The organism is Streptomyces shenzhenensis, assembly GCF_003688995.1.
In the GTDB taxonomy this organism is placed as follows: Bacteria; Actinomycetota; Actinomycetes; order Streptomycetales; family Streptomycetaceae; genus Streptomyces; species Streptomyces shenzhenensis_A.
Window position 1 is genome coordinate 55,906 of sequence record NZ_PENI01000007.1, and the last position, 57,671, is coordinate 113,576.

Annotated in this window: 44 protein-coding genes and 3 pseudogenes (1 of these 47 running past the window's edge); 31 read left to right on the plus strand and 16 right to left on the minus strand. The window is 72.6% G+C overall.

Features of this window, described 5'->3' with window-relative positions; all coding sequences use genetic code 11:
- Positions 1-179: 179 nt before the first annotated feature.
- A complete protein-coding gene (locus CTZ28_RS13795; RefSeq protein WP_121889652.1) occupies positions 180-605 on the plus strand; it encodes a CBS domain-containing protein in 426 nt (141 codons plus the stop codon).
- Between the two features lie 10 nt (positions 606-615).
- The gene (locus CTZ28_RS13800; RefSeq protein ID WP_183154390.1) at positions 616-951 is read left to right on the plus strand and encodes a DUF6343 family protein; all 336 of its coding nucleotides are present in this window, start codon (positions 616-618) and stop codon (positions 949-951) included.
- A 24-nt stretch (positions 952-975) separates the two neighbouring features.
- Here the strand turns inward: CTZ28_RS13800 and CTZ28_RS13805 are convergent, their stop codons facing one another.
- The 4 genes from CTZ28_RS13805 to CTZ28_RS13825 all read right to left on the minus strand — a co-directional run bounded on the left by CTZ28_RS13805 (position 976) and on the right by CTZ28_RS13825 (position 5,719).
- Entirely contained in the window at positions 976-1,272 is a 297-nt protein-coding gene (locus tag CTZ28_RS13805; RefSeq protein WP_259471594.1) for a hypothetical protein, read from the minus strand.
- A 325-nt stretch (positions 1,273-1,597) separates the two neighbouring features.
- A complete protein-coding gene (locus tag CTZ28_RS13810) occupies positions 1,598-3,028 on the minus strand; it encodes a Gfo/Idh/MocA family protein (protein WP_121889654.1) in 1,431 nt (476 codons plus the stop codon).
- A 222-nt stretch (positions 3,029-3,250) separates the two neighbouring features.
- Positions 3,251-4,669, minus strand: coding sequence for a lamin tail domain-containing protein (locus CTZ28_RS13815; RefSeq protein WP_183154391.1), 1,419 nt, complete (start codon positions 4,667-4,669; stop codon positions 3,251-3,253).
- A 408-nt stretch (positions 4,670-5,077) separates the two neighbouring features.
- Complete coding sequence (locus CTZ28_RS13825) at positions 5,078-5,719, minus strand: TetR/AcrR family transcriptional regulator (RefSeq protein WP_121889656.1); 642 nt, start codon at positions 5,717-5,719, stop codon at positions 5,078-5,080.
- Positions 5,720-5,814: 95 nt separating this feature from the next.
- On the opposite strand from CTZ28_RS13825, the gene CTZ28_RS13830 reads away from it, so the two are divergent.
- From CTZ28_RS13830 to CTZ28_RS48210, 3 genes and pseudogenes are all read left to right on the plus strand, one after another.
- Positions 5,815-7,050: an MFS transporter gene (locus tag CTZ28_RS13830; RefSeq protein ID WP_121889657.1), complete on the plus strand. Its 1,236-nt coding sequence runs from the start codon at positions 5,815-5,817 to the stop codon at positions 7,048-7,050.
- Between the two features lie 106 nt (positions 7,051-7,156).
- Positions 7,157-9,442 (plus strand): exo-beta-d-1,3/1,6-glucosidase, encoded by a 2,286-nt coding sequence (locus CTZ28_RS13835; protein WP_121889658.1) that lies wholly within the window; start codon positions 7,157-7,159, stop codon positions 9,440-9,442.
- Between the two features lie 140 nt (positions 9,443-9,582).
- Positions 9,583-9,765: pseudogene (locus tag CTZ28_RS48210) on the plus strand (hypothetical protein); the annotation flags it as partial.
- A 211-nt stretch (positions 9,766-9,976) separates the two neighbouring features.
- Here CTZ28_RS48210 and CTZ28_RS13845 read toward each other — a convergent pair.
- Positions 9,977-10,498 carry a MarR family winged helix-turn-helix transcriptional regulator gene (locus CTZ28_RS13845; RefSeq protein ID WP_259471626.1) on the minus strand — a complete coding sequence of 174 codons (522 nt, stop codon included), beginning with the start codon at positions 10,496-10,498 and terminating at the stop codon, positions 9,977-9,979.
- Positions 10,499-10,710: 212 nt separating this feature from the next.
- Here CTZ28_RS13845 and CTZ28_RS13850 point away from each other — a divergent pair, with 212 nt between their 5' ends.
- Together CTZ28_RS13850 and CTZ28_RS13855 are read left to right on the plus strand one after the other, a co-directional pair.
- Entirely contained in the window at positions 10,711-11,784 is a 1,074-nt protein-coding gene (locus CTZ28_RS13850) for an alkene reductase (RefSeq protein ID WP_121889659.1), read from the plus strand.
- A gap of 198 nt (positions 11,785-11,982) precedes the next feature.
- Positions 11,983-13,083, plus strand: coding sequence for an alpha/beta hydrolase family protein (locus CTZ28_RS13855; protein WP_147481146.1), 1,101 nt, complete (start codon positions 11,983-11,985; stop codon positions 13,081-13,083).
- 46 nt (positions 13,084-13,129) lie between these two features.
- On the opposite strand, the gene CTZ28_RS13860 is transcribed toward CTZ28_RS13855, so the two are convergent.
- The gene (locus tag CTZ28_RS13860) at positions 13,130-14,950 is read right to left on the minus strand and encodes an acetolactate synthase large subunit (protein ID WP_398655964.1); all 1,821 of its coding nucleotides are present in this window, start codon (positions 14,948-14,950) and stop codon (positions 13,130-13,132) included.
- Between the two features lie 315 nt (positions 14,951-15,265).
- On the opposite strand from CTZ28_RS13860, the pseudogene CTZ28_RS48215 reads away from it, so the two are divergent.
- Positions 15,266-15,448, plus strand: a pseudogene (locus CTZ28_RS48215) (sugar phosphate isomerase/epimerase); the annotation flags it as partial.
- Between the two features lie 182 nt (positions 15,449-15,630).
- On the opposite strand, the gene CTZ28_RS13870 reads toward CTZ28_RS48215, so the two are convergent.
- On the minus strand, positions 15,631-16,500 hold the full coding sequence (locus tag CTZ28_RS13870; RefSeq protein ID WP_121889662.1) for an alpha/beta fold hydrolase: 870 nt from the start codon (positions 16,498-16,500) through the stop codon (positions 15,631-15,633).
- 276 nt (positions 16,501-16,776) lie between these two features.
- On the opposite strand from CTZ28_RS13870, the gene CTZ28_RS13875 reads away from it, so the two are divergent.
- Entirely contained in the window at positions 16,777-17,289 is a 513-nt protein-coding gene (locus tag CTZ28_RS13875; protein ID WP_121889663.1) for a CGNR zinc finger domain-containing protein, read from the plus strand.
- Between the two features lie 110 nt (positions 17,290-17,399).
- On the opposite strand, the gene CTZ28_RS13880 is transcribed toward CTZ28_RS13875, so the two are convergent.
- Positions 17,400-18,173, minus strand: coding sequence for a class I SAM-dependent methyltransferase (locus CTZ28_RS13880; RefSeq protein ID WP_121889664.1), 774 nt, complete (start codon positions 18,171-18,173; stop codon positions 17,400-17,402).
- Between the two features lie 308 nt (positions 18,174-18,481).
- On the opposite strand from CTZ28_RS13880, the gene CTZ28_RS13885 reads away from it, so the two are divergent.
- The 3 genes from CTZ28_RS13885 to CTZ28_RS13895 all read left to right on the plus strand — a co-directional run bounded on the left by CTZ28_RS13885 (position 18,482) and on the right by CTZ28_RS13895 (position 22,378).
- A complete protein-coding gene (locus CTZ28_RS13885) occupies positions 18,482-19,582 on the plus strand; it encodes an LLM class flavin-dependent oxidoreductase (RefSeq protein ID WP_121889665.1) in 1,101 nt (366 codons plus the stop codon).
- The gene (locus CTZ28_RS13890; protein ID WP_121889666.1) at positions 19,579-20,979 is read left to right on the plus strand and encodes an NtaA/DmoA family FMN-dependent monooxygenase; all 1,401 of its coding nucleotides are present in this window, start codon (positions 19,579-19,581) and stop codon (positions 20,977-20,979) included. The genes CTZ28_RS13885 and CTZ28_RS13890 overlap by 4 nt, the downstream gene beginning before the upstream one ends.
- Before the next feature lie 112 nt (positions 20,980-21,091).
- Positions 21,092-22,378, plus strand: coding sequence for an ATP-binding protein (locus CTZ28_RS13895; RefSeq protein ID WP_259471596.1), 1,287 nt, complete (start codon positions 21,092-21,094; stop codon positions 22,376-22,378).
- Between the two features lie 68 nt (positions 22,379-22,446).
- Here the strand turns inward: CTZ28_RS13895 and CTZ28_RS13900 are convergent, their stop codons facing one another.
- A complete protein-coding gene (locus tag CTZ28_RS13900; protein ID WP_121889667.1) occupies positions 22,447-23,274 on the minus strand; it encodes an alpha/beta fold hydrolase in 828 nt (275 codons plus the stop codon).
- Between the two features lie 221 nt (positions 23,275-23,495).
- Here CTZ28_RS13900 and CTZ28_RS48220 point away from each other — a divergent pair, with 221 nt between their 5' ends.
- Positions 23,496-23,621 carry a hypothetical protein gene (locus tag CTZ28_RS48220; RefSeq protein ID WP_259471597.1) on the plus strand — a complete coding sequence of 42 codons (126 nt, stop codon included), beginning with the start codon at positions 23,496-23,498 and terminating at the stop codon, positions 23,619-23,621.
- Positions 23,618-24,790, plus strand: a complete 1,173-nt coding sequence (locus tag CTZ28_RS13905; protein ID WP_121889668.1) for a cysteine desulfurase family protein — start codon at positions 23,618-23,620, stop codon at positions 24,788-24,790. Before CTZ28_RS48220 ends, CTZ28_RS13905 begins: the two co-directional genes overlap by 4 nt.
- A 45-nt stretch (positions 24,791-24,835) precedes the next feature.
- On the opposite strand, the gene CTZ28_RS13910 is transcribed toward CTZ28_RS13905, so the two are convergent.
- Positions 24,836-25,465 (minus strand): TetR/AcrR family transcriptional regulator, encoded by a 630-nt coding sequence (locus CTZ28_RS13910; protein ID WP_121889669.1) that lies wholly within the window; start codon positions 25,463-25,465, stop codon positions 24,836-24,838.
- A gap of 108 nt (positions 25,466-25,573) precedes the next feature.
- Here CTZ28_RS13910 and CTZ28_RS13915 point away from each other — a divergent pair, with 108 nt between their 5' ends.
- The 7 genes and pseudogenes from CTZ28_RS13915 (at position 25,574) to CTZ28_RS13945 (ending at position 33,639) form a co-directional block, all read left to right on the plus strand.
- On the plus strand, positions 25,574-26,854 hold the full coding sequence (locus tag CTZ28_RS13915) for an MFS transporter (protein ID WP_398655966.1): 1,281 nt from the start codon (positions 25,574-25,576) through the stop codon (positions 26,852-26,854).
- A gap of 121 nt (positions 26,855-26,975) precedes the next feature.
- A complete protein-coding gene (locus CTZ28_RS13920) occupies positions 26,976-27,413 on the plus strand; it encodes a DUF3574 domain-containing protein (protein WP_121889671.1) in 438 nt (145 codons plus the stop codon).
- Positions 27,414-27,541: 128 nt separating this feature from the next.
- Positions 27,542-27,895 (plus strand): annotated as a pseudogene (locus CTZ28_RS13925) (phosphotransferase-like protein); the annotation flags it as partial.
- A gap of 1,065 nt (positions 27,896-28,960) precedes the next feature.
- Entirely contained in the window at positions 28,961-30,166 is a 1,206-nt protein-coding gene (locus CTZ28_RS13930) for a cytochrome P450 (RefSeq protein WP_121889673.1), read from the plus strand.
- Positions 30,167-30,288: 122 nt separating this feature from the next.
- Positions 30,289-31,872: a benzoylformate decarboxylase gene (gene mdlC / locus CTZ28_RS13935; protein WP_259471598.1), complete on the plus strand. Its 1,584-nt coding sequence runs from the start codon at positions 30,289-30,291 to the stop codon at positions 31,870-31,872.
- 73 nt (positions 31,873-31,945) lie between these two features.
- Positions 31,946-32,743, plus strand: coding sequence for a MerR family transcriptional regulator (locus tag CTZ28_RS13940; protein ID WP_121889675.1), 798 nt, complete (start codon positions 31,946-31,948; stop codon positions 32,741-32,743).
- The gene (locus CTZ28_RS13945; RefSeq protein WP_121889676.1) at positions 32,740-33,639 is read left to right on the plus strand and encodes a hypothetical protein; all 900 of its coding nucleotides are present in this window, start codon (positions 32,740-32,742) and stop codon (positions 33,637-33,639) included. The genes CTZ28_RS13940 and CTZ28_RS13945 overlap by 4 nt, the downstream gene beginning before the upstream one ends.
- Before the next feature lie 20 nt (positions 33,640-33,659).
- On the opposite strand, the gene CTZ28_RS13950 is transcribed toward CTZ28_RS13945, so the two are convergent.
- Entirely contained in the window at positions 33,660-34,508 is an 849-nt protein-coding gene (locus tag CTZ28_RS13950; protein WP_259471599.1) for a DUF3152 domain-containing protein, read from the minus strand.
- A 194-nt stretch (positions 34,509-34,702) separates the two neighbouring features.
- Here CTZ28_RS13950 and CTZ28_RS13955 point away from each other — a divergent pair, with 194 nt between their 5' ends.
- The 3 genes from CTZ28_RS13955 to CTZ28_RS13965 are packed head-to-tail and all read left to right on the plus strand — an operon-like array spanning position 34,703 to position 37,394.
- Complete coding sequence (locus CTZ28_RS13955) at positions 34,703-35,395, plus strand: response regulator transcription factor (RefSeq protein ID WP_121889678.1); 693 nt, start codon at positions 34,703-34,705, stop codon at positions 35,393-35,395.
- A complete protein-coding gene (locus tag CTZ28_RS13960; RefSeq protein ID WP_259471600.1) occupies positions 35,392-36,867 on the plus strand; it encodes a sensor histidine kinase in 1,476 nt (491 codons plus the stop codon). The genes CTZ28_RS13955 and CTZ28_RS13960 overlap by 4 nt, the downstream gene beginning before the upstream one ends.
- On the plus strand, positions 36,864-37,394 hold the full coding sequence (locus tag CTZ28_RS13965) for a hypothetical protein (protein ID WP_121889679.1): 531 nt from the start codon (positions 36,864-36,866) through the stop codon (positions 37,392-37,394). Before CTZ28_RS13960 ends, CTZ28_RS13965 begins: the two co-directional genes overlap by 4 nt.
- 28 nt (positions 37,395-37,422) lie before the next feature.
- On the opposite strand, the gene CTZ28_RS13970 is transcribed toward CTZ28_RS13965, so the two are convergent.
- The 3 genes from CTZ28_RS13970 to CTZ28_RS13980 form a co-directional block, all read right to left on the minus strand.
- The gene (locus CTZ28_RS13970) at positions 37,423-38,655 is read right to left on the minus strand and encodes a carboxylate-amine ligase (RefSeq protein WP_183154393.1); all 1,233 of its coding nucleotides are present in this window, start codon (positions 38,653-38,655) and stop codon (positions 37,423-37,425) included.
- A gap of 122 nt (positions 38,656-38,777) precedes the next feature.
- Positions 38,778-39,962, minus strand: coding sequence for a HupE/UreJ family protein (locus CTZ28_RS13975; protein WP_121889680.1), 1,185 nt, complete (start codon positions 39,960-39,962; stop codon positions 38,778-38,780).
- 148 nt (positions 39,963-40,110) lie between these two features.
- Positions 40,111-44,094, minus strand: a complete 3,984-nt coding sequence (locus CTZ28_RS13980; RefSeq protein ID WP_121889681.1) for a metallophosphoesterase — start codon at positions 44,092-44,094, stop codon at positions 40,111-40,113.
- 542 nt (positions 44,095-44,636) lie between these two features.
- On the opposite strand from CTZ28_RS13980, the gene CTZ28_RS13985 reads away from it, so the two are divergent.
- Positions 44,637-48,107: a phosphodiester glycosidase family protein gene (locus CTZ28_RS13985; protein WP_121889682.1), complete on the plus strand. Its 3,471-nt coding sequence runs from the start codon at positions 44,637-44,639 to the stop codon at positions 48,105-48,107.
- Between the two features lie 105 nt (positions 48,108-48,212).
- Here the strand turns inward: CTZ28_RS13985 and CTZ28_RS13990 are convergent, their stop codons facing one another.
- Both CTZ28_RS13990 and CTZ28_RS13995 read right to left on the minus strand, forming a co-directional pair.
- Positions 48,213-50,663, minus strand: a complete 2,451-nt coding sequence (locus tag CTZ28_RS13990; RefSeq protein WP_121889683.1) for a zinc-dependent metalloprotease — start codon at positions 50,661-50,663, stop codon at positions 48,213-48,215.
- A 348-nt stretch (positions 50,664-51,011) separates the two neighbouring features.
- Positions 51,012-51,839 carry a GntR family transcriptional regulator gene (locus CTZ28_RS13995; RefSeq protein WP_121889684.1) on the minus strand — a complete coding sequence of 276 codons (828 nt, stop codon included), beginning with the start codon at positions 51,837-51,839 and terminating at the stop codon, positions 51,012-51,014.
- 346 nt (positions 51,840-52,185) lie between these two features.
- Here CTZ28_RS13995 and CTZ28_RS49275 point away from each other — a divergent pair, with 346 nt between their 5' ends.
- From CTZ28_RS49275 to CTZ28_RS14025, 6 genes are all read left to right on the plus strand, one after another.
- Positions 52,186-53,331, plus strand: coding sequence for a peroxidase-related enzyme (locus tag CTZ28_RS49275; RefSeq protein WP_147481148.1), 1,146 nt, complete (start codon positions 52,186-52,188; stop codon positions 53,329-53,331).
- Positions 53,332-53,432: 101 nt separating this feature from the next.
- Positions 53,433-54,521, plus strand: coding sequence for an ABC transporter substrate-binding protein (locus tag CTZ28_RS14005; RefSeq protein WP_121889686.1), 1,089 nt, complete (start codon positions 53,433-53,435; stop codon positions 54,519-54,521).
- Positions 54,514-55,761, plus strand: coding sequence for an ABC transporter ATP-binding protein (locus CTZ28_RS14010; RefSeq protein ID WP_121889687.1), 1,248 nt, complete (start codon positions 54,514-54,516; stop codon positions 55,759-55,761). Before CTZ28_RS14005 ends, CTZ28_RS14010 begins: the two co-directional genes overlap by 8 nt.
- Positions 55,758-56,729 carry an ABC transporter permease gene (locus CTZ28_RS14015; RefSeq protein WP_259471601.1) on the plus strand — a complete coding sequence of 324 codons (972 nt, stop codon included), beginning with the start codon at positions 55,758-55,760 and terminating at the stop codon, positions 56,727-56,729. The genes CTZ28_RS14010 and CTZ28_RS14015 overlap by 4 nt, the downstream gene beginning before the upstream one ends.
- The gene (locus tag CTZ28_RS14020; RefSeq protein ID WP_259471602.1) at positions 56,726-57,523 is read left to right on the plus strand and encodes an ABC transporter permease; all 798 of its coding nucleotides are present in this window, start codon (positions 56,726-56,728) and stop codon (positions 57,521-57,523) included. Before CTZ28_RS14015 ends, CTZ28_RS14020 begins: the two co-directional genes overlap by 4 nt.
- A gap of 110 nt (positions 57,524-57,633) precedes the next feature.
- Positions 57,634-57,671 carry the beginning of a dipeptidase gene (locus CTZ28_RS14025; protein WP_183154394.1) on the plus strand. The gene runs 1,003 nt beyond the window's last position, so 38 of the gene's 1,041 nt are visible here — the first part of the coding sequence; the start codon lies at positions 57,634-57,636; the stop codon falls past the right edge of the window.

Here is a 57,671-nt window from a genome sequence, read left to right on the forward strand (position 1 = left end):
GAGGGAGCCGAACACCCCGTTCCCGGGTTTCCGGTCACCGGACTGGTGAAACCCGTCGGCGTCGGCCCGCCGCCCCGGAGCGCGCCGCCCCGGGATTACCGCAAGGCCGGTTTGGCGTCGTCCGTGCTGGCTACGCGGCCGTTGACAGCACACCGCCGGACCGGGAGGTGGGACGCGACATGACACGGCAGATTCGCGAGGTGATGACCCCCGACACGGTCACCGTGGAACCGATGACCTCGCTGGAACGAGCCGCCGCGGCGATGCGCGAGCGGAACGTCGGGGACATCCTGGTGGCCTACGACTGCGACCTGTTCGGGGTCCTCACCGACCGCGACATCGTGGTCCGGGCCCTCGCGGCCGGCCTCGACCCGCACACCACGACCGTCGGCGCCGTGTGCACCCGGCCCCCGCTGGCCACCGTGACCCCCGAGGACACCACCGACCACGCGGCCGAGCTGATGCGTATGTACGCCGTACGCCGCCTGCCCGTCGTGGAGCGCGGCGGCTGCCCGGTCGGCATCGTCAGCCTGGGCGACCTGGCCACCAGCGACGACCCACGGTCCGCGCTGGCGGACATCAGCAGAGCCGAGCCGAACCGCTGAGGAGGCGACCATGAGCACCGAACCTCCCGCACGCCCCGAGTCACCGGCCCCGCGGGCGCGCTCCGGCACGCTCGGCCACGGCTCACCGCGGACCGGCGGCGAGCCCGTCACCGCGCGGAGCGCCGTGCGTCTGCGGCTGCTGCTGAGCTGGATCTTTCTGCCGGTGTTCATGGCGGCGGCGGCCTGCTTCGCCCTCTGGGCGGCCGGCTCAGGGCCCGGCGACAGCCCTGGCCGCGCCGTCCTGGTCACGATCGCCGCCATCTGCGCGATCATCGCTTTCCTGGCCGCCGTTGACCTCTCGGTCCTGGTCGGCCGGCTCCGCCGCGAGCGGGGCGCCGGTGACTGAGGACGGGGCCGGGGCGTCAGCCGGTCAGCGGGCCGGGGGTGGCGGTGCCACGTGGCCGGGCCCGCGGGTCCGGTGCAGACGTGCCGTCCGCCGACGGTGATGGGTGGCCCCGCCCGCCACGATGGCCAGGCCCAGGCAGAACAGCAGGGCCAGGGCGAGGCCGGAGCAGAAGATGCCGAGGGGGCCGAGCGTGGCGATGTGGTGGCCGAGTACCGACACCGCGTGGTCCGGACCGCCCGACAGATTGCCGACGATCGCGAGGGCGGTGAAGGCGGCCGTCGCCAGAATGAGGAGCAGTCCGAGGAACAGCATCTGATTCATCTCCTCAGGAAGACTTTCGCACCCGCCGAGTACCTGCAATCCGGCCGATTTACACCACGCCCCAGGGGCCGCGGCCGGGACCACCGATGGCACCCGGCGCGCGGTGTCCACCGCCGGCCGGCCTCGGGCGAACGGGCCGCACGACCGCATACGGCCGATCCGCGGTACGCGCCGGAGGTCGGTCTCCGTGACGGCTTCGACGAGCTGCGGTCCGTCTCCCCCGGTGTCACGGCTGCCCGGGGCACGCGCGGTCTCGGTGCGGAGCGAGCCGTTCGCCGGGCACCGTCCCCGCCGGCTGCGCTCACCCGCGCCCGGGTGGTGAGGGTCAGGCCACGGAGGGCATCGCAGAGGCCGGGGAGTCCAGGCCCGGGCGCCGGTTCACCCAGGCGCCCCGGGTGAAGTCGGGGATCTGCACCGGACGGCCGCCCGCCGCAAGGGACTTGACGCTCAGCGGCACCGGCGAGCACCACACGGCCGCGTCGTAGACGTCGATGTCGGGGACGAGACCGGCCCGCATCGACTGGACGGTGCGCCACTGCAGCACGTAGTCCATGCCGTCGTGGCCGCCGTTGTTGGCGGCGTCGTCGCCGATCGTCTTCCAGAGCCAGTGGTCGAACTCCTTGCGGTACGTGTCGAAGTCACGCCAGGAGTGCCCGCTGTGGTCGGGCTCGACGTAGATACGGCCGCCGGTCGCCGAGGTGCCCGCGTAGTCCTCGAAGATGCCACGGGTGCCGGCGAGGCTGTTGATCCGGCTGTACGGACGGGGTGAACTGACGTCGTGCTCGGCCCTGATGACCCGCCCCTTCGCGGTGTCGATCAGACAGGTGATCAGGTCACCGTTGATGTAGGTCTCCCGCCATGAAGGGTGGGACCTCGGGACGAACCGCTCGCGGTAGTCGGCGAGGCCCTTCGGCTCGGTCGCGGTGGCGCGCAGCACCGTCATGCGGTCACCGCGGTTGATGTCCATGGCGGCGGCGATCGGCGCGAGTCCGTGCATCGGATAGAAGGAGGCGGTGCTGCGGGTGTGCCACAGGCGGCGCCAGGAGTCGGTGTAGTACGTGTCGGAGAAGAGCAGTTCCCTGAGGTCGTGCAGATAGCCGCCGTGCCCGTTGGTGACATCGCCGAACAGGCCGTCGTGGGCCATCTTCAGCATCGCCAGCTCGTTGCGGCCGTAGGAGCAGTTCTCCGAGAGGATCAGATGGCGGCGGGTGCCCTCGGAGGTGTCGACGAGGTCCCACAGCTCGTCCAGCTCGGTGGCCACGGGGAGTTCGACGAGGGCGTGCTTGCCGGCCAGCAGCGCGGCCCTGCCGTGGCGGTGGTGGAACTCCCAGGGAGTGGCGATGTAGACGAGGTCGATGTCGTCGCGCCGCAGCATCCGGGTGTACGACTCCTGCGAGCCGCCGTACTCGGCGGGGCGCGGCTTGCCCTGTGAGACGAGCCGGTCGGCGGTCCGCCGCGCGCGGTCCGCGCGGATGTCGCAGACGGCGGTCACCGTGCAGCCGGGCACGGCCGCCCAGCCCTCGGTCATCGCCGAGCCACGGTTGCCGAGCCCGATCACGCCGACGCGGACGGTCCTGTAGACGCCGAAGGGCACGTTGATCATGGACTTCTGGCCCGGCCCGCGCCGCGGCGCAGGGGGTGTCGCCGCCGGGTCGTGGGCGGCCGCCTGTGCCGAACCGATACCGGCCGCCGTCGCTCCGGTGGCCAGGGCTCCTCCGATGAGCAACCGGCGTGAGACTGCGGGGATTTCGGGCATGGGGAACGCTCCTCAGGTCCGCGAATCAGCATCTCTGGCGGGGTCGACTCTGACGGGACAGGCGTGGCCATGTCAAGAGATGTTCATTAGAGGGTCGTTACGAACAAGAACAAGCATGTAACCCCGTTCATCGGGAGTGCCGAAGCCCCGCATCGGCTCCCGGCGGAAACGGCTGCGGCCCCGGCGGGAAGCCGGGGCCGCAGCCGTGGACGGGGTGCCGGTTCAGCAGGTGATGGTGCCCCTGCGCAGGGCGTGGCCGCTGTCGTTGTCGTCGTCGGCCCAGTAGACGGGCTTGGAGCCGCCCACGCACTCGTCGGCTCCGGCCACGGCGAAGCCTTCGTTGTTGAAGTTGGACATGCCGCTGGGGCGGTCGTGGACCGCGGTGGTGGCGAAGGCACCGGAGCCGTTGACCCGCATCGTCCGGTGCTGGCCGTCGCAGGTGTTGTCGCAGACCGCCCACAGCCGGGACGCCTGGGGCTCCCACTCCAGTTCCATCACGGCGGCCATGCCGCTGCTGAAGGACGCGACGCGGGTGAACGTGCCGGAGTCCTGGAGGACGTAGCCGTGGATCATGGCGGTGCCCTCGACGCCCACGAAGAACACGCCGCCGGTGTGGGCGCCGTAGCGGTTCGGGTCGTAGGCGGCGCCCGTCGATTCGTCCTTGAAGCCGGCGCCGGTCAGATAGGTGTCGGGGACCCAGGTGATCCCCTCGAAGCCGAGGTTGGAGTCCACGGACGGCAGGTCGGAGGTCAGGTTCCACTCCTTGGTGGCCGTCAGCGTGCCGCCGGTGCCGCTGACGTCGTACCGCAGGACGGACAGGCGGCTCGTCCCGGACGCGTCGCCGTTGCGCTCGCTCCCGACGAACACGCCGCCCGCGGAACCGGAACCGGTGAGGGTGACGCCCTCGCTGTCGGGGCTGCCGGAACCGCCGGGAAAGCGGAGGGTCTTGCCGGAGGTCCAGCCGTTGGCGGTGTCCGGCTTCCAGCCGCCGGAGCCGTTCGGCAGCAGCCGCCAGAGCTTGCCGGAGTTCTGCGCGCCCCACATGACGCCTCCCTCCTGGACAAGGCCGCTGAGGTCCTTGCCGAAGACGTTGGAGGCGTCGGCGGTCGTGACGGAGCCGCTGCCGGGCCAGGCCACCGGTGCGGTGCTGCCCCCGGCGCAGTGGTTCGCGGCGCCCAGGGTCAGGGGAGCCGCCCGGAAGTCGCCGGTGCCGTCGGGGCAGCGCGACCACGAGGGGTCGGAGTGCTTGCTCCAGCTGAAGCTGTCGACCAGGGTGGAACCGTCGGCAAGGTAGAGCCGCGCCTTGTCCGCGGAGCCGAGGCCGAACGAGCCGTGCACGTCGAAGGCCCGGAACGCTCCCGGGGCCAGTGTGGTCCCCGAACCGATCTTGTACTTCGAGCTGTTGTTGTCGTCCTTGAGGATCCAGTCCGACACGTCGACGGTGGCCGTGCCCTTGTTGTAGAGCTCGATCGAGTCGTTGACGTTTCCGGTCGTCACCACCTCGTTGATCCGGATGTCGTCCGCCGGGGCCGCTTGGGCCGGCGACGCCGTCAGCGTGCCCGCGGCCAGCGCGGGGCCGGCCACGGCGGCGAGCAGGAGAGCGAGGCGACGGCGCCACCCGGGCGCGCGTACTTCGGTCACGTTGTCCGTCCTCACAGGAGCGTTGTGAAAGGGCGCCACGAGGCTGCCCGCCAAGCCCGAACGGCCGCCTTCCGCCGGGTGGTTGCCACATGAACGAACCCCGAACCGGGGCACATCGCCGCCCACCGCCCCCTGATTGAAACCATGTGGGGCGGGCACATGAGTGCCGGTGCGGCTGCGGTGGGTGACATCATGTCCGTGCTGCGCTGGGCCGCGGCCGATCCCGGGGTGCCCACGGTGCTCACCGGCGAGCGGGGCGCGGCCCTCGTCGGGGTGAGCGGCCGACGGGGCGTCTTCCGGGTCACGCGCCTGTACCGGGCGTACCATGGCGGGATTTTCAACCAGGTGGTAGAAACGTGCGGACGGTGCCGGATCGGCAGGTGGGAGAGGGCATGGGGCAGCGGCGCGTCAACTTTGCCGCGACAGGGCCTGGTCCAGTGAAGTGGTCAGCACCTGCTGGAGAAAGAACCTCAGCGGGCTCACCAGATCCACTGCGTCGGGATTGGTCAGCCACTGGACCTGGAGCCCGTCCATGAGGGCGATGAAGCTGACGGCCGCAGTACGCGGGTCGACCCCCTCGCGCAGATGCCCGCCTTCGGCCATGGCGGAGAAGGCGGAGTGCATGTAGTCACGCGCGTCGCGGTAGTGCCGGGTGAAGTAGTCGTGCGCCGGATGCTCGGGCGTGATCGCCTCGGCCGCCAGACGGACGTACAGCTCGACGATGCCGGGGTGACGCGCGTTGTGGGCCGCGAGAGCGAGGAGGTGGCGTACGCCCCCGATGCCGACGGGTTCCCGGGGGAAGCCGCGGGCGTCGTCCTCCTCGTCGCGCCGCTCCAGCACGGCGGCGAGGAGCGCCTCCCGGTCGGGGAAGTAGTAGATCAGCGTCGCATGACTGATGCCCACCCGCTTCGCGATCGCCCGCAGCGATGCGCCGTGGTAACCGGCATCGGCGTACACGGACGCCGCCGCGGTGACGATCTCTTCACGACGCTGTCGGCCTTTGGCGTAGGCGGGGGTGGTGCCCGCCGTGCGGGTCTCGGCAGGGGTCATCCACCCATCATGCCCCAGCCCCGGCGGTGACCGGCTGTCGCGTCCCGCTGCCCTTCCCGTCCCGGATCCGCAGTTCAGCACCGAGGAGAGACGTGATGGCCGAGCCGGCCAGGAAGCAGCCGCACCCGGCCCTCGAACCGGTACGCGCCGCCGCGACGGCCACGTACGCCGCGTTCATCGGGTGCGGTTTCGGCCCGGCCACCTATCTCTCGCGCCTCGCCGAGGTACGCGAGCACCTCCACCTGAGCACGGGCAGGCTCGGCATGATTCTCCTGGCCACCGCCGCGGGTGCGCTGTGCTTCAGACCGCTGGCGGGCCGGGTGATCAGGCGGCTGGGGCAACGGAGAACGGTGGCCGTCTGCTCCGTGATGGCCGGCGCCGGGCAGGTGCTGCTGGGAGCCGGTGATGTGGCGGGAGTCGCGGTGGTGGTGCTGGGGCTGGCGGTGGTGGGCTTCGCCGGCGCGGGCTGGGACGTCGCCATGAACGTCCAGGGCACCCGGGTGGAGCGGGAGTTCGGGCGCTCCGTGATGCCGCGGTTCCACGCCGCGTACAGCATGGGCACCGTCGGCGGGGCGTCGATCGGCGTCCTCATGGTGCTCGCCGGGGTGCCGGTGGCCGCTCATCTGCTGGTCACCGGGGTCCTCACCGCCGTCGTGATGCCCCTCGCGGTACGCCGCTTCCTGCCGGACGCGGTGCATGAGCCCGACTCCCCGGCGGACCGGCGGGGCGGGCATCGGCCGCAGAGCTTCTGGCGAGAGCCCCGCACCGTGCTCATCGGCCTGTTCGTGCTCGCCTTCGGCTTCGGGGAGGGCGCGGGGAGCGACTGGATCGGTGTCAGCGTCGTGGACGGCTATCACGGACAGGCCGTCGTGGGCACGGCCGCCTTCGCGACCTTCCTGCTCTCCACGACGGTGACCCGCTGGTTCGGCGGCGGGCTGCTCGACCGGTTCGGCCGGGTCGCCGTGCTGCGCGCGTCCTCGGCCGTCGCCGCGACCGGTCTGGTGCTGTTCGTCTCGGGGCTCGGACTGCCCACGGCCTTCGCGGGCGTCGCCCTGTGGGGTACGGGCATCGCGTTCGGCTATCCCGTCGGGATGAGTGCCGCGGCGGACGATCCCCGGTACGCCGCGCAGCGCGTCGCGGTCGCCTCCACCATCGGCAAGGTCTCCTCGTTCGCCGGACCGCCGCTGCTCGGCCTGCTCGGTGACCGCCTCGGGCTGCTGCACACGCTGCTCGTGGTGGCCGCCCTTCAGCTGGTGGCCTGCGCGATCGCCGCCGTGACCCGGCCGCCGGCCGTCGCCCCGGCGGCGGCGCCGGCGCTGAAGAGCGCCTGAACCCGGCCTGCCCGCACCGCCCCCGTATCCGCCGTCAGATCCGCGTCTGTATCCGAATACCCGTATCCGCCTCCACCCGTCTCCGCCTCACGGACAGGACCACCACATGACCGACCTCCCTTACCGCGATCCCGCACTGCCCGTTCCCGCACGGGTCGACGACCTGGTGGCGCGCATGACGCTGCCGGAGAAGGTCGGACAGATGCTCCAGCTCAACGCGAAGGACGGTGTCACCCGTCTCATCGAGGACCTGCACGTCGGGTCGGTCCTCCACGCGTCGCCGGAACGCCTCGTCCAGGCCATGGATCTCGCCGAGGGCACCCGCCTCGGCATCCCTCTGCTGATCGGCGAGGACTGCATCCACGGGCACTCCTTCTGGCCCGGCGCCACCATCTACCCCACCCAGCTGGGCATGGCCGCGTCCTGGGACCCGGGGCTGGTGGAGCGCGTCGCGCGCGCGAGCGCCGTCGAGATCTCCACCACCGGCGTGCACTGGACCTTCTCCCCCGTGGTGTGCATCGCCCGGGATCTGCGCTGGGGACGGGTGGGCGAGACCTTCGGTGAAGACCCGTACCTGCTGGGCGAGTTCGCCTCCGCCATGGTGCGCGGATACCAGGGCGACGGCCTGGCCGACCCCACCGCCGTCCTCGCCTGCGCCAAACACTTCGCCGGCTACTCCGAGACCCAGGGCGGACGCGACGCGAGCGAGGCCGACCTCAGCCGCCGCAAGCTGCGCTCCTGGTTCCTGCCGCCCTTCGAACGCGTCGCACGTGAGGGCTGCCGCACCTTCATGATCGGATACCAGTCGATCGACGGCGTCCCCATCACCGTGAACCAGTGGCTGCTGCGTGAGGTCCTGCGCGACGAGTGGAACTACACGGGCACCCTCGTCACCGACTGGGACAACGTCGGCCGCATGGTGTGGGAACAGCAGGTGTGCGCCGACCACACCGAGGCCGCGGCGCGGGCCGTGCGCGCGGGGAACGACATCATCATGACCACTCCGCAGTTCTTCGAGGGCGCTCAGGAGGCCGTGGCCCGCGGGCAGTTGACGGAGGACGAGATCGACGCGGCCGTACGGCGCATCCTGACGCTGAAGTTCGAACTCGGGCTCTTCGAGAATCCGCGCCGGCCCGACCCGGCGCGCCAGGCCGTGTCCATCGCGTCCTCCGAACACGCCGCGTTGAACCTGGAGATGGCGCGCCGCAGCCTCGTCCTCCTCGCCAACGACGGCACGCTTCCCCTTCTCGACGAGGCGACGGCCGATGTCTCGGGGCGGGCCGTGGCCCCTGCCGGGGCCGCCCCGCGGCGCATCGCCGTGATCGGTCCCAACGCGGACGCGCCCGATGCGCAACTCGGTGACTGGGCCGGTGCGTCCGGGCAGGCCGACTGGCTGCCGGACGGCCATCCGCGGCAGCTGACGGAGACCGTTCTGAACGGTCTGCGGGCGGTTGTCCCGGCCGGCTGGTCGGTCAGCCACGCGCGTGGCTGCCGCATCGCGGAGTTCGTACCCGATCCGCGGGGGCCGCTGCTGCCCGACGGGCAGCCCGCCGCGGACATCGTCGTACCCGCCCGGCCCGACCCGGCCCTGCTGCGGGACGCCGTCGCCACCGCCGAGCAGGCCGATCTCGTCGTCGCGGTCGTCGGCGACACCATCGGCCTGATCGGTGAGACCCGTTCCACCGCCACCCTGGAGCTGGTCGGCGGCCAGACGGAGCTGCTCGACTCCCTCGCGGCCACCGGGAAACCCATGGTCGTCGTGGTGATCAGCTCCAAGCCGCAGGTCCTGCCGCCGTCGGCCGTCGACGCGGCAGCGCTCGTCCAGGCGTTCAACCCGGGCATGCGCGGCGGGCGCGCCATCGCGGAACTCCTCCTCGGTCTGATCGAGCCCAGCGGCCGCCTCCCGCTCACGGTTCCGCGGCACGTCGGCCAGCAGCCCGTGTACTACAACCAGATCCGCGGCCAGCACGGTGACCGCTATGCCGACCTGACGCAGGACCCGCTGTTCGCGTTCGGTGAGGGGCTCACGTACACCGACATCGCCTACTCGGACCTGCGGATCCACACGCCGCAGGTCGGCCCCGGCGACGACGTGCGGGCGACGGTCACCCTCGCCAACACCGGCCGGCGGCCCGCCCAGGAGACCGTCCAGATCTATATCCGCGACCTGGTCACCTCGGTGACCTGGGCCGACAAGGAGCTCAAGGCCCATCGGCAGGTCGAACTGCGGCCCGGCGAGAGCGTCGACGTGGACATCGTCCTGCCCGCCGCCGTGTGCACCCTCGTCACCGCGGACGGGCGCCGCGTCGTGGAGCCCGGCTCGTTCGACCTCCTGGTCGGCTCCTCGTCCCGCGACCGCGACCTGCTGAGGGAACGGTTCACGATCGGCTAGGACAAGCAGCGCGACGGCAATGACAGATGCTGCCGCTGCCCGTCGCCGTACGCCCGGCCCTGCCCGGGTACGCCTTCATATCCTGGAACGGGCTGTTCACCGCGCCGGCGCAACTCGGCCCGCTCCTGGTCGGCATCGTGGTCGGGAGCATCGCCGTCGGTCTGCACCCGACCGCGCTGTACGCCAGAGGCGGGGCGGTGTTCGTCACCGACACCGCCACCAACGACAGGTCGGTCATCAACACCGCCGACGACGAGGTCGTACAGACCATCGCCACCCAGCCGTGGCCGGAGGCGCCGGCCGGCTACGAGCCCGACGCGGTGCGTCGTCGGAGTCCGACGGCTGACCCGGCCTCACCACACCCCGGGCCCCTGGCCGGCAACGCCACCGGCCAGGGGCCCTCTGTGTCCCGGCGATCCGGCGGAGCGCCCTCGTCCCCCGCGCCGGAGCGAAGCGGGCAGGGGAGCGGGCGAAGTGAAGCCGTAGCCGGCGCCGAGGCCCTGGACCGGCCCGAACGGACCCCGGACTCGTCGGCTACGCGAGGGGCGGCTGGCGCTCGACCGCCCGGCTCAGGCTGTCCTCGATGCGGGCCAGGACGCGGATCGTGTTTTCCTGCTCGTCCGCGCTCAGTCCGGCGGCGACACTGTCTTCGAGCTCGGCCCAGACCTCTTCCACTTCCTTGCGCAGCGCGAGGCTGGCCGTGGTGGGTTCGATGATGGTGGCGCGCCTGTCGGTCTCGCTGGGCCGCCGACGGACGAAGCCCGCGTTCTCCAGCCGCTTGACCGTACGGGTCATGGTGGCCGCGTCCGAGCCCAGCAGACGGACGAGGTCGGTCTGTCGCTGCGGGCCGAGATCCCACAGCTGCATCATGACGAGCTCCTGCCCGGGGTGCAGCCCCACCCGGCGCAGGAGTTGACCGGCCAGCATCCGGTGCAGGCGGGCCACACGGAAGATCGCATGGGTCATGGCCCCTGCCTTGACCGAGGGCGGCAGCGGCGGACGCGCCACGTCCGCGGGGGTGCCCTCGGGCGAGGCGACGCCCGGATCCTTCGACACGTCGTTCACGGCCCCTCGTGTCAGTCATTGTTCGAACAAGGACACTGTACCGCCACCCGCTCCTCCATTCCGGACGAAGCTTCTTCAGCGACGGAGCACGTGAAGGTGACATGGATCACACGCCATCAGGAATCCATCAAGGTATTTACTTGTTCGGACAGGCAATGGCATCGCATGGTGCCGCGCAACCGAATCCGGACAGGAACCCGACCATGACTACGGCCTTCGCCCCTTACGATCTCGGCGGCATCCGCCTGGCCAACCGCATCGTGATGGCCCCCATGACCCGCAGCCGCGCCTATGGACCCGGGAAGAGCCCGACGGATCTGATGGCCACCTACTACGCGCAGCGTGCGAGCGCCGGCCTGATCGTCACGGAGGGCACACAGCCGTCGGCGGTGGGCCAGGGCTACCCCGACACCCCCGGCATCCACTCCGACGAGCAGGTCACGGCCTGGCGCAAGGTCACCGATGCCGTGCACGCCGAGGGCGGCGTGATCTTCCTTCAGCTGATGCACACCGGCCGGGTCGGGCATCCGAGCCTCACGGGCCGCACACCGGTCGGCCCCTCCGCGGTCACGGCCACGGGCCAGGTCTACACGCACGAGGGACCGCAGGACTTCGTCACCCCGGACGAGCTGACGGAGACGGAGATCGCGCAGACCATCGCCGACTTCGCCACCGCAGCGCGCAACGCCGTCCGGGCAAGCTTCGACGGCGTCGAACTGCACGGCGCCAACGGCTACTTGATCCATCAGTTCCTCGCACCGAACTCCAACCGGCGCACCGATGCCTGGGGCGGCAGCCCGCAGCGGCGGATCCGATTCGCCGTCGAGTCCGCGAAGGCCGTGGCCGAAGCCATCGGCGGGGACAAGGTCGGCTTCCGTGTCTCGCCCGGCAACCCCTACAACGACATCGACGAGAGCGATCGAGCGGACATGGAGGCCACCTACACCGCCCTCGTGGACGCGCTCGCCCCGCTCGGCCTGGCCTACCTGCACCAGATGGAGGCAGCCGGGATCCGCGACCTCGTCACGCGGCTGCGCAAGGCATGGCCGGGCACCTTCGTGCTCAACCCCTTCACCGGCCCCGAGCCCACCGGCCCCGGCGCACTGGCCCTCATCGAGGACGGGACCGCCGATCTGATCGCCTACGGCGCCCTCTTCCTCGCCAACCCCGACCTGCCCGCGCGTCTCACCGCCGGGGGCCCCTTCAACACCCCTGACCGCGCCACCTCTTTCGGCGGCGACCACCAGGGTTACACCGACTACCCCGCCCTCGGCTGACCCGGTCACCGCGGGTGCCCGCCCCCGGCAAGCACCCGCGGCGCAACCGTGTTCGCCTCCGCGGAGCTGGGCGTCCGACCGCATCGGACCCAACCAAGTGCCGTGCTGTGTCGTCTGGTACGGGTGGTGGGACATGTTCCGCCGCGGGGCGCCGCGCCATGGCGGCCGTCCGCGAGGTCCGAGGGCAGGAGAGCCAGGATGAAGCGACGTATACGTGTGCACGCGAGGGCGCGGGGGTCCGTGGGCGGGGCGCTGCTCGCCGCGCTGCTGCTGGGCGCGGGCCTCACGGGCACGAGCGGGGTGGCTGCCGCGGCCGACGCGGGTCCCGCGGGGCGGACCGCGACCGTGACCGAGTCCTACGACCTGGGCGACACGGCGTTCGCCGACCCCGTCAGCGGCACGGTCAGCGAGATCCGTGCGGTGGTGCACCGTCCCGGCCGGGTGAGCGGCCGGCTGCCGCTGGTGGTGCTCTCCCACGGCTCCTGGTACGCGTGCACCGACCCGGCCGCCACGGCCTGGCCCTGCGAGCGAGGGCGGCCGTACCCCAGTTACCGGGGCTACGACTACCTCGGTCAGGCCCTCGCCGAGCGCGGTTTCGTGGTCGTGTCGCTCAGCGCGGACGGCATCAACATGACGTCCTTCGACTACGGGGACCGCGCCCGGCTCATCAACGAGCATCTGCGGCTGTGGCAACAGCTCTCCTCGGGCGGTGGAGTTCTCGCCCGGAGCCTGCCCGCGCTGCGCGGGCACGTGGACATGCGGCGCGTCGGGACCGTCGGGCACTCGCGGGGCGGCAAGGGCGTGATGTGGCAGGCGTCGGACAAGCACCAGGACGAGGTTCCGGGCGGTGTCCGCCTGGGCGCCGTACTCGCCCTGGCGCCGGTGAAGTTCGACGGGCCGGAGGGGGACAACAGCGACACCCTCGTCACCCGCACGCCCGTCGCCGTCGTGACCTCCGGCTGCGACGGCGCCGTGGGCGAGGCGGGCCAGGAGTACCTGGACGACGTCGAGGGGCGCACCACCGAACCCGCGTACTCGGTCTCGCTGCGCGACGGGAACCACAACTTCTACAACACGCAGTGGACCCCGCCCACCGCGCTCGGCGAGGACGACAGCACCTGCCCCGGCCGCGGCCTCGGCCCCGCGACCCAGCAGAACGCGCTGACCGCGTACGCCACCGCCTTCTTCGACCAGCACCTCAAGGGCGACGCCACGGGCGAGGCCCTCCTGACGGGCGAGCGTGCCCTGCCGGGTGTGGCCGCCACGACTCGCGTGGTCCGGCCGGCAGCCGGCCGCTGACACCGGCACCACGAGCGGAGGGCCACAGCACACCGCAGCGCCCTGTTCAGTCGGCCGTGTCCCAGAGCGGGGCGGTGCTGCGGGCGACGCGGATGTCGTCGTTGGAGGCTCCGGCGGCGATCATCGGCCAGACCATCTCCTGTTGATTCACGACGAAGTCCACGACGACGGGGGCGTCGTCGATCTCCATGGCCCTGTGGATGGTGGTGTCGAGATCCGCGGCGCGGTCGCAGCGCAGGCCGACGCCGCCGTAGGCCTCCCCCATGGCGGCGAAGTCGGGGAGGTGGCGGGTGGCGCAGTCGGTGCCGAAGTGGCGGTCGTCGAAGAACAGGGACTGCAACTGGCGGACCATGCCGAGTCCGGCGTTGTTGATCACCGCGACCTTGATGGGAATGCCCTCGACGGCGCAGGTGGCCAGGGTGCGGCAGGTCATCTGGAAGCAGCCGTCGCCGTCGACGGCCCACACGGTGGTGTCGGGCCGCGCCAGCTTGGCGCCCATCGCGGCGGGCAGCGCGTATCCCATGGTGCCCGCGCCACCGGAGTTCAGGAAGGAACGAGGACGTTCCAGCGGGAGGTAGTGGCTGGCCCACATCTGGTGCTGGCCGACCCCGGAGACGTACACGGCGTCGGGGCCGGCCAGTTGCCCGATCCGCTCGATGACCTGCTGCGGGGCGAGCGAGCCGTCACCGGGTGTCTCGTAGGTCATCGGATGGGCGTCGCGCCATGCCTCGATGGTGTCCCACCAGCGGGTGGCGGGCGCCCAGGGCGTCCGCTCGGCGAGCCGGCGGACCGTGTCGATGAGGCCGGTGAGCACCTCGCGTGCGTCGCCCACGATGGGGATGTCGACCCGGCGGTTCTTGCCGATCTCCGCCGGGTCGATGTCGGCGTGCACGATCTTCGCGTGCCGGGCGAACGTCGTGGGGTCGCCGGTGACACGGTCGTCGAAGCGGGCGCCCACCGCGAGGACCAGGTCGGCATGTTGCAGGGCGGCGACCGCGGGAACCGTGCCGTGCATGCCCGGCATCCCCAGATGCCGGCGATGGCTCGCCGGGAACGCGCCGCGCGCCATGAGCGTGGTGACCACGGGTACGCCCGTGAGCTCGACGAAGTGCGTCAGTTCCGCGGCGGCTTCGGCCTTGACGACACCGCCGCCCGCGTACAGCACCGGCCGTCGAGCCGTGCGCAGCGCCTCGGCCGCCTGGCGGAGGCGCTGCGGGTGGGGGCGCGGCGTGGGTTTCAGACCCGGCAGGTCGATGCGCTCGGGCCGCGTATACGGCGCCCGCTCCTGAAGGACGTCCTTCGGGATGTCGACCAGGACCGGACCGGGGCGTCCGGTGGTGGCGACGTGAAAGGCTTCCGCGATCGTGCGCGGAATGTCCCGTGCGGTGCGCACCAGCCAGTTGTGCTTGGTGATGCTCCGTGTGATGCCGCAGATGTCGGCTTCCTGGAAGGAGTCGGTGCCCAGCAGATGGCGGGCCGCCTGACCGGTGACCGCGACCACGGGCACCGAGTCCATCGCGGCGTCGGCCAGGGCCGTCACCAGGTTTGTCGCGCCGGGCCCTGATGTCGCCAGGCACACCCCCGGCCGTCCCGTCGCGCTCGCGTAGCCGGCGGCCGCGTGTCCGGCGTCCTGCTCGTGCCGCACCAGGATGTGGCGCAGTCGTGTCGAGTCCATCAACGGGTCGTAGGCGGGCAGGATGTTCCCGCCCGGCATCCCGAACAGGATCTCGACTCCCGCCTCTTCCAGGGCCCGGACCAGAATCCGGGCACCGGTCATCGCCTCGGTCACGTCATCTTCCCCATACGTGTGCGGTGTTCGCGCGCGTGCCGCGGGCCCGGTGGGCCCGCCGGTGTCGCGTCGCTCGATGTGGACGGCTCTCACCGCGCCGAGAGAGGCGGATCGCGTGCGGATCGGGCGACGCGACGGAGAGCCGGAGAAAGGAACCGCACGAGGGTCGACTCGCAGCAGTGACGTCGGAAACCACCGGTGCCCCGTGATACAGGGGCCTGCCGGCGTTTCCGCAGGTTCCGTTTCCGCACTATAGCCGCCCGCGGCGCCTGTCCGGGAACGGGTTAAGCGTCCGCGCCGCTTATGCCGCCCGATCCGGACCGCCGGTCCACCTGCCCGGCCGGGACGCCCATGGCGCAGCGGTCGTTGCCCGCGAGGAGCAGACGGCCGGTCTCGATGCCGGACGAGACCGGGCGGCAGGCCGCCGTCCGCTGCGGGAAGCGGATGACCGAGGTCACCGCGGTCACCGCCGCCCTCGAACGTCCGCTGATGGACTCGGAGTTCGACGGCCGCCCCAGACGTGCCGCCGCGAGCGGGGCCGCGTTCTGGCGCTCGCCGGAGAAGCTGCCGCCGCTCGCGCCCCTGGGGATCATCGCCCCGGCAGCCGCGTGGCCACGCCTCGCGCAGGCAACCGTTTCGTGTCGCCCGCCACGACCGGCAGTTGCTGCGGGGCCTCGCGGGCCGGCCGCGTCCGGAGTTCGGGATGTCCCGGGCACCGGGCGGGTGGGGCTGAGGGGGGCGGTGAACGGAGCCGTCCGTCAGGCCAGGGCGCGGCCGAGGAAGTCGCGGATGTACTCGGTGATGGTCTCCAGGTGGCTCTCCAGGGCGAAGTGTCCGGACTCGACCAGGTGGATCTCGGCAGCGGGCAGGTCCCGGCGGAAGGCCTCCGCACCCGCGGGACCGAAGATCTCGTCGTTCGCGCCCCACACGGCGAGCAGCGGGACCCGGGAGTCGCGGAAGTACTGGTGGACCTGCGGATAGAGGTCCACGTTGGTGGGGTAGTCGCGGAAGAGCCTGAGCTGGATCTCGTCGTTGCCCGGCCGGTCCAGCAGCGCCTGGTCGTGGACCCAGTTGTCGGGGCTGACCAGGCTGGGGTCGGCGACGCCGTTGACGTACTGCCAGCGGGTGATCTCGGGCGTCAGGGCGCCGCGCATGGAAGCCTCGGTCTCCGGTCCGGGCGCCTCGGCGTAGGCGAAGACACCGTCCCAGAAGGGCTTGACGAAGCCTTCCTCGTAGCCGTTGCCGTTCTGCGTGATGATCGCGGTGATGCGTTCCGGGTCCTTGAGCGCGAGCCGCCAGCCGATGGGGGCGCCGTAGTCCTGTACGTACATCGCGAACCGGTCGATGCCCAGGTGCTGAAGCAGACCGGAGGTGATGTCGGTGAGGGCGTCGAAGGTGTACGGGAAGTCCCGCAGGGCGGGCATCGCGGACTGGCCGAACCCGATGTGGTCCGGGGCGATCACGTGGTAGCGGTCGGCCAGGGCCGGGATCAGGTGGCGGAACATGTGGGAGCTGGTCGGGAAGCCGTGGAGGAGGACGACCGCGGGTGCCTTCGGGTCGCCGGCCTCCCGATAGAAGACGTCGAGGCCGTCGATCGTGGTGGTGCGGTGGTGTACGGCGGGAGCCATATCCCTAACCCTTCTATCAATTTTGATCGGTTACACAGCCCAGTCGAGCATGCCGACACTAACCTGTCAAGATGGATTCAATGGTTAGGTTGCCCGAGGGGGCGGCTGGGCCACGCCCGGGCGGACGGGCCGTCGCCCTCACTCCAGCGTCCGCCCGCGAAGGGTCACGGGCCAGCGCGGCGGCATGCCGTGGACCCGGCGTGCGCTCCGCCGCCGGTTGCGGCGAACCCGTTCGGGTAACCTGTCAAGCGATCTGATCAGGTTAGGAGGTGCGCAGTGGCCGATCAGGAGCGGCAGGACGTGCTGTTGGAGCTCCTCAACACCACGCCGGTGGTGGGCGGGGCCGTCCAGGACCTGCTCGCGGACCCGGAGGCGGCCGAGGTCTGGCAGCGTGCGCACGGCGGACGCGGCACCGCGGAGGAACGGCGCCACCTCGTGCGGGCGCGCGACGCCCTCCAGGCCGTGGTGCGCGGCAGCGGTCCGGCCTCGTCCCTGTCCCCTGTCATCGAGGACGTCACCTCGCGCCCGCGGCTCTCCCCCGCCGGGGTGTCCTGGGAGATCGACGTCCCCGCGGACCGCCGGATGGCGGTGGACGCGGTGCTGGCCTGGAGCGCGTTGCAGGAGACGATGCCCGGCCGCCTGCGGCCGTGCGCCAACGAGGAGTGCCGGCGGTTCCTCATCGACCGCAGCAAGACCAACAAGGGCCGCTGGTGCTCGATGGCCGTCTGCGGCAACAGGATGAAGGCCAGACGCCACTATCAGCGCACACGCGACGCCACGGCGGAGTGACGCGGCGCGGACTGCGCACCGGGGGCACGGTGTGTGCCCCCGGTCGCCGAGGGCACGGCACGGGGAGCCGGTGGCGCAGCCAGGCGTCCGGGACAACGCCGTACGTCCCCCTACCCGTTGCTCCCCGCGACGAGCAGGCGGTAGCCGTAGTCGACGGCGTCCCGGTCGAGCAGATCCGCGTGCCGGCGCCGCCAGGCTCCCGAGGCCAGGTCCGCGCGCAGTCTCGCGACCGCCGGTTCGACCACGGACGCGGGAAGGTGGGCGAACGTGGAACTGGCCTGCCGGATGACGGGGTCGAGGTAGCGTTCCGGGCGCCGCCAGTAGGCGGCCTGGAAGCCGTCCGTGAAGTCGTGCGGGATGGCGAACGGCAGGACGGTGTGCGCGTCGAGTGCTTCCACCACGTCCGACAGCGGCGTGAAGCGGGCGTGATCGAGCCGCCGGATCTCGGGCAGGTACTCCTCGATCAGCCAGAGCTCGGGCAGATGCTGAGGGTCCCAGGTGAAGACGGCCTGCCGGCGGGAGACGCGCCGCAGTTCGCCGAGGCCACGACGCGGGTCGGGCCAGTGGTGGACGGTCATCACCGCCATCGCGGCATCGAACGCGCCGTCCACGAAAGGCAGTTCCTCCGCGCCGGCCAGGATCTTCCGGTGGCCGGGATGCTGGTCGAGCATGATCCGTGAGGGGTCCACCGCGGTGACGTCGGCGTCGTCCGGCTCGTAGGAACCGGCGCCCGCACCGACGTTGACGACCGTACGGGCCCCGGCCAGGGCCTCCTGGATCAGCGCGGCCAGGCGTGGGTCGGGGCGGCGGACATGGTGGTAGCCGATGCCGATCCGGTCGTAGGCGGCGCTCGCCGGGGCTCCCCCGGCCGTGGAAGCAGTCATGTGCTGGATCTCATCATGGGGAGCCTGCGCCCCGTGCACAGCCGGCGCCCTTGACACACGCACCGGCCGACGTCTTACGTTGGCCCTGCATGTTCCGGACGGGTGGAGGCACTCGATGCGCGTATCTGGCGTGGCACCGTGGGGCGCCGGCACGGGTATGCGTCTGATCACCCGAAGGCATGTCGACTACTGCCGCACCTCCTCCGCGGTCTGTCCTTCCGCACACATCTGACCCCGCCGGCCCGCACCGCCGGCCGTCTCGTCGTGGCCTTGCGCCCGCCTGCCCCGTGTTCCCGGAAGGATCACTCATGCCCGGCTCCGCCCTGCACCTCGCCGTCGAACTCGACGGCGACGGCGCCCATCCCGCGGCCTGGCGCCGCGCCGCCCACTCCCCCGACCAGCTCCTCACCCCGCACCGGGTGGCCCACGTCGCCGCCGTGGCCGAGAACGCCGGGTTCACCCTGATCACCCTGGACGACGGCGTGCTGCCGCCCGGTGCCTCGCCCGATCCGGTGGGCCGCATCGGCGCGGTGGAGCGGGCGGCCTTCGTCGCCGCGTCCACGAGCACCATCGGTATCGCCCCCGTCGTACCGGTCACCTACGCCGAACCCTTCCATGTCGCGGGGCAGTTGGCGTCCCTGGACCATCTCTCCGCGGGCCGGGCCGGCTGGGTGGTGGCGGAGGAGGACCGGCCCGCGGCGGCCCGCGCCTGGGGGCGTCCCCCGGTCGGCGACGCCACCGCGCGGGCCCGGGAGTCCCGTGACGGCGTGACGGTGGCCCGCGCCCTGTGGGACTCGTGGGAGGACGACGCCGTCATCCGCTCCGTGGCCACCAGCCGCTACCTCGACCGCGACCGGCTCCACTACATCGACTTCACCGGAGAGACGTACGCGGTCAAGGGCCCGGCGATCGTGCCGCGGCCGCCCCAGGGGCAGCTCGTCGTCCTGGGCCACCCCGACGCGGTGCCCGCGGCCCTGCTCGATGTCGCGCTGGTCGCGGGCCGCGACCGTGCGACGGTCGCCGCCGCCGCGTCCGCCGCCGGCACCCCGCTCGTCTTCGCCGAGGTCGAGGTCGCGCTGGACACGCCGGACGCCACCGGCGCCGAGCGCCTCGCCGACCTGGAGCGACACGCGCCGTGGGCCGACCGCGGCCGGCTGCGCCACACCGGCCCGGCCAGCCGGCTGGCGGCCCTCCTCGACGAGTTGAGCACGGTCGTCGACGGCGTACGGCTGCATCCACTGGTACTGGACGAGGACCTGCCCGTCCTCTCCCGACTCGTACTCCCCGCGCTCACCGAGCGACGCCTCGTCGCCCGCCCGCTGCCCGGCACGTCCCTGCGCTCGGCCCTGGGTCTGCAGCGCCCCGCAAGCCGCTATACCGTCGCGGCCACCCAGGAGGAAGCCCGATGACCCGCACCGACCCCCTCGACGTCCCCCGGCCGCACGCCCGGCTGCACCTGGGTGTGTTCTTCCAGGGCGTCAACCACTGGACCGTCTGGTCCGCCCCCGAGAGCGGCTCCCAGATCGACCCCGCCTCCTTCCGCCGAGTCGCCCGGACCGCCGAACGGGGGCTGTTCGACGCGTTCTTCCTCGGCGAGGGGCTGCGGCTGCGCGAGGTCGACGGCCGGATCCACGATCTCGATGTGGCCGGACGCCCGGACGCCCTCACCCAGCTCGCCGCGCTGGCCGCCGTCACCCGCCGGATCGGCCTGGTCTCCACCTCCAACGCCACCTTCAACGAACCCGCCGATCTCGCCCGCCGCCTGTCCGGCCTCGACCTGCTCTCCGCGGGCCGCGCCGGCTGGAACGTGGTGACCACGGACAACGCCTGGACCGGCGCGAACTTCCGCCGGGGCGGCTATCTCGACCACGCCGACCGCTATCGGCGCGCCGAGGAGTTCCTCACCGTGGCCCGCGCCCTCTGGGACGGCTGGGAGGACGGTGCCGTCGCCGGTTCCGCGGGCGCCCCCGCGTGGTCGGCGCCCACCGCCGTACGTCAGGTGCGCCACCGCGGACCGCAGTTCGACATCGACCTCGCCCCGACCCTGCCGCGCAGCGCCCAGGGCCACCCCGTCATCTTCCAGGCCGGGGACTCCGGCGAGGGCCGCGACTTCGCCGCCCGCAACGCCGATGTCATCTTCTCCGCGCACGGCTCGGACTTCGACGACGCGCTCGCCTTCGCCGAGGACATCCGGCGCCGGCTGCGGGCCGTGGGACGGCCCGACGACGACCTGCGCATCCTGCCCGGCACGGAGATCATCCTCGGCGCCACCGAGGCGGAGGCGCTGGAGAAGAAGCGCTGGATCCGGCTGCAACAGGTCACCCCCGCCACCGCGTTGGGGATCGCCGGACTGCTGTGGGGCATCGACCTCGCCGACCACGACGCCGACGGCCCGCTGCCGAAGGAGGATCCGGTCATCACCGACAACGACGGCTCCTTCGGCGCGCGGCGCATCGCCGACCCCCGTGCGGTGGTGGCCGAGTGGCGTGCGAAGGCGGCGGCGCACGGCTGGTCGCTGCGCGAGACAGTGATCGCGCTCGGCCCCCAGCGCGGCCACGTGGGCACCCCGTCCGCTCTCGCCAACAAGTTCGCCCACTTCGTGCGGCACGGCGCGATCGACGGTTTCAACATCACGCCGTACCTGATCCCGCACGGCCTCGACGACATCGTCGACCTGCTCGTCCCGGAGTTGCAGGAGCGCGGCGTGTACCGCACCGAGTACACCGGTACGACGCTGCGCTCCCACCTCGGGCTGCGCGAACCCCTCACCCACCGGTCCGCGGCGCACAGGCAGCAGGCGGGCTGACCACTCCGGGCGCCGCCGGACCCGTACACCGCCCGCACACCGCCCGGCCGTCCCGGCTCGAAGTGCTCCCCGCAGCCTCCACGGGGAGAATGAGGTCCCCTGACCCTGTGAGGTGGTGGCGATGCCCGCATGGCATCTACGCGACTATCACGACGACGATCTCGACCAGGCCGTCCAGATCTGGGACCACAGCCGCCGCACCGACGAGGACCGGGTGTTTCCGATCTCCGAGGTGATGGCCGCGGCCAAGGCCAGTCAGACGGCGGTGGTCGCGGCGGTCGGCGACGAGCTGGTCGGCATGGCCGTGGCGGAGGCGTGCGGGAAGCGGGCGTGGATCCTGCTGGTGGCGCTCGCCTCCCGGTGGCGCAAGCGGGGCATCGGCAGCGCTCTCCTCGCCGAGCTGGAGCGGCGGCTCAGGGCCATGGGCATCCGCCACATCAGCGCGCTGCTGCCCGCCCGCACGGCCGGGACCACGGCGCTGGAGAACTCCGGCTACCGGTCCCGCGGCGACCTGATCTACTACGAGAAGGTCGAACCGCCCGGGGCCGCGAACGTGGACGTCCTCGCGGCTCTGGGCGGCCGTATGCAGTCCGACGGGCTCTGGGACGCCATGGCCGGCATGGAACGCGAGAAACAGGTCGTCGAACGCCGTGTCGTGCTCCCGCTGACGGAGCCGGCGCTGGCCGACCGCTACGGCGTCGTGCCGCCCAAGGCGGTCATCCTGTTCGGCCCGCCCGGCACCGGGAAGACGAGCTTCGCCAAGGCGGTGGCCTCGCGACTCGGCTGGCCGTTCGTGGAGCTCTTCCCGTCCCGGCTCGCGACCGACACGAACGAGGGACTCGCCGCGGCGCTGCGGGAGGCTTTCGCGGATCTGGCGGACCTGGACTCGGTGCTGCTCTTCATCGACGAGGTCGAGGAGATCGCCGGCGCCCGGTCCGGCAAGGCGGTCGATCCCGGGCACGGGGTGACCAACGAGTTGCTGAAGCTCATCCCCGGCTTCCGCGAGCACGACGAACGGCTGCTGGTCTGTGCCACCAACTCCGTACGCTCGCTCGACGCTGCCTTCCTGCGGCCGGGCCGGTTCGACTACGTCATTCCCATCGGCCCGCCCGACCACACCGCCCGCGCGGCGATCTGGACCCGCTATCTGGGCGCCGCCGGCGCCACGGTGGACGTGCCGCGCCTGGTCGGGGCCAGTGAGCTGTTCACCCCGGCCGACATCGAGTTCGCCGCACGCAAGGGCGCACAGGCGGCATTCGAACGCGAGGTCAACGATCCCCAGGGCCGGCCGGCCACCACCGAGGACTATCTGACGGCCATCACCGACACCCGGCCGACGCTCACCGCGCGGGCGGTCGAGGAGTTCACCGAGGACATCCAGCAGTACAGCCGCCTCTGAGGCCGGCCGCTCGCACCGCGCGGTCCGACCGGTCCGCGGGGTCCGTGGAGCCGGCGGAGCCAGTGGGGTCAGCGGCGGAGGAACTCCAGCAGGTCGGCGTTGAACCTCTCTTTGGTGCCGGGCACCAGGGCCATGCCGTGGCTGCCGCCCTCGTACACCTTCAGCTCGGCGTGGGGGATGATCCTCGCGGACTTGCGGCCGGTGGCGTCGATGGGGACGACCTGGTCGTCGTCGCCGTGCACCACCAGCGTGGGCACGTCGAACTTCTCGAGATCGCCGGTGAAGTCGGTGTGGGCGAAGGCGTCCACACACTTCACCCCGCCCTCGATGGTCTCGGCCATGCCCATGTGCCAGAAGGCGTCGCGGTTGCCCTGGGTGACCTTGTTGCCGGGCCGGTTCGCGGAGAAGAACCCCTCCGACGTGTCCTTCCAGAACTGCGAACGTTCGTCGATGATGCCCTGCTTGATCTGCTGGAAGACCTCGTCCGGCACCCCCTCGGGGTTGCTGTCCGACTTGATCATCACCGGCGTGATGGCGGACAGCAGGACGGCCGAGCGGACCCGGGCGGTGTCGTGCCGGCCGATGTAGCGGGCCAGCTCGCCGCCGCCCATCGAGTGCGCCACGAGGGTCACGTCCCGCAGGTCAAGGCCGGTGATCAGGTCGTCGAGGTCGTCGGCGAAGGTGTCGAAGTCGTAGCCGTCCCAGACCGGGGTGGAGCGGCCATGGCCGCGCCGGTCGTGTGCGATACCGCGGAATCCGGCGTCGGCGACCGCTTTCAACTGGTCCTGCCAGGCGTCGCCGTTGAGCGGCCAGCCGTGGCTGAAGACCACGGGACGGCCCCGGCCCCAGTCCTTGTAGAAGATCTCGACACCGTCTCGCGTGGTGCAGGTGGGCATGGAACGTCCCTCCAGCCGTACCGTACGTTCTCCCTCCCCCACCCTGCCTGCCCGCCCGACCACACGCACCTCGGCCGAACCGGCCTGCCGGCATCGCGGGGCCCGGAGCCTCCTGACTCCGACCGCGCGCAGGCCGGAGGCAGCGGTGTCGGCCAAGATCAGGAGAAGGTGTCGAGAGGGGCGTGTGGTCATGACTCCCCCCTCTGATGTTCCATCGATCCATGGAGGATGCCGTGACGGAGACCGCCCCAACGGACTCGAAGGCGCAGCTGTACGACGTCCGGCTCGCCGGTGCCGAAGCCGCCCGGCTGTTCGCGCTGCCCGTCGCCGCGGCGGAGCTGACATGACCGGCGCGCCCCCGCCCCACCCCGGGTTGGCCGGCGGGCCGGTCTACCTGGACCACAACGCCACCACGCCCGTCGACCCGCGGGTCGCCGAGGCGATGGCGCCGTATCTGACCGACTTCTTCGGCAACCCCTCCAGCGGCCATCCCTACGGCGCCGAGCCCCGCCGGGCACTGGCCGAGGCGCGCGAGCGGGTGGCCGCCCTGGTCGGGGCCCGGCCTGCCGAGATCGTCTTCACCGCCTCGGGCTCCGAAGCGAACCTGCTCGCCCTGCGCGGCGCGGTGCTGGCCTCGGGCCGCGCCCGGCCCCATGTGATCACCCAGGCCACCGAGCATCCGGCCGTGCTGGAGACGGCGCGGGCCCTGGAGCGGCTGCACGGCGCGCGGGTGACGGTGCTGCCGGTCGACGGCGCCGGGCTGGTCGACCCGGCCGCGCTGGCCGCCGCCCTCACCGAGGAGACGGTGCTGGTGTCGGTGATGGCCGCCAACAACGAGACCGGCGCCCTCCAGCCGATCGCCGAACTGGCCGGCCTCGCCCGCACCCGCGGTGCGCTGTTCCACTGCGACGCCGCCCAGGCCGCCGGGAAGCTTCCCGTCGACGTCCGGCTCCTCGGGGTCGATCTGCTGACCGTCGTCGGACACAAGATGTACGCGCCCAAGGCCGTGGCCGCCCTCTACGTACGCGACGGGGTGCGGCTCGAGCCGGTGGTCCACGGCGGCGGCCAGGAGCGCGGCCTGCGCGCCGGCACCGAGAACGTGGCCCTGGCCGTCGCGCTGGGCACCGCCGCGCGCCTCGCCGCCGATGAGCTGGCCGCCGGCCGGGCCGCGCGGACCGCGGCGCTGCGCGACGGACTCCAGCGGCGGCTGACCGAGGGGCTGCCCGGCCGCGTCCACCTCAACGGCCCGGCCGTGGACCGGCTGCCGAACACGCTCAACGTCAGCATCGACGGCGCCCTCGGGGCCGAACTCCTCGCCGCCTGCCCCGAGATCGCGGCCGCCACCGGTTCGGCCTGCCACAGCGGCAGACACGAGCCGTCGCCCGTGCTGACGGCCATGGGCCTGCCCGCTGCGCGGGCGCTGGGGGCGCTGCGGCTCTCGCTGGGCCGCTGGAGCCACGGCGGCGAGGTCGAGACTGCGGCAACCGCCCTGATCCGTGCGGCTGCCGCACGGTGACCGGGCCGGCGAACACCCGGTGACCCGGCACACCCGAGGCGGACGTCAGGGCGGACCCGGGGGGCCCGCCGGCTTCGCCGGCTCGGGTCCCGGGCCGTTCGCACCGCTGCGCGCCGCACGGCGCGCACCGGCGACGACCGCGGTGACGGCCGCGGCGATGTCCGCGCGGGCGGTCGGAGTGGGGTCGAAGGAGTTGTGGATCGAGAAGCCCTCGACGAGCGCGTCCAGGGTGCGTGCCGTAGTGGCGTCGAAGTGCCGCGCGAGCGCGGATCTGCTGGCGTACATCCACGACCGCATGACCGGACGCAGCGCCGCGTTGCGCGCCGCGAACGCGTAGAGCTCGTAGCAGAGCAGCAGTTCCCGCGGGCTGCCCAGGGTGTCCCCGCAGATGATCTCGACGACGGCGGCCCCGGCCTCCTCGGGTGTCCGTGCGGCGTCCAGCAGGGCGCGGTAGCGCTCGGACATGGACTCGGCGAGCCGGGTGAACGCCTCGGTGAGCAGGTGCTGCATGTCGTCGAAGTAGTAGGTGAGCGAGCCCAGCGGAACACCGGCCGCCTGGGCGATCTTGCGGTAGGTGACGTTGATGGCCCCGTGTTCGGCGATCACGTCGAGCGCCGCGTCGATGATGCGGTCGCGTCGTGCGGGGTCGTTCGGCCCGCGTGATGTCCCTGCCATACCGATGTCTCCCGTTGCCCCTACACGGCGCCCGGCCAAGTATGTACATTTGTACACGTCGTCTGGCGCGGCCGTCACCCTCACGGATCCGCGCCTCCTGTTCGTCCACTGCGGAGACACTGCCCGATGGATCTCGCCATGCGCCGACGACGTCGGTCACTGTACGTGTTCTTCTTCATCCCCGGCATCGCCATGTCGTCATGGGTGACCCGGACCCCGGACGTCCGCGACCGGCTCGACGCCTCCACGGCCCAGATGGGGCTCGTCCTGTTCGGCCTCTCGGTCGGCTCCATGCTCGGCATCCTCTGCTCCGGCCGGCTGGTCGCCCGTTACGGCTCCAGGCCCGTCATCGGCCTGGGCACGTCCCTGGTGATCGCCAGCACCGCCGTCATCGCGGCGGGCAGCTACCTGTCCTCGGCCGCCGTCGTCACCGCGGGGCTCTTCACGTTCGGCGCGGGCACGGGATCGGGCGAGGTCGCGGTCAACATCGACGGCGCGGACGTCGAACGGGCCACCGGGACCACGGTGTTGCCGGTCCTGCACGGCTTCTTCAGCCTGGGCACGGTCATCGGCGCGGTCGCGGGCATCGCCGCCACGGCGGGCGGGTTTCCCACCCACTGGCATCTCGCGGTGACCACCCTGGTGTCCGCCGTGGCGTTCGGGTTCGCGTTCCGTGCCGTGCCCGCGGGCGTCGGACGCCGCGAGAACCGGTCCACCCGTTCCGCGGGGCACTCCTCCGGCCGGCTGTGGCGGGAGTCCAAGCTGCTGCTGATCGGCGCCGTCGTGCTGGCCATGGCCCTCGCGGAGGGTGCGGCCAACGACTGGCTGCCGCTGCTGATGGTCGACGGACACGGGCTCGACCCGGCGCTCGGCTCCCTCGTCTACGCCGGTTTCGCCGCGGCGATGGCCCTGGGGCGGTTCGGCGGCGGCTTCTTCGTCGAGCGGTACGGCCGGGGCACCGTGGTCCGGGCCAGCGCCCTGTCCGCGTCCCTGGGGCTCATCCTGGTGATCTTCTCCGACAGCGCGGTGCTCGCCGGAACGGCCGTACTGCTGTGGGGACTCGGCGCCTCGCTCGGGTTCCCGCTGACACTGTCCGCGGCGGGCGACTCCGGCCCGGACCAGACGGCACGGGTGAGCCTCGTGGCGACCGTCGGATACGTCGCCTTCCTCGTCGGGCCGCCCGGTCTCGGCTTCCTGGGCGACCACTTCGGTCTGCGCACCGCGATGATCGCCGTGCTGGCCTGCACCATCGTGGCCGTGGTGATCGCCCCCGCCGTCAACGCCCCCCGCGCCGCCGGGACCTCGGGCTCGCCCCTGCCCGCGCCGGCCGACGCCGCCGTACCCGCGGAATCCGAACGGACAGGTCCGCAGGGCCAGTCGGGCGGCTGAGCGGTCTCCCGCACCGACCGTGACCGCGACGACGGACCCCGTTGTCCCGACGGGGTCCCCGGATCCGGGGAAGCGTGCGCGTCGCGCGCAACCCACCCGGCCGCGCGCCGTTGTTCCGGGCATGAAGATCCACACACGAGCCGGTCTGCTGCTGGGCTGCGGCCTCGCGGTGACCGGCGCCGCCCTGGCCCCCGTGGTCGTCGCCGCCGACGCCCCCGCGGCCTCCCGGGACGCCTATGTCGAGAGCACGCTGTACTTCGGGACCGAACGGCCCGGCGGCGGCACGCCGGTGACCGAGGCGCAGTTCCAGCGGTTCCTCGACACCCAGGTCACCCCCCGTTTCCCGGACGGACTGACCGTGGACACGGTGCGCGGCCAGTACCGGGACCGCTTCGGGGCGATCGAGAAGGAACGCTCCTACCAGGTGATCGTCCTCTATCCGGCCGGTGGCGCACCGGCCGCCGACGCAAAGCTGGAGAGCATTCGGCGTCGGTACGAGAAGACGTTCCAGCAGGAGTCGGTCGGCCGCGTCGACGAGGCCGTCCGCGCCTCGTTCTGACCGTGCTCCGCGCTGCCCGCCGATGCCGGTCCGAGTGCCGTCCCCGCGCCCGCCGCCACCGGGGAGCAGACATCCGTTCCGGGTGCCGCCCCGGCGCCTCCACGGTGGCGCGGTGATGACCCAGCCCCGACCGTGCGGTGGCTGTCGGGCCGGAGTTCCGCAGGCTGGAAGCGGCATGGATCGAGGGGGTCGCCGCGATGGCCCGTGCGGGCGCCCAGGTCGTCGTCGACGAGGTCTTCCTCGGCGGCGCGGACTCGCGGCGGCGCCGGCGGCGGGCGCTGGGCGGGCTGCGGGTGCTGTGGGTCGGTGTCAGGTGTGACGGTGCGGTCGCCGCGGGCCGTGAGGTCGCACGGGGCGACCGGATCGCCGGCATGGCCGCGCCCCGGGCGGATCCGGTCCACCGGGGCGTGGTCCACGACCTGGAGGTGGACACCACCCACAGCGAGTCGATGGGGTGCGCGCGGGCCATCGCCGTACACGTCGTGCGATCGGCGGCCCGGCTGTCCGCCGGGTTTGAAGGCGGCTCCCCGGAATGCGGTCCGGGGTCTCCGCGCTCCGGTCCGGCTGCGCCGTCGCGGCGGGGGCCGGGGCACTCCTCCAGGTAGTCATGCGCCGGACGGTGACACCGCGGCGTGCGGACAGGCGGCGGGGGCGGCGGCCGATGCCTGCGGTGACGCCGTGACCTGGCCATGTGAAGGGCTCGGGCGGCCGGCGGGCTCGGGCGCCGACCGGGGGTGAGGGGCCGGCCGGGCCCTGCCGCCGCCCGCCGCGGCCCGGTTCCCCCGATTGCGGGGCGGGCGGTCGGCGTCTAGGGCGAGGCCCCCGCCGTGCGGTGGTGTCCTGTGCTCGGAGTGCGTACGCGCCGCCCAGGGTCGGCGCCGCCATCGGGCATGCCCGCGGGCGCGTCGCCGGGACCGAACGCGGGGACGGGGTTGGGCCGTTCGGACGCGCCGGACGGTCGCGCCGTGGGCCGATTCCGCCGGTTGGTCCATCGGGCCGAACGGGTCGGTGGCGAACACCGGCCCGCACCGTCTCCCGTGCTTCCATCGCGCCAGGAGGCATTTGTCATGGCTGACGAGCGACAGCAGGATCCGCGGTCCCGACCACCCGCGTCGCGGCCCGGCGTGCCGGCCGCGGCCACCCCGGTGTCCGTCCGCACCGGGGTTCCGGCCCGCGCTCTGTCCGCCCAGCGCCGACAACGTTGTCCACACGTGCCTTTATGACCGGGCAGGCATCATTGCCGACGCCCGGCCGGACCGCCTCGGGAGGCGCCGCCGCCCACGCCGACCTCCGGTCGGCCGCGGGGCCGTCACGCTGAGCGGTGACGGCCGGCGATGAGATCCCGGGCCGACTCCCCGGCCCGTGGCGCGGCCGGGCCGCACTCGTCGAAGCGGGCCACCGCCCGGCCGAGGACCGCGTCTCCTCCTCGTCTCCTCCTCGTCCACCCCGGGCCTCCGGCGATGCCGTCGGGCTCACCGGCGGCCTCCGCCGCCCGTGGACACCACCCATGTCGTACCTGTCGTACCACTGCCCCAAGGAGCCATCCGATGACCGGGAACGATGAGACCGTCACCTGCCCGTTCGACTTCAGCGACGCCCTGGATTTCGACCCCGTTCTCGCGGACCTGATGAACCGCGACAAACCGGTACGGATCCGACTCCCCCACGGCGATGCCGATGCCTGGCTGATCACCAGCTTCGACTCGGTCAAGCAGGTGACCACCGACCACCGGTTCAGCCGGGCGGGCATCATCGGCCGCGACTACCCCCGGATGACGCCGGAGCCCATCGTCTCGCCCGAGTCGATCAACGTGATGGACCCGCCGCAGAGCAGCCGGGTCCGGCACCTGGCCTCGCAGGCCTTCACCCAGCAGCACGTCGAGACCATGCGGCCCCGGATCGTCCGGCTCGCGGACCAGCTGCTGGACGACATGGAGCAGCAGGGGCCGCCGGCCGATCTGGTCCAGCGCCTGTCCGACCCGCTTCCCCAGCAGACCGTCCTCGACCTGCTCGGCATCGAACGGGACGAATGGCCCCGGATCCAGAAGTCCCTGCACCAGCTGCTCGTCGTGGGCGAGGGCAACAAGGATGCCGCCGCCAACGCCAAGGCCGAGTTGACCGCCTGTTTCGCCGAACTCGTCGAGCAGCGCCGGACGTCACCGGGTACGGACATCATCAGCGCGATGGCCGCGGCCCGGGAGGGTCAGGAACAGCTCGACGACAAGGAACTGGCGGTCATGACCCTGGTGCTGGCGCTCAGCGGCCAGGACACGGCGACCTGCGAGATCAGCGACATCATGTTCCTGCTGCTGACCCACCCCGAACTGATGGAGTACGTCAGGAGCCGGCCCGGGAAACTGCCCGACGTCCTGCACGAGTTGCTCCGCTACATCCCGTTCCGCAAGGGCGTCGGGATTCCCCGGGTGGCTCTCGAGGACGTGGAACTGGACGGTGTGCTGATCCGTGCGGGCGAGTACGTCCATGTGTCGTACCTGACGGCCAACCGCGAGCCTGAGCGCTACCCGGATCCGCACGTCATCGACGTGGACCGGCCCAACACGCCCCATATGACGTTCGGTTGGGGCGGCCACCGGTGCATCGCGATGCCGTTGGCCATGGCGGAGCTCGAAGTGGCCATCGGGCGGCTCCTGGAGCGGTTCCCCGGCCTGCGGCTCGCGGTGGCACCGCAGGAGGTGAAGTGGGACACGGCGACGATCCGCCGGTTCCCGCTGGAACTGCCGGTGGCCTGGTAGGAGACGGCTCACGTCCGCGGGTGGGAGGTGCCCCGTCCCACCCGCGGCCCCGGGCCGCACCGAGACGGCACGACGAGAAGGAGTGGCGGCGTCCAGTGGCTCAGACATCAACCGTTCGCAGCGTGACCTACGACCTGCTGCGCGCCCTCGGGCTGACCACCGTCTTCGGCAACCCCGGTTCGACGGAACAGCCCTTCCTGCAGGAATTTCCCGACGACTTCACCTATGTGATGGCGCTTCAGGAGGCCTCGGTCATCGCCATGGCCGACGCCTTCGCCCAGGTCACCCGGCGCCCCGCGGTGGTCAACGTGCACTCCTCGGCGGGCATGGGCAACGCCGTGGGCAACCTGGTCACCGCGTACCACGGGAACACCCCGCTGATCGTCACCTCCGGGCAGCAGCACCGCGGCATGCTCATCGGCGATCCCTACCTGGCCAATCGTGAGGCGACCACGCTGCCCAAGCCCTGGGTGAAGTGGTCCTACGAGCCCGTACGCGCCGAGGACGTTCCGGACGCGTTCATGCGGGCCTATGCGACGGCGCTCCAGCCGCCGGCCGGGCCGGTCTATCTGTCGATTCCGCTGGACGACTGGAAGCAGCCGCTGGCCGGGCCCGCCCGGCTGCGCGCCGTCAGCGAGCGGACGGCCCCCGACGAGCGGCGGCTGCGGCACTTCGCCGACCTGATCTCGGCCAGCAGCCGGCCCGCCCTGGTCTTCGGCCCTGAGGTGGACCGCAGCGGCGGCTGGGACGCGGCGGTCGCCCTGGCGGAGAAGCTGCGCGCGGCCGTGTACGGGGCCCCGCTGCTCGACCGCGCCTCCTTCCCCGAGGACCATCCGCTCTTCGGCGGCCCGCTCGGGCTGTCCATCAAGGCCATCGGCGACCGCATGGCCGGACACGACCTGGTCGTCATGATCGGCGGCGAGGTGTTCCGGTACTACCCGTACGTACCCGGCGACTGTCTCCCGGCCGGGACGCGGCTGCTGCAGATCACCGCCGATCCCGAAGTCGCCGCGGCGGCACGGGTGGGCGACAGCCTCCTGGGTGACACGAGGACCGTCATCGAGCGGCTCGTGGACCTGGTCGCCGAGGGGTCGGCACGCCGTGTCCCCGAACCGATGGAGAGGCCCCGGGAACTGCCGCCGACGCCGGGCCGCCCGCTGACTCCCCCGGAGGTGTACGCCGTCCTCAGCAAGGTCAGGCCGCCGGACGCCGTCATCGTCAACGAATCGACCTCCACCATGGCGCAGCAGGTCGAGTGGCTGCCGACCGTCAGATCCGGATCGTTCTTCGCCACGGCCAGCGGCGGCATCGGCTGGGGCACCCCGGCGGCCGTCGGGGTCGCGCTCGGGGATCGGGTCAGGGGCGCCCGGCGGCCCGTCATCGGTCTCATCGGCGACGGCTCGTTCCAGTACTCCGTCCAGGCCATCTGGACGGCCGCCCAGCACAGGCTGCCGATCGTCTATGTGGTCATGCGCAACCACGAGTACTCCATCCTCAAGTCCTTCGCGGAGCTGGAGGGGACTCCCGGCGTGCCCGGGCTCGATCTGCCCGGCATCGACGTCGCCTCCGTGGCGCGCGGCTTCGGCTGCCACGCCGTCGACGTCGACACCACCGAGGACCTGGAGCGCGCGTTCACCCGGGCCCTCGCCGCCGACACCCCGACGGTCGTCGTGGTCCCCACCCAGCCCCAGAAGGCGGCGCTGTAGCGGCGGCCGCCCGGTCCGGCAGCCCGTTCGTTCCGCTTGACCTTGTCGCTGCGACAACGTTTCTACTGATGTCATGCGAATTGGAGAGCTCGCCGACCTCGCCGGCATCACCACCCGCGCCGTGCGCCACTACCACCGCATCGGGCTGCTGCCCGAGCCGCCGCGGCAGCCCAACGGGTACCGCGAGTACGCGCTGCGCGACGCCGTCGAGCTGGCCCGCGTGCGCCGGCTCACCGAACTGGGTCTGAGCCTGGACGAGGTCAAGACCGTGCTCGCGGACGACGCGGGCAAGGATCTGGTCGAGATCCTCGCGGAGCTGGACGCCGACCTGGCCCGCCAGGAAGAGGCCATCCGGGACCGCCGCGCCCGCCTGGCCCAGCTGCTGAAGCAGGCCGAGCGGACCGGGCGGCTGCCCACCGACGCCCCCGTCTCCCCCGAGCTGACCGCCCTGTTCGATGTCATGGCCCACACATCGGCGGGGCTGCCGGGACCGGAGCCGGTGTCGGCGGCCAAGGAGCGGGAACTGCTCGCCCTGCTGGAGACCGGCTCACCGGGCGGCGACCGCCGCTGGCTCGACGCGCTGATGCACAGCCTGAGCGCCGACCCGGAGGCCATGCGGCGGGCCTACGAGGTCTACGCCCGGATGGACGAGCTGGCCGACGCCGACGAGGACGACCCGCGGGTGCCGGAGATCGCCCGGGCCATGGCCGCGGCCGTCCCCGACGAGGCGGTTCGGGCCCTGAACATCCCGGACGCCGGCGACATGGACGAGCACAGCGGCTTCATGGACGCCTTCTTCGCCGAAGTCGCCCCCGCCCAGTCCGCGGCCCTGCGCGGCGCCATCGCCCTGCTGCGGGAGCGTGCCCGGTGAAGACGCTGAGAAGGGTCGTGCGCTGGTCCTTCGCCGCGCTCGTGCCCGGCGAACTCGTCCTCGTGCTGTGTCTGGCCGGCGGGGTACGGATCCCCGCGGGCGTCCGTCCGGCGCTGGAGTCGGCGGTGCTCACGCTCGTGGCCGCGGCGATCACCTTGTTCTGCCTCGACCGCCGGCGGCACCGCCGGGACGGTCTCGACCGCCGTGCCGCCTTCCTGGCCGCGATCGCCGACACCGTCCCGGCGCCCGTGCGCACGCTGGCCGCCCACGAGCTCGTCCTCTCCGCCAGCCTTCTGCGCTGGGTGTTCCGCCGCGGCTCGCACGGCGTGCGCGACGGCGACCTGCCCGTCCGGTACGCCGCGGGCCAGACGGCCGTCATGTTCGGCTTCCTCTTCGTCTGTGTCGTCGAGACCGTGGCCCTGGCCCTGCTGATCCCCTGGCCCGTGGTGCACGCGGTCACTCTGGTCCTCGACATCTGGGGCTGCTACTTCGTCCTCGCCCTGCACGCCTCCTGCGTGGTGCGCCCGCACGTGATCGGCGCCGACGGCTCGCTGCGCCTGCGCTACGGCGCCCTGGTGGACATCCGCATCCCGGCCGACCGCATCGCCTCCGTCCGTCCGGACCGGAAGTTCCCGGAGAGCAGACTGGCCGCCGTGGACGAGAACGGCGTCGCCGACCTGGCCGTGGGCGGCCAGACGACGGTGACCGTCGAGCTCACCGAGCCGGTGCGGTACGTACGCGTCCTGGGCAGGCCCGCGGAGGCCCGCGCCATCCGCTTCTACGCCGACGACGCCGCACCGGCCGTGGCCGCGCTGCGGGCGGCCGGTACGAACCGGACCGCCGACGCCGCCGACGCCGCCGGCTCCGCCGTGGCCGACCGCGCCGGGAACCGGTGACCACCACCGGGGACGGCCGGTCACGGGACGGACGGGCCGGTGATGAGGTGTCCCTCGGGGTCGTACGGCCAGACGTTGGGGACGCAGCCGTGCATGCCCTTGATCTGCTGCATCATCGCGGGCGCCGGTTTCCCCCTGCCCGGGCAGGTGACATGGCCGTGGCCGAGGAAGTGGCCCACCTCGTGGTTGATGACGAGGGCCCGGTAGGCGGTGACGTCGTGCGCGTAGACGGGGGTCGCCTGTTCCCAGCGTCTGAGGTTGACCATGACGTTGCGGTCGACGCTGCAGTTGACCTCGCCGCCGGTGTCGAGGCCGTACCGTCCGCAGATGTCGTCGACGGTTCCCGGTGTGGCGATCCGGACCACGAAGTCGGCGGGGTCGGCGGCGACCCGCCGGAACGCCGAGTGCCCGTCGGCCGTCCAGCCACGCGGATCGGCGAGGATGCGCTCCACCTCCTCGGCGGCGTCGGCGGCGGACACTCCGCTGCCGTGCTCCGCCTCGACCCGGTAGCGCAGCGCCTTTCCAGAGCCCGTCTTCGCGCTCTCGCCGGGTGCCGTGACGAACGTTCCCGGCCCCGTCTCGGGGATGCCTGATTCGGAGGGGCGGGCGGACGCGCGGTGTCCGGCGGAGGCGCTCGGTGCCGGTGCCGACGGCTCGGGGGAACGGCGGGCCGGCGGGGTGTGCTCGGCACGTGCGCCGGATTGGCCTGCCGCCGCCGGGGGTTCGGCGCCGGACGGCTGCCACGCCACCACCGCGCAGCCCGCGGCCGCGAGGGCGGCAACCGCGGCCAGCCCGCCGGCCAGCCGCTTCCCGTGCTTCTTTCCGCGCGTGCTCCCGCGCCGCTTCCCGCGCCGCGCGGCGGCGTGCACGGAACGGCTCCGACGGCGGCGGGAACCGGGGGACTTTCCTTGGTACGCAGTCACGATCATTCACGGTGTGACCGCGATGTGATCACCCCTGGCCCGATTCATAACGGATCGATAACGCTCGATCGTGAGTGCGTCCATATGATCAACCGGTAACAGTTTTCCGGCCGGGCGGACGACATACCGATACTGGGCCCATGCCACGTGTACTGCTGATCGAAGACGACCGCGCCGTGCGCGAGGGCGTCACCCTGGCCCTGCGCCGGCAGCGCCATGACGTCGTCGCCGCCGGGACCGGCGAGGAGGGGATGGACCGGCTGCGGTCCTTCCGTCCGGACATCGTCGTCCTCGATCTGATGCTGCCCGGCATGACGGGGTTCGAGGTGTGCCGCGGCATACGGGCCGTCGACCAGACACTGCCGATCATCATGGCGACCGCGCGGGGCGACGAGGTGGACATCGTTGTCGGCCTGGAGGCGGGCGCCGACGACTACGTGGTCAAGCCCGTGCAGGCCCGGGTCCTCGACGCGCGGATCCGCGCTGTCCTGCGCCGGGCCGGCGGGACGTCCGCCGGCACCGCCCTGCCGAAGATCGACACCTACGGCGACCTGGCCGTCGACCGGGCCGGGCTCACCGTCACGCTGAACGGCGTGCCGATACCGCTCGCCCCCTCCGAACGGCGGCTGCTGCTCACCCTGTCCGCCTCACCCGGCCAGGTGTTCAGCCGGCAGCAGCTGCTGGAAGCGGTCTGGGAGCACGACTACCACGGTGACGCCCGCCTGGTGGACGCCTGCGTCAAACGGCTGCGCACCAAGCTGGACGAGCCGCCGCGCGCCCCCCGCTACATCCACACCGTGCGCGGTTTCGGCTACCGCTTCGCCGCCCGGTGAGGGCGCGCCGGCTGCGCGGCCTGCGGCCCCGCCTGGTGGTGGCCTTCGGACTCGTCGCCACCGCCGCCGCCACCACGACGGGCACCCTGACCTTCCGGGAGGCGCGCACCGGAGTGCTCCAGCAGAGCCAGGACGCCGTGATCAGACAGCTGCGCACCCAGGTCAGCCAGCGCGCCCCCGAACTCGGCTTTCCGCCCGACCGGTCGGCGCTGCAGCGGCTCGCGTCCGACGTGGCGGCCACCGAGGGGCAGGGGCACTGGCGCGTGCTGGTCACGTTCCGGAAACTGAGTGCGCCGTCCGTCCCCGGCGACCGCTTCGAAGAGCTGACACCGGCGGTGCGGGAGGCCGTCGGATCCAGCCGGGCCACCGTCTTCCAGCGGGTGCGCAGGGACGGGCGCACCTCACTGGTCGTCGGCATGTCCGTCACCTTCGGCGCCCCGGACGGACGGCACCTGGCGTCCGGGGTCCAGGTGTTCCTCGTCGTTCCGCAGACCACCGAGCAGGCGTATGTCGACGCCCTGGTCACCGCCGTCGAACGGGCCCTGGTACCGGCCCTCGTGCTCGCCGTGGCGCTCGCCCTGCTGGCCGCCCGTGGCGTGCTGCTGCCGGTACGGGCGCTGCGGCACGCCACCCGCAGCATCGCCGAGGGCCGCCTCGACACGCGGCTCGCGGTCAACGGTTCCGACGAACTCGCCGATCTGTCGCACACGTTCAACGAGACGGCCGCCGCGCTGGAGGCGTCGGTGACGGAGTTGCGGGAGATGGAGGCACGGGCGCGCCGCTTCGCCGCGGACGTCTCGCACGAACTGCGCACCCCGCTGGCCGCCATGTCGGCGGTCACGGACGTGCTGGACGAGGACGCCGCCCGGCTGGCTCCGGACACGGCCACCGCGGTACGGCTGATCAGTGAGGAGACCGTGAAACTCGCCCGCCTCGTGGACGACTTGATGGAGATGTCCCGCTTCGACGCGGGCGCGGCGGTCCTGCACCTGGACGAGATCGATCTCGCCGAGTCCGTCCGGCGCACGCTCGCCACCCGCGGCTGGTCCGACTCGGTGCAGACGGATCTGCCGGCGCCCGACGCGCTGCGCGGACGCGTCGACCCGCGCCGCCTCGATGTGGTCGTCGCCAATCTCGTCGGCAACGCGCTGCGGCACGGCACCCGTCCCGTTCGGGTGCGCCTCCACGCGCGCGATGCGGCCGGGGCCGGGCGCCTCGCGGTCATCGAGGTACGGGACAGCGGACCCGGCATCCCCGACGCCGTACTGCCGCATGTCTTCGAGCGGTTCTACAAGTCGGACAGTGCCAGGGCCCGTTCCGAGGGCAGCGGGCTCGGCTTGTCGATCACCGCCGAGAACGTCCGGATGCACGGCGGCACGGTCCGTGCGGCGAACCATCCGGCGGGAGGCGCCGTGTTCACCGTGGAACTCCCGCTGCGGCGGGACGATCTGTCCCAGGAGAATCCGACATGAAGGCCGGCCACCGACTCGCGCTGCTGACCGTGCCGGCACTGCTCGGGCTCTGCTCCTGCGGGATTCCCGCGACCGGGGTGGTGGAGGCCGGCGGTCCGGCGAGCGGGATCGAACCGGTGACGCCGGTGTACTTCCTCCGGGACGGGGCGCTCGTCGCGGTGCCGCGCGCGACCGCAGACCCCGGGGACGCCGGGGCGGCCCTGGACCTGCTCCTTCTCGGACCGGCGCCCGTGGAGGGGGCCGGCGGCCTGTCCACCGAGGTGCCGGGAATGCTGCCCGCCACCTCCCCCGTACCCGAGAACACCTCGGCGGCCGGCCCGACCGTGTCGGTGAAGGGCGACACGGTCGGGATCCGGCTGCCGCCCGGCTTCGACAGGTTGTCCCGTCTCGCCGCGGAACAGCTGATCTGTACGGCGGCCGCGGCGCACCGTATCGGCGAACCGTCCGCCGATACGGTGACGGTGACCGTGTCCACCGGCAGCGGGCGGCAGGCCGAGGGAACGGACGGGGACTGCCCCGGCGCGTGAGCGCGGCGCCGTGCCGGGCACCGCTCGGTCAGGCCGTCTCCTCCGGTTCGGACGCGAGGAGCCCGGAACGGGCGGACGAGGCGCGGGCCGGACCGGGGGCCGCCACGGGATCGGGGAGGGCGATGTGCTCGACGAGCCCGTCGAGCCGGCCGGTGCTGCGGTGCAGTGCCCGCTGGCGGTCGGCGGGGCCGCCCTCGGCGGCGAGCCGGTCCAGCCAGGCGTTCACCGACGCCCGGTCGCCGGCGTCCGGGAGATGGGGCCACAGCAGGCGGCGCGCCGTCTCGATCTGCCGCACGACCGGGGTCGCCGCGGGGGCCGCGCCGCTGATCAGGTCCAGCAGATCTCCGGTGACCCCTTCGCGCGCCGCCTGCCAGCAGGCGCCGACGAGCACGTCCTGCTCCACCAGCGGCGGGAGGACGCCCGCCCGGACCGCGGCGCGGGCACGCACGACCACGGCCCACACCACAAGGGCGTAGGCCACCGTCTCGCCCACGGTCGGCAGTACGTCGGCGACGCGGACCTCGACGGTCGGTACATGGCGCGAGGGGCGGGCGTACCAGTAGACCATCGCGGGATCCAGGGCCGCGCCGCTGGCCACGAGGGTCCGGACGAGTTCCTCGTAGTGCTGGGCAGAGCGCAGCACGGGAGGCGGGCCGGCCGTGGGCCAGCCGCGCCAGAGCATCGTGCGCCAGCTCGCGTATCCGGTGTCGGCGCCGTTCCAGTAGGGGGAGTTGGCGGTCAGCGCCAGCAGCAGCGGCAGCCAGGGACGCAGGTGGTTGACGACGGCGACGGCGGTGGCCAGGTCCGGCACACCTACATGCACATGACAGGAACACACACCCTGGTCGCGGACGAGCGGCCCGAAGCGCTGCCGGATCCGGAGATACCGCGGGTGTTCGCGCAGCGGCGGTGTCTCCGGAGGATCGTCCGCACCCCCTGGCCCGGTACGCCCGATCGGCGAGGTTCCCGAGGGGAGCAGCAGACAGTCCCGTTCCCCCGCGGCCCGCGCGGCGGCCCCGCGCAGCCGCCCGAGTTCCCCGCGGAGCTGGGCCGCGGTGCCGCATACGCCGCTGACCGTCTCGATCATCGCCTCGGAGATCTCCGGCACCAGCTGCCCGGCCGTCAGCCGCTTCCGGCCGGCCTCCAGCACCTGGCTGCCCCGCCCCACGGGCCGGTACGCCTTCCGGTCGAGGAGCAGGAACTCCTCCTCGACGCCCAGCGTGACCGTCTCGCGTAAGTCCCCTGGTCCCGAGCTGTCCACCCGGCCTCCCCATCGTCGGCACACGGCGCGGTCGGCACCGTGCGGTGTGCTGTGTGGTGTGCAGTGGTGACTCAGTGCTACCCGCGGCGGGGACGGCTCACGACTGTCCGGGAACGCGGGCGTCAGGCGCTGATCGCCACCCGGTCCCAGAACCAGTAGAGGCTGACGATCACGATGGGTGCGGACAGGGCCGGCAGTACCCGGCGGTGGACCGGTGACCGGCGCAGCAGGAGCAGCAGCGGGAAGACCACGACGATGATGCCCAACTGCACGGCCTCGATGCCCACGTTGAAGCTGAACAGCGACAACAGCAGTTCCCAGGACCAGCGTTCGTCGATGCCCAGCGATCCCGCGAAGCCCAGTCCGTGCACGAGACCGAAGACGAAGACGGTGGGCAGTCGCCAGCGTGCGTTGTCCGTGCGGTCGCGCAGCACGAGGCCCGCGATCGCGACGACGGCGATGGACGCGGCGATCAACGGCTCCACCAGCCCCGCCGGCACGTCGACGACGCCGCACGCGGCCAGCAGGAAGGTGATGCTGTGCGCGGCGGTGAACGCGGTCGCGGTGAGCGCGATCTCACGCAGGCTGCGGGCCCCGATGAGCAGGGAGAGCAGAAAGAGGATGTGGTCGAGGCCGAACAGCAGATGCTCGGTGCCGAGCAGGAAGAACTCCCAGATCTGGTGGGACTCCTGCCGTTCGGTCGCGGCGGCGGTGACGGAGGGTTCGGTGACGGTGAGGATCTGCGAGCCCCGCCGGCCGTCGATGTCGTAGTGCACGATCGTCTTCGTGCTGTGCACGAAGCTCTCGGCGTCCGGGAACAGCGCGCTGGAGACGGTGACCGGCCCGGTGGCGCCGACCGGGCAGGTGAAGGCGAGGGTGAGCACGGCGTAGGGGCGTTCGCCGCGGGTGCGGATGTCCGCGTCGCCCACGGTGCGGGCCGGGCACGCCGTGTCGTCGCGGGTGATCACGAAGCGCCCGGTGACGTACTCGGACACCGCGTCCGCGTTCCGCTGGAGCTGGCGCAGTTGCTCGGCGCGGCCCTTCGCGTCGTACGCCTCGGCGTACAGCCAGGCCGACTTCATCAACAGGTCGTACTCGAGGTCGAGGGTGGCCTCGGGGCGGGCCGCACTGCCGTCGACCTCGACGTAGGCGGTCGAGGTGGCGTCGTGCGCGGCGGCGGGTGCCGCCTGGAGCAGACCCGCGCCGAGCAGCGCCGCCAGGGCGGTGAGCACGGCGAGCAGGGCGCCGCGCGGCCGGCCGGGCCGGGACGCGGGAGCAGGACGGAGAGCGGGGGGTGCGGGATCCATGGCGGGCTCGGTTCTCGTGGCTGATGATCACGGCGGTGACCGTGGTCGTGATCCGGAGCGGGGAGGGACGGCGCGGGCCCGCCGCCCCGGACCGCGCGGGTCCGGGGCGGCGGACGATCACCGCCGGGCACGGCCGGCGGTCAGCCGGTCAGCGCCGGCCCACGGACGGCGCGAACCACTCGTAGTAGGGCGTGTCCGCGTTCCATGTGCCGGGCCGGCCCTGGGCGTCCTTCGTCACGAAGACGCTCGGCTCGGAGGCGGTGACACCGCCGCCGCCGGAGCGGGCCGTGACGAACCACGCGTGGGTGGAGCCGGGCTTGAGGTTCCGCCACGTCACCGAGGCGACCTCACCGGACGTGACCTTCGTGCGCCCGATGACGCTGACGGGGTTGTACAGCGCGACCGAGTCGGTCTCGAAGGTCGTCTTGCGGGAGGTGAGGTCGACCGGCAGCACCATGTTGTCCTCGGTGCCGTCGTACCGGTGGTTGGTGTCGTACTCGGTGGCGCCGAACTCGTCGAGCAGCGGCGAGTACGTGTCGACGGTCAGCTCGGAGCGGGCCACGTCGAACTGCAGCAACCGGAAGAAGCTCGCGCCGAACTGGAGCTGGCTGTCGGGCTGGTAGCCGCCGATCTCGGTGAGCCCGAGCCGGTCCGCGGACACCGTGTAGAACTGGTAGTCCGCGAGCAGCTCGACCACGTCGTGGCTGATCTCGCCGACCTTCGGCTTCACGTTGGTGCCCACGCCGTGCTCATGACCGGCGAGGATCAGAAAAACGTTCGGGTTGTCCTGGACCACCGTCTTGAACAGCATCGAGCCGTCGGGCGCGGAGAACGGGGCCCCGCGGCCGTCGGGGTGGGTGCTGGGCGCGAGGTAGTCGTGCGAGAGCAGGATGCCGTTGCGGTCGGGGAAGCGCTTGAAGATCGAGTCGGCCCATTCGGCCTCCTCGCGCGTCACCCCGTAGGACAGGCCGACCACGACGAAGTCCTGGCCGCCGGCCGAGAACAGGTCGTAGTGGTTCTGGTTGTCGCCGGCCCGCCAGGGTCCGCCGTAACTGGCGTGCTCCCAGCCCTGCGACAGCGCCTGGTAGCGGTCGGGGCCGTAGTACTTGTTGTAGATGGCGTCCGGGCCGGTCTCGGTTCCCGACTGGTTGTCGTGGTTGCCCGCGATCACACCGTTCGGGATGCCCGCGTCGTCCAGGATCTTCTGCTGCGCGGAGGACACCTCCAGCTCGCCGACGACCTGCTTCTGCATGGCCTCGTCGGCGGGCTTGCGGATGTTGTTCTCGATGATGTCGCCGGTGTGGGCGACATAGGCGATCTTCCGCTTGTCCTTGTTGTCGACGACCCAGCGGGCGACGTCCCCGTACGCCTTCTGCCAGACCGCGCGCTCCTCGGGCGTCTCCTGCTCCACCGCGCCCTCGGAGAGGTACTGCGTGTCGGTGTAGTGGACGATCGAGAAGTCGTACGAGCCGGGGTCGGCGAACGCGTTCGGGTCACCGGCGTCGATGTCGTCGGCGAACGGGTCCTCGCCGGTCACCATGACGTGGACCTGCTGGCGGTCGACGTAGGCGCGGTCCAGTACGGCGGTGAGCACCGTGTTGCCCTCGGCGGCACCGCGGGCGCTGTTGACGACGTCCCACTGGCCGGTGCCGTTGTTCCACACCCGCAGCGAGGCGAGGCGCTCGGGGTCGATGACGCCCTCCCAGCGCAGCACCGGCTGGTCGACGTGGCCCTTCACCTGGACGTCGAACCGCTGGAAGGTGACGTCGGATGAGGCCGGTGCGGCGAGCGTCCTGCCGTCGGCGGGCGCGAGACCCGCGGCCTTGACCTTCTTCTCGCCCTTGACCTTCAGCGTGGTCGGCACGGCGGTGGCCGTGCCCTGGTACACCTGGCCCGGGGTGAGGATCTCGGCCTCGGAGAACGTGGCGGTCACCTTGCCGCCGTCGGGCTCGGCCACCTTCGCGGACAGCTTGACGTTCCGGCCGGCGTCGGTGGTGCCGGACGCGGGCGTCAGCTGCGCGGGGGTGTCCGGGATGCCCGCGGAGGTGAACTTCACCTCGCGGGTGCCGGTGTTGCCCAGGGAGTCGGTGGCGGTCACAGAGAGCGTGTGCGCTCCCGCGGACAGGCCGGGCCCGATCTCGGCGCCGGCCTTGACCGCCTTGCCGTCGAGCTTGATGTCCGGGCCGTTCACGACGCCGGAGAAGTCCTTCATCTGCACGCCGAGCACGACCGACGCGGTGATCCGCTGCCCGGCCCTGGGGGTGCTGCTCGCGACCTCGGGCGCCGAGTTGTCGGTGGCCAGGACGCGGGTGGCGGTCTTGCCGGACTTCGAGACGGCGGCCAGCGTGTGCTGCCCGTCCTTGATCTTCGTGGTGTCGAGGTCGGCGCGGACCCCCTTGGCCGGGCCGTCCACGAAGAACTCCAGGTCGACCTCGGTCAGCGGGTTGACGTTGTCACCGCAGTTGCCGTCGCCGAAGCTGTAGGAGCCCTTGACCATACGCCCCTCGGCGGTGCCGCCGAGGGGCGTCAGCGTGATGCCGGAGAGCGCGAAGTCGTCCCGGTTGTCGCCGCAGGAGGTGGCGTAGGTGCCGGCGACGACGTCGATGGTGTTCCAGCCGGGCACCAGCCACTCGTTGGGGAACGTCAGATCGACGTGCCGGCTGACGTAGTCGGCGTCCAGCACCAGCTTCTGGCCGTTCACCAGGATGTAGTTCTGGTACCGGGCCTCGATCGAGTTGCTGCCCACGGTGAAGCCGAGGGTGGCGTCGCCGGTGCCGAGCGTGTCGGTGACGGCGACGGCCGGGGCGTCGATCGTGTAGTGCAGGTCGACCTCGCGGAGGCGGTCGGCCGAGCTGCCGCAACTGCCGTCGCCCATCGCGTAGGACGCGGCGATGTCCTTGCCGGTGACGGTGGCGCCGTCCAGGGCGAGGCCGAGGCCGGAGATGTCGAAGTCGTCGCGGTTGTTGCCGCAGCTCTCCTTGTAGGGGCCGGTGACGACCTTGATGATGTTGTCACCGGGCACCAGGTACCGGGCGGGGATCGCGATGTTCACCCGCTGGCTGACCCAGGTGCCGCCCAGGTCGATCCGCTTGCCGTTGACCAGCAGATAGTTGTCGTACTTGTCGTCGAGCGAGTTGGCGCCGACGTCGAAGTAGAACGTGGCCGCGCCGTTGCCCAACTGGGGTGCGGAGACCGGCTTGGCGCCGTCCACGGTCAGCGAGGACACCTCGCCGTCGGCGCCCGCCGGGAAGGTGGCGAACACGGACTGTCCGCCCTTGACCAGCGTGCCGTCCTTGGGGAGCAGCCGGGGGGCGCCCGCCGGGGCGTTGTTGACGGTCACCTTGTTGGTCACCGTCTTGCGCGAGGCGGTGGTCGCGGTGAGGGTGTGCTCGCCGTTGGCGAGCTTCGTGGTGTCCAGGTCGCTCCGCAGGCCGGTGGTGCCCTGCGGGTCGCCGAGCGCGAAGAAGCTGAGGGTCGCCTCCTTCAGCAGCGAGCTGTTGGAGCCGCAGTTGCCGTCGCCGAAGGAGTACGTGTATTCGTTCTCCTCGCCGTCCGCGACCTCGCCGAGCAGGGTCAGCTGGATGTCCGACAGCACGAAGTCGTCGTGGTTGGTGCCGCACGAGGTCTCGATGGTGCCGGCGAAGATCTGGATCTTGTTCTCGCCCTTGACGAGGTGCTCGTTCGGGATCTCGACGGTGCCGCGCTCGTTGACGAGGTCGCCGATGTCCGCCCGGTACTCGCCGTTGACCAGCACGTAGTTGTGGTAGCGGGCTTCCGTCGAGTTCGAGCCGACGTCGAAGCTCAGCCGGGACACCCCGACGGTCTTCCTGGCGTCGATCGTCTTCCCGTCGACGGCGAGCTGTGTCACGGAGTCGCCGGCCAGGGTCGGGACGGCCGCGACCTGCTGGGTGCCCTCCAGGTACGACCCCTCGCCGGGGCTGAGGGTGGGCAGGGTCGTCGCGTTCGGGCTCGACGCGTTCTTCTTGTCCGTGGCGCGCTGGTCCGTGTCGGTGTCGGCGTACGCCACCGTCAGGTTTCCGCCCACCAGGACGAGCGCGGTCAGCGCGGCGCCCGCGAGCCGCTGTCCGCCGGATCCACCACCCTGCCGTCTTCGCCGCAGTGTTGGCCGCATCAGCAGCCGTCCTTCCTGATCGCTCCAACAGGGAAGGGCACATCGCGAACCAAACCGGACATGCCCATGGCGAATCCTGGGCACCTCAGGTGAACACCGGTGGTTGTGCCGGAGACGATCAGCGGAATGAACTTCCCATGCCTGAACCGGAAAGGCGTGTACGTCGTCGGCATTGCCCGCGGCCGGGCCCATGTCTTGCATGCCCGGCCGAAGGCGCCCGCCGCGGCGCCGTCCGTCACGGCGAACTCGGCGCCCGGTCGGTGCCGTTGACGGACCGGCCGGCCTGATACTCGGCCATTCCGGCGCCGGTGAGCGGGTAGTAGTCGGACAACCGCCCGCCCTCATGCGCCGGGTTCGGTGTCCCGCTCGCAACGGCTGGCCGAGGAGGGGTTCGTGCCACCGGAGCTGCTGGGCTGAGGAGCGGTCCGGCCGTCCGCTGACGGGCAGTTCCGTGCCGCACCCGCAGCACGGATCTCAAGAACGCCCGGCCAGCCATGTCATGTTCAGTGTGGCGTTGCTGCGGATGAATAGTTTCATCGGCCATGAACTCACTTGACCACGACACTGCCGGGCTCACCCGCCGCGGACTCATCGTCGGCGCGGTCGCCGCCACGCTCGTCGCCTCCGGCGGCGTCGCAACCGCGAATCCCGGCCGGACGACCGGATCGAGACCGGCCGGGAGCGGCGGCGCCGCTCCCGCCGGTTCGGCGCACGGCTCCCTCGACCACACCGTCCCGCGGTACCGGACGACCGTCCCCGGCGAGTCCGTCGAGGTGGACCGGGTGGACCGCCCCGTGGCCCCCGGGATCGTCCTCACCACCTTCGACACGTTCGGCCGCAGCGGCTGGACCCGGGTGCACGTGCTCAACGCCGACCTGGGCGACGCGTCGGTCGGCGTCGACCTCGTCGCCGGCAAGGTGAGCGAGACCCGGACGGTCTCCGCCGCCGCCGACGCGCAGCACTCGGTCGCCGCCGTCAACGGTGACTTCTACGACATCACCGAGACCAACGCGGCCATCGGCCCCGAGGTGCAGAGCGGCCGGTTGCGCAAGGGAACCAACCAGCGCTCCACCGTCGTGACGGTCGGTGCCGACCGGGTGGCCCGGCTCGCCGACTTCCTCATCGCGGGCACGGTCACCGTGGCCGGAACCAAACGGTCGCTGGCCGCGCTCAACTCCCCCGGCGTGCCCGCCGACGGCATCACCGTGTTCACTCCGGAGTGGGGACCAGGAAACCGGACGCTCATCCAGGGGGCCGGCCCGTACACCGAACTCGTCGTCACGGACGGCAGGATCACCGCCGTCGCCACCGAACTGACCGACACGCCCGTACCGGACAACGGCCTGATAGTCGTCGGCCGCGGCGCCGCGGCCGCCCAACTGGCCACCGCCCGCCAGGGCGACGCCGTCTCCGTGGCGTTCGAGCCGAGGACCGACGGCGCCGCGGCGCCGCACATGGCGCTCGGCAGCAACGCGGTACTGGTCCGCGGCGGTTCGGCGATCACCTTCCCGTCCAACGACAACAACAACGCGCGCAAGCCGCGCACGGTCATCGGCTGGCTGGACGGCGGACGCCGGCTGCTGCTCGTCGCGATCGACGGATCGGCCGCGTTCTCCGCCGGGCTCGGCTTCGACGACACGGCCGAGCTGATGGTGCGCCTCGGCGCCACCGAGGCGTTCATGCTCGACGGCGGCGGCTCCACCGAGATGGTCGCGCGGCGCCCGGGCGACGGCGCGGTCAGCGTCGTCAACACCCCCTCGGACGGCAACGAACGGCCGGTGCCCAACGCCGTCGGCCTGTTCGGCCCGAAGGGATCCGGCACCCTGCGCGGACTCGACGTGCGTCCCGGAGCCGACCGGGTGGTTCCCGGACTCACCCTGAACGTCGATGTCGCCGGCTACGACGAGACATGGTCGCCCGTGGCCGTCGACCGGCACCCCGTCACCTGGACCGCCCACCCGGGCTCGCTCGGCCGGGCGAACGACGGCGTCTTCCGCGCCGGGAAGCCGGGCGCGGGCACGCTGCGCGCCCGGTCCGGCCGGGCCCGGGGCGAGCGCGAACTCCGCGTCGTCGGCGAGCTGCACCGACTGGCCTTCGCCCAGCGGGCGCTCACGGTCGAGCCCGGCGCGACGGCGGCCGTCGGCCTCGTCGGACACGACGCCGACGGGTTCGACGCCCCGGTGTCGGCCCACGACGTCACGCTCGACTACGACAGGTCCGTGATCAGCGCGACCGCACGGTCCGACGGCAGCCTCGGCATCACCGCGGGCCAGGACGCCGACGGCAAGGCCACGCTCGTCACGGCCACGGTGGCCGGAGTGACGGCGAGGCTCGCGGTGACCGTGGGCCTGAACGACGTCCCGCTGGCCGAGTTCGAGCCGGGCGAGACGTGGACCGCGGCCTCCGCCCAGGGCACCGCCTCCGTCGGCACCGTGCCGGCGGCGGACCGGCCCGGCGCTCCCGCCGACAACCACGCCCTACGCCTCACCTACGACTTCACCGGGAAACCCAGCACCTCGGCGGCGTACGCGGTCGCGTCCGCCCCGATCACCCTGCCCGCCGGGACCAAGCGGCTGGCGCTGTGGGTCAACGGGGACGGGCGGGGTCACTGGCTGCGCGCCATGCTGCGCTCGCAGGGCACCACGAACGTGCCGTTCACCTTCAGCACCACCGTGGACTGGACCGGCTGGCGTCAGGTCGTCGGCGACCTGCCCAGCGGCTTCTCGGACCCCATCACCCTGCTGCGCGTCTACATCGCCGAGACGTCGCAGACCAACAAGAACGCCGGGCAGTTGACGTTCGACGCGCTGACCGCCCAGGTCGGGCAGCAGCCCGACACCGCCGAGGCACCGCAGCCGGACCCCTATGTGATCGAGCAGGGCGGCATTCCGCACGGCCGGTGGACGTTCGCGGTCCTGTCCGATCTGCATGTCAGCGCGGCGGCGGGGCCCGACTCCTTCTCGGCCCGGCAGGCGGCCCTCGCGCTGGACCAGGCGGTCGCGAGCGAGCCCGACTTCATCCTCATCAACGGCGACTTCGTGGACAACAACGGTGCCGCGGACTTCGCCCTCGCCGACAAGCTGCTCGGCGACCATGTGCCGAGCGGGCTGCCGGTCCACTGGACGCCGGGCAACCACGAGGCCGGTCTGTCGGCCACCGGGGGCCTCGACGCCTTCCTGTCCGCGACCGGCCGGCCGAACAAGCAGGTCTTCGACCACAAGGGGACCCGGTTCATCCTGCTGGACTCGCACACCGGCGACATGCGCACCTCCGACTGGGAACAGGTTCCGCTGCTGAAGTCCGAGTTGGCGAAGGCGGCCCAGGACCGGTCGGTCACCGGCGTGGTGGTCTCCTTCCACCACCCGCTGCACGATCCGTCGGGAGCCGAGTCCTCGCAGCTGTCCGACCAGTTGCAGGCCGGCCTCCTCAAGCGCTGGCTCGCGGACTTCCGGGAGACCTCCGGGAAACCGATCGCGCTGTTCACCGGGCACGCCCACACCGCGTCGGTCACCCGCGCCGACGGCGTGCTCGACGTCACCACTCCGGCCGTGGGCAAGACGCCGTACAGCTCGCCCGATCAGGGCGGGTTCTTCGGCTGGATGAACGTCGGCGTCGATCCGCGTCCGGCCCGGATCAGGGCCGGACGGCCCAGCCCTCGGACCCGGGACTGGCTCCGGGCCGAGAGCCGGCCGCTCATCGACACGATCACACTGTCGGCGCCCGGCCAGGTCGAGGTGGGCTCCCGCGCGGCGGTCTCGGCGACGGCCGGCACGAGCGAGTTCGGCCTCACCTTCCCGCTGCGCTTCCCGGCCAGCGTCACCTGGGGCGGCGGTTCCGGGCTCGTCGTCGCCCGGTCCGCGTCCGAGGTCCGCGCGGCCGGGCGCGACCCGAGGACGCGTGCCGTGCTCGATCTGACGTCCGGCACGCTCATCGCCGTACGCCCCGGGACGGTCACGGTCACGGTGACGTCGGGCGGCCTGACCGACTCCGCGACCGTCGACCTCGTCTCCTGACGCGGCGGGACCCTCGGTGACGGGGCAAAAGCCCCCGACTCGCGGCCGGCCCGCCGGCCGGCCGCGGGCGGTCCGGCGGCCCAGCGGCGGGGCGGAGCCGACGGGTCACAGGGGTGCTCCGGGTGGTACTCGGGGCAGCGGGTCGAGGTGGGCGGCGGCGGGGCCGGCGAGGAACGCGGTCAGGGTGTGGGCGGTCTCGCGGCGACGGGCCGCGCGGGCCTGGTTCCGGTCGGCCGCGCCGGGCTCGGCGGCCAGCCGGTGGGCCAGGGTCCGCAGCGCCGCCTTGAGTTCCTCGCGGACCGGCGGGTGCGGTCCGCCGTCGCGCACGGCCGCCATGACCTGACGGACCACGACCCAGCCGGCCGTCTCCCGGACCAGGGGCTCCCGGTCCGAGACGGCCTCCTGGGCGGTGTCCGACGCGGCGTCCGGGCCGTCGTGCGGGCCGTCGTCCGGGCCGTCGTCCGGGCCGTCGTCCGGGTGCCAGGACGCGGTGAACAGGGCCGCGAGCACGTCGCCGACGCCGGGCTGCCGGAGATCGGCCGCGTGCTGCCAGGCCAGACGGTTGAGGCGGGCCGGCTCCAGCAGCGCCTCGGCGACCAGGGCCGCCGCCGACTCCACGGCGGACAGCGGGTCGAAGACCCGGCCCGCCCGGGTGTCGAAGTGCTCGGGCGACCGCTCGTACCGGATCCCGGGCGGCGTCAGCACGGCGAGGACGGCCGGATCCGGCACCAGGTGGGCGGGGTCCAGCAGGGCGACGGTCGCCCGCAGCGCCCGCCACTGGTCCTCGGGCGGGACCGGGGACGTTCCGGTGACGGTGTCCGGGAGGGCGTCACCGGCGTGTGCGTAGGCGTAGCGGACACCGCCGACGAGCCGGGCCACGGCGGCCAGGTGGTGCCGGTGGTACAGGTGCAGCAGCGCGGCCCGGCGCTCCAGTTCGCCGGTCTGCCGGCCGGGTGGCACGGCCCCGCGGGAGAACCCGGCCTGGGCCGCCCGGCGCACCGCGAGCGCCTGGTCGAGCGCCTCGAACGGATCGGGCAGATGCGGCACCCAGACGGCCGCGTCGGCGTGGGCCGCACCCGGGCCGCGGGCGTCCTCGTCCGCGAGACAGAGCAGTCCGCGCTCCGTCGCCTCCCGGCGCAGCCGGGCGAGCCCAGCCTCCTCCGCGGCGGCGGTGAGCTCGCCCGACTCGTCCGCGAAACGGCCGTACGCGTGGGCGACCAGGAAGTGGTCCCAGGGCCCGAGCCCCGCGGGGTAGGCGCGGGAGAGGTCGGGGGTGCCATCGGGGCCGACGGTGATGTGCGGGTGCGGGTAGTCCATCACCGAGGGGCGGGGGTGGCCGGTGCTCGCGAAGTTGTGCATGAAGCCCAGCGCGTGGCCGATCTCGTGCGCGGCCAGCAGCCGCATCCGGGCGAGCACCGTCTCGCGTACGGCGGCCAGCCGGGCGGTCTCGTCCGGGTGACCGTAGGGGGCGAGCAGCGCCTCGGCGAGCGCGGTGACCTGTTCGACGCGCTGTGATCCGAGGCGTACCCGGCCGTGCAGGATCTCGCCGGTGCGCGGGTCGGTCAGGGCCTGGCCGTGCGACCAGCCGCGGCCGTCGCGGTGCACCCACCACACGGTGTTGAGCGCCGGGTCGTCCAGGTCGGTGTCCACGGCGGCCACCTCGACGCGGTACGCGTCCGGGAACCCGGCGGCCTCGAACGCCTCGCGCCACCAGTTGCCGCCCGCCACGACGGCCGACCGCCACGGCTCGGGGACGGCCGGGTCCACGAGGAAGACGAGGGGCGTCCGCACCGGGCCGGACACGGCCCCGGGCTCGGCCGGTTCAAGCCGGAAACGAGGCTGGTACATGACGCGGACGCCGTCCGCCACGCGGTCGCCGTGGTCGTCGTGGCCGATGCCGTAGCCGCCGGAGGCCGGATGGTAGGGGCGGGCCGGGAGCGGCGGGTCGGGCAGCGGTACGAGATGGACGTGCTGCACCAGGGAGAGCGCCGCGGGCGCGGGGGTGACCCGGCGCAGCGCGGGGCCGGTGCCGGGGCCGCGGAGGGTGAGCAGGGCGGGCAGGCGGACCCCGCGGGGGCCGGCCGCCGCGGGGAGCGGGTACGACGCGTCGGGGTCCACGGCGTAGTCGCCCTGGCCGCGTTCGCGCAGCAGGTCGGCGATGCCGTGCAGGTCGGTCAGGGCGAGGCCGGTGGGGTCCACGAGGGCGCCGTCGGCGTCCTCGCGCAGGACGGGGGCGCTCCAGATCACGGACCGGGCGAAGGAGTCGGCGCCCGCGCGTACGGCGGCCGGCCCGCCGGTGGCGAGCCGGTGCTTGTCGCGCAGGACGAGGACGGCCCGGCCGGACAGCCGGCGGAATTCGGCGATCCGGCCCTTGCCCGACTTGCCCCGGTCGAGGGTCAGTTCACTGGATCCGGCGCCTGCGGAGAGGGCGGCGGTGAGCAGGAAGGGGGTGTCGAAGCGGCGGACGAGGAGCAGGGTGCTGCCCGCGTCGCCCTCGGGCCGGTCCGGGTCGGTGACCAGGTCGAAGAGGGGACGGTCGGGGTGGTTGCGGGGCATCCACCGAATCCTAGGCGTTCCCCCTCCGGGGTGGTTGGGGGGTTCGTTGTTGTGCGGGGCGTTGTGGTCGATGGGGTGGCTTTCGGGGTGGTGGTTGTCTGCGGGTGCGTTGTGGTTCGCGCGGTGGTGGTTGTCTGCGCGTGCGTCGTGGTTGGTCGCGCGGCGGTGGTTGTCTGCGGGTGCGTCGTGGCTGATCGCGCAGTTCCCCGCGCCCCTTCCAGGGGCGATACCGTCGTCGTCCCGTGCGGGTGCGTCGTGGTTGATCGCGCCGTTCCCCGCGCCCCCCTCCAGGGGCGACACCGTGCCTGGGTGGGCCGTTTCCCGTGCTCCCTCCGGGGGCTTCTGGGGTTAGTGGTGTGGTTCTGCTGGGATTTCGTAGGCCAGGCGGAAGCGGTCGCCGGGGATTGTCAAGTTGGCTGTTTCCAGGGGGCGTTCGCCGGCGTAGTAGGTCCGTTCTATGGCGGCCACCGCCGCGCCGCGGCCCAGGTCGAGGGCTGCGGCCTCCTCCGGGGTGGCGAGGCGGGCGGTGACGGTCTCGGTCGAGCGGGTGACCCGGATGCCGATGTACGACATGCGGGCCACGACGCTCCCCCCGGCCAGGGGACCCGCGCCGGGCAGCGAGACGGGCGTACCGCCGGTGATCTCCAGCGGCTCCCAGCTGACGCAGCTCATCGCCGGCAGGCCGTCGTTGCTGAGCTGGTACTCGCTGCGGATCACGGGTTCGCCCGGCGGGACGCCCAGCCGGCGGGCGATGTCCGGGCTCGCGCCCTCGGTCCGCGAGGAGGGCACACCGCGCTCCGAACCGGCGCCCGGACCGTCGTCCGCGCCGGAGGCGGTGGGTCCCGCGCGGCGCAGGGACGGGTGGACGGCGAGCCGGCCCTGGAGCCGCTCGTGGGTCCAGGAGCGGGCCATCGTGGAGGCGGAGATGCGCTCCTGCACGAAGACCCCGCGGCCGGTCCTGCCGCGCGCCAGCCCCTCGCCCACCAGCAGGCGGACCGCGGCGGCGGCCACATTCACGCCGACGTCGTACTGCCGGGCCAGGGCCGCCCGGGAGGGCAGGAGGGCACCGGGTGGGAACTCACCGGTCTCGATCCGGCGCCGCACGTCCTCGGCGACCCGTCGGTAGGACGCGACCCGCACCACAGCTTTCCACCCTCCGGACAGTTGTCTCACCATATGAGAATTTTTGGGGTCGATCGAAGATTTTCGGCCGACCGACCGCTCCCCGACGGTACCCCGGGGCCGGAACCTGTTGCATCAGGTGGGTGCGCATGTGGCATGTGGGGCGGGAGGGCGGTCGAACCGGTGTCACCTGTTGCAACAGGTGGGTCGCGACACCCGGCGGCCGACAGGTGCGCGAAGGCCGTCGCCGGGGATGTTCCCGCCTGTCAGGGCTTTGCGCACGGCTCGTGGACGAGGCTAACTTTCACCTCTCCGGGCTCGTCCCACGATGTGTCCGGATGACGGGCCACGGTCGTGCCCGTCACAGGAGGGACCCGATCGAGCGGGGAGAGGAGTGACCTTGAGCGACGACGAACAGTACCGTCCCGCCGTCGGCACGCACGCCGACGCGGCCGGAACCGCACTCCTGCGCCCCGCCCGCCCGGGCCGGCTCAGCCCCGTACTGCGGGCGGAGGCGGCGGCCCTGGCCGCGGAGCTGGCCGGCCGGCCCGCGCTCGCCGCGGCCTACCGGCACCGTGCGCCGCACACTGCCGACGGGGCGCACGAGCCGGACCCCGGCCGCGCCGCCGCCGTACGGGCGTACGCCCGGGCCGTGACCCTCGCACCGGCGCACGCCGGGCGAGCGGAACTCGCGGAACTGGAGCGCGCCGGACTGACCGCGGCGGACATCGTGGCGCTGGCCCAGATCGTCGCCTTCGTCTCCTACGAGGCCCGGGTCGCCTCGGGACTGGCCCTCCTCGACGGCGCCCCGGCCGCCGACACCGCGCTCGCCGCCCGCGCGCTCGCCCGCTCCGCCCCCGCCGAACCGGCCGCGCACCGCGCCGAGCAGGACGCGGGCCCCGTCGAGCAGCACTTCACGCTGGACACGCTCACCTGGACCCCCTGGATCGAGCCGGTCCCCGCCGACGCCCTCGACGCCGACCAGCGTGCGGTGATCGACGCGCACGCCACGCTCTCCACCGACTCGCCGTACTACCGGACCCTGCTGCACGACCCGGCCGCGCTCGACCACCGCACCCACGTGTACAACGCGCTGATGTACGGCCGGGGCGGGCTGCCCCGGGCGGAGCGGGAGCTGATCACCCTGCTGGTCTCACGGATCAACGGCTGTGTGTACTGCGCGTCGGTGCACGGCCGTAAGTTCGCCCAGCTCGGCCGCGACCCCGAGACGGCGCGGCGGGTGCTCGACGAGGGCACCGCGGCGCTCGCCGGCGATCCGCGCCGGGCCGCCCTCGGCCGCTTCACGGAGCGTCAGACGGCGACCCCGCCGGCCGCCACCGCCGACGACGTGGCCGCGCTGCGCGCCGCGGGCATCGACGGCATCGCCCTGCTGGACGTGGTGCACTGCGTGGCGCTGTTCGGCTGGGCGAACCGGCTGATGCAGGTCCTGGGCGCGCCCGCCGTGCCGGAGTCCTGTACGGAGACGTCCGGTCCCGCCGCCGCACCGGCGGCGGCGCCCGCGGCGGGCTCCCCGTCGCACGGCTGACCGGACGTCGTTCCCACCTGTCAGGCCCCGCGGCACTCGCCGCCGGGTCCTAGTGAACCAGTGCCCGCGCGTCCCCCGCGTCCCCGTGAACCGGAGTTCTCATGACCGCAGTCCCCCGTCCCCTCGTCACCGCCGCCGGCGTCGCCGCGGCCGCCCTGCTGGTGACGTCCTGCGCCACCTCCGCCACGACCGCCTCCGGCGACTCGGGCGCGGACGGCGGCAAGCAGACCATCACCTTCATGGGTTTCTTCGGCACCTTCCAGGACTCGTTCACCAAGACGGTGATCGAGCCGTTCGAGAAGGCCAACCCGGACATCAGCGTCAAGTACGTGCCGATCCAGAACTCCGCGGAGGTGCTGGCCAAGCTGCGGGCGAGCAAGAAGAACCCCACCGCGGACGTGGCCCTGATGGACAGTTCGGTCGCGCCGACCGCCAACGAGGAGGGCCTGTTCGCGAAGCTCGACAGCGCGCAGGTCCCGAACCTGTCCGAACTGGTCGACGAGGCCCGCAGCAAGAACGGCTACGGGCCCGGCGTCACCCTGGACAGCCTGTCCATCCTGTACAACTCCAAGGCCGTGGACAAGGCGCCCACCAGCTGGAACGACCTCTGGGACGCGTCGTACCGGGGCAAGCTGGCCATGCCGATCGCCGACACTCGCGGAGTGGCGCTGATCGTCGCCCTGGAGAAGATCCTCGGCAAGGACTACAAGAAGGACATCGATCCGGCGATCGACCGGCTCAAGGAGCTGGCGCCGTCCGTCGAGACCTGGCAGCCCTCGCCCGACGTCTACACCGCCGTCCAGTCGGGCGAGGCGGACATCGCGGTCGGCTGGAACGCCCGCGGCCAGTTCTACAAGGACACCTCCGGCGGTGTGGTCCAGCCGGTGCTCCCCGAGGAGGGCACGGTCAAGCAGATCAACACGATCAACCTGGTCGCGAACTCCGGGCACGCCGACGCCGCGCAGAAGTTCATCGACTACGCGATCGGCGCCAAGGCCCAGAAGGCGTTCGACGACGACGCGTACTACGCGCCGGTCAACCGCAACGCACAGCTCAAGAGCGAGGTGGCGGCCCGGACCACGGCCTCCGCCGAACAGCAGAAGCGGCAGATCCCGGTCGACTGGAGCTGGATGACGAGCCGTTACACCGCCTGGGTGGACCGCATCAAGCGGGAGGTCATCGGTGGCTGAGCCGACGGCGCCGGCCGCCGCGACCCCGGCGGCCGGCGGCTCTCCGGCGGGTCATCTCACCCTGGAGGGCCTGACCAAGACCTACCCGGGACAGCACGGCGCGGCCGTGCGCGGGATCGACCTGTCCGTGGAGCGCGGCAGCATGCTCGCCGTGCTGGGCCCCTCGGGCTGCGGCAAGTCCACCACGCTGCGCATGATCGCCGGCCTGGTCGCGCCCACCGCGGGCCGGGTCCTGGTGGACGGCCGCGACATCACCGGCATCCCGGTGCACCGCCGCGACATGGGCATGGTGTTCCAGTCGTACGCCCTCTTCCCGCACCTGGACGTGGCCCGCAACGTCGCCTTCGGGCTGGAGATGCGCAAGGTGTCACGGTCCGAGCGGGCCCGCCGGGTGGCCGAGGCGCTCGACCTGGTGCGGCTCGGCCATCTCGCCGACCGCCGCATCGCCCAGCTGTCCGGCGGCCAGCAGCAGCGGGTCGCCCTGGCCCGCGCCCTGGTGGTGCGGCCCACCCTGCTGCTGCTCGACGAGCCGCTGTCCAACCTGGACGCGCAGTTGCGCGGGGAGATGCGCGACGAGATCCGGCGCATCCAGCAGGAGACCGGCATCACCGCGGTGTTCGTCACCCACGACCAGCACGAGGCGCTGTCCATGGCCGACCGGGTCGCCGTCCTAGCACAGGGGCGCCTGGAGCAGATCGGCACCCCGGAGGACGTCTACGAACGGCCGGCCGGCCGGTTCGTGGCGCGGTTCGTGGGCCGCGCCAATCTGATCGAGGGCACCGTGGCGGGTGCCGACGGGCCGCGGACCGTGGTGGAACTGCCGGGTGTGGGCCGGGTGTCCGCGCTCGGGGAGCCGCGCCCGGCCGGTGCGCGGGCCGCGGTCCTGCTGCGGCCGCACCGGATCGCGCTGGCCCCGGCCACCGCGGACGGCCCCGCCGCCGGCGTCCCGGACGGCTCGTCCGCGGCGCCGCTGCGGGGCACGGTGCTCAGCGCCGGCTACAGCGGCGAGAGCCTGGCGTACCGGATCCGCGTCGGCGCGGCCGGTCCGGTGCTGGACGTGGAGCGTCCTGCCGGCCCGGAGGCCACCCACGCGCCGGGCACCGAGGTGCTGCTGACCTGGGACGCCTCGGCCGCCCGGCTGGTCGACGCGGCCGAGGACGACAGGGCCGGCGCCGATTCCGCCCCCGGTGCGGCGGACGCCGTCCCGGCCGCCGCCGCACCCCACGGGGTGACCCCGTGAGCGGGACGGCCACGGCGGCCGGGGACACCGTCCCCGGCCCGAAGGGCGGGCCGCGCACGGCGGCCTCGGGCGACGGTGCGCGGGCGCCGCGCGGACCGCGCCCCGGCCGGACCGCCCTGTTCCTGCTGGCGCCCGGCGCCCTCGCCCTGCTGTTCACCTACGCCATGCCGCTGGTGTGGGTCGTCCGGATGGCGCTGAACGAACCCCTGGACGGCGGCGCCATCCGGCAGACCCTCACCTTCGGCACGTTCACGCAGGTGCTCCGCGACGGCCACTACTGGAAGGTCATCGGCCAGACCCTCCAACTCGGCGTGCTGGTCACGGTGTTCACGCTGCTGCTGGCCTATCCGGTGGCCCTGTTCCTGGCCCGGACCACGAGCCGGTGGCGGAGCCTGCTGATGGCGCTCGCCGTGGCGCCGCTGCTGATCTCCTCGGTGGCCCGCACCTTCGGCTGGATGGCGATCCTCGGCAACCAGGGCCTGATCAACAAGACGCTCCAGGCGCTCGCCCTCACCGACGGCCCGCTCCCGCTGGCGAACAACATGACCGGTGTGGTCATCGCGTCCGTGGAGATCTACATGCCGTTCGCGATCCTCGCCATGATCAGCGGCTTCGGCCGGCTGGAGCCGGAGCTGGAGCGGGCCGCCGCCTCGCTCGGCGCGAACCGGTTGGCGGTGCTGCGCCGGGTGGTGCTGCCGCTGACCCTGCCCGGGGTGCTGACCGCGGCGCTCCTGGTGTTCGTGCTGAGCCTCAGCGGATACGTCACCCCGCGGCTGATCGGCGGCGGCCGGGTCTTCGTGCTGGCCACCGAGATCTACGACGAGGCGATCACCTCGCTGAACTGGCCGGTGGCCGCGGTCCTCTCGGTGCTGCTGCTGGTGCTGTTCGGCATCGTCATCGTCCTGTACCAGCGCGCGCAGCGCGCCCTGGAGCGCCGGTTCACCGGCGAGAAGGGAGCCTCGCGGTGAACACGCACCCGGCCGGGCGGATCCTGCGGGCCGTGCTGCTGACCCTCCTGTACCTGTTCCTGCTCGCGCCGATCATCGTGGTGTTCGTCGAGTCCTTCGACGACTCCACCTATCTGCGCTTCCCGCCCGAGGGCTTCACCCTCGACGCCTACCGGCAGGTCTTCGCCAACGCGGACTTCCGCTCCGGCATCCAGGTCAGCGCCGTCACCGCCGCGGTGACCACGCTGCTCGCCCTGGTCACCGGGGTACCGGCCGCGCTGGCGCTGACCCGGCTCCGTTTCCGGGGCCGCGACGCCGTGGAGTCGGCCTTCCTGTCGCCGCTGCTGGTGCCGCACATCGTGCTGGGCCTCGCGCTGCTGGTGCTGTTCGCGCCGATCCCGCTGACCGACACCTACTGGGGGCTGATCCTGGCCCATCTGGGGGTGACCGTGCCCTATGTGGTGCGGACCGTGTCGGCGGCGCTCGCCGGGGCCGACCCGCGCGCCGAGGAGGCGGCCCGCACCCTGGGTGCCGGCCGGTTCACGGTGCTGCGGCGGGTGACGCTGCCCGCGGCGCTGCCCGGTCTGGTCTCGGGCGCCATCATCGCCTTCCTGCTGTCCTTCGACGAGACGGTGATCTCGCTGTTCGTCTCCGGGCAGAGCACCAGGCCGCTGCCGGTGGCGGTGCTCCAGTACGTGGAGTACCGCAGCGATCCGTCGATCGCCGCGCTGTCGGTCTGCCTGGTGCTGCTGTCGGTCGCGGCCGTGGTGGTCGTCGAGCGCAGCCTCGGGCTGCGGCGCAGTCTGCGCTCCTGACCGGCGCCTGCCCGTCTCCCCCACCGGTGTCCGCGTCCCCGGCCGGCCTGTGCCGCCCGGCGCCGGCCGGCCACCGATCGCCTCGTCCACTCCCCGCCCTTGGAGGTCACGTGTCCACCGCACCCGCCCCGTCCTTCGACCCCGCGGC

Excerpts from the sequence above, each read along its gene's own strand:
- CTZ28_RS13930 (WP_121889673.1), top strand. The coding sequence starts at position 28,961 with ATGACCGGGAACGATGAGACCGTCACCTGCCCGTTCGACTTCAGCGAC.
- CTZ28_RS14005 (WP_121889686.1), top strand. The coding sequence starts at position 53,433 with ATGACCGCAGTCCCCCGTCCCCTCGTCACCGCCGCCGGCGTCGCCGCG.
- CTZ28_RS13870 (WP_121889662.1), bottom strand. The coding sequence starts at position 16,500 with ATGGCTCCCGCCGTACACCACCGCACCACCACGATCGACGGCCTCGAC.
- CTZ28_RS13835 (WP_121889658.1), top strand. The coding sequence starts at position 7,157 with ATGACCGACCTCCCTTACCGCGATCCCGCACTGCCCGTTCCCGCACGG.
- CTZ28_RS13985 (WP_121889682.1), top strand. The coding sequence starts at position 44,637 with ATGAACTCACTTGACCACGACACTGCCGGGCTCACCCGCCGCGGACTC.
- CTZ28_RS13975 (WP_121889680.1), bottom strand. The coding sequence starts at position 39,962 with ATGGATCCCGCACCCCCCGCTCTCCGTCCTGCTCCCGCGTCCCGGCCC.
- CTZ28_RS13920 (WP_121889671.1), top strand. The coding sequence starts at position 26,976 with ATGAAGATCCACACACGAGCCGGTCTGCTGCTGGGCTGCGGCCTCGCG.
- CTZ28_RS13995 (WP_121889684.1), bottom strand. The coding sequence starts at position 51,839 with ATGGTGAGACAACTGTCCGGAGGGTGGAAAGCTGTGGTGCGGGTCGCG.
- CTZ28_RS13825 (WP_121889656.1), bottom strand. The coding sequence starts at position 5,719 with ATGACCCCTGCCGAGACCCGCACGGCGGGCACCACCCCCGCCTACGCC.
- CTZ28_RS13850 (WP_121889659.1), top strand. The coding sequence starts at position 10,711 with ATGACTACGGCCTTCGCCCCTTACGATCTCGGCGGCATCCGCCTGGCC.
- CTZ28_RS13805 (WP_259471594.1), bottom strand. The coding sequence starts at position 1,272 with ATGAATCAGATGCTGTTCCTCGGACTGCTCCTCATTCTGGCGACGGCC.
- CTZ28_RS13885 (WP_121889665.1), top strand. The coding sequence starts at position 18,482 with ATGCCCGGCTCCGCCCTGCACCTCGCCGTCGAACTCGACGGCGACGGC.
- CTZ28_RS13795 (WP_121889652.1), top strand. The coding sequence starts at position 180 with ATGACACGGCAGATTCGCGAGGTGATGACCCCCGACACGGTCACCGTG.
- CTZ28_RS13940 (WP_121889675.1), top strand. The coding sequence starts at position 31,946 with ATGCGAATTGGAGAGCTCGCCGACCTCGCCGGCATCACCACCCGCGCC.
- CTZ28_RS13855 (WP_147481146.1), top strand. The coding sequence starts at position 11,983 with ATGAAGCGACGTATACGTGTGCACGCGAGGGCGCGGGGGTCCGTGGGC.
- CTZ28_RS13905 (WP_121889668.1), top strand. The coding sequence starts at position 23,618 with ATGACCGGCGCGCCCCCGCCCCACCCCGGGTTGGCCGGCGGGCCGGTC.
- CTZ28_RS13965 (WP_121889679.1), top strand. The coding sequence starts at position 36,864 with ATGAAGGCCGGCCACCGACTCGCGCTGCTGACCGTGCCGGCACTGCTC.
- CTZ28_RS13910 (WP_121889669.1), bottom strand. The coding sequence starts at position 25,465 with ATGGCAGGGACATCACGCGGGCCGAACGACCCCGCACGACGCGACCGC.
- CTZ28_RS13890 (WP_121889666.1), top strand. The coding sequence starts at position 19,579 with ATGACCCGCACCGACCCCCTCGACGTCCCCCGGCCGCACGCCCGGCTG.
- CTZ28_RS13900 (WP_121889667.1), bottom strand. The coding sequence starts at position 23,274 with ATGCCCACCTGCACCACGCGAGACGGTGTCGAGATCTTCTACAAGGAC.
- CTZ28_RS13830 (WP_121889657.1), top strand. The coding sequence starts at position 5,815 with ATGGCCGAGCCGGCCAGGAAGCAGCCGCACCCGGCCCTCGAACCGGTA.
- CTZ28_RS13990 (WP_121889683.1), bottom strand. The coding sequence starts at position 50,663 with ATGCCCCGCAACCACCCCGACCGTCCCCTCTTCGACCTGGTCACCGAC.
- CTZ28_RS48220 (WP_259471597.1), top strand. The coding sequence starts at position 23,496 with ATGGAGGATGCCGTGACGGAGACCGCCCCAACGGACTCGAAGGCGCAG.
- CTZ28_RS13980 (WP_121889681.1), bottom strand. The coding sequence starts at position 44,094 with ATGCGGCCAACACTGCGGCGAAGACGGCAGGGTGGTGGATCCGGCGGA.
- CTZ28_RS13810 (WP_121889654.1), bottom strand. The coding sequence starts at position 3,028 with ATGCCCGAAATCCCCGCAGTCTCACGCCGGTTGCTCATCGGAGGAGCC.
- CTZ28_RS13800 (WP_183154390.1), top strand. The coding sequence starts at position 616 with ATGAGCACCGAACCTCCCGCACGCCCCGAGTCACCGGCCCCGCGGGCG.
- CTZ28_RS13955 (WP_121889678.1), top strand. The coding sequence starts at position 34,703 with ATGCCACGTGTACTGCTGATCGAAGACGACCGCGCCGTGCGCGAGGGC.
- CTZ28_RS13880 (WP_121889664.1), bottom strand. The coding sequence starts at position 18,173 with ATGACTGCTTCCACGGCCGGGGGAGCCCCGGCGAGCGCCGCCTACGAC.